Below are 57,671 nucleotides of genomic sequence, written 5' to 3' on the forward strand. Positions count from 1 at the left end.
ACCGATATGCCCTTCGCCCACTTCATCGACCTGCGTCAGGTTCACCAGATAAGATCGGTGGACCCGCACAAAATAGTTAGCTGGAAGTTTATCTTCCATCGCCTTCAGGGTCGTTGTGAGCAGATATTCTTTGTCCGCCGTACAGAGGTGGCAATAGTTGCGGTCGGCTTCCACGTAGAGAATATCGGTGATGAAAATCTTGACGATCTTTTCGCGGTGCCGCACAAAAATCCGGTCACTGAGCACAAAGGGCGCGTCGGGGACATGTTGGGCAGAGGCAGACGGTTCGTCGGCCAGGCGGCTGATGGCCAGTTCGATAGCTCGTTGTAGCTCAATTGCCCGAATCGGCTTGGAGATGAAGGCGTAGGGACGCGTTTTTTTTGCTCTGGCAAAAGTGGATTCGTCGGTATTGGCCGTGACGTAAATAATCGGGATATTCCACCGCTGATGGATCGCATGGGCTGTGTCGATACCGTCGAGCGCGCCTTTGAGACTGATATCGAGCAGAATCAGGTCAGGTCGGGCCGTTTCGGCGTGTAGGATGGCTTCTTCGCCCCTAGGGACAATCCCGCTCACCTCATAACCAAGTTTAGTGAGTTGCAGGGCGATGGTGGCAGCAATGATCATGTCGTCCTCCACGACGAGTAACTGCAACGGGGTGTCCATTCTATTTGTTGATCATTGGTCAAGTAATCATTCTGCGCGTCCCGAAGGTTGAACTCGGTACCGCGTATCCTGGGTAGCGCTGGCTGTGTAATCAAGACTGTAAATCCGCTACGAAGTAAACTCAAATTTTATAGTTATGAAAACCAATGACTTGATTAAGCGAAGCCGTTCGGAAAAGAAAGGTTTATGGCATTCGGTAAACCTATCAAAAAGATTAAGTTTTATAAGGACTCCGGGTGCTGACTTTTCAATGTACTGGATGCTTATTTGTTTGAATCACTTGACAGGTTCGTATAATATCGAATAAGTGGATGGATCAGTATAACCGTTTTCATCCTCATCAGTCGTTGACTGGTCTGGCACCAGTCGCCTATGCTAGACAGGAAAAAGTGATAAAAGTCTAAAAGCTTACTGGCCTAATCGAGGGAAGGCTACACGCTCTGTGCCGATCCATAATTTACCAGTTTCGTCTTCCAGTATAGCCCTAACATGATTATGAGGCAGTCCGTCTTTTTTTGTAAAAGTTTGAAAGGATTTCCCAACGGCCCGTCCGGGATCGTAACGGCTTGCTCCACCTACGGCACCGAACCAAAGAGTACCGTCTTTATTTTCATAAATTTCCCCAATCCTATTATTGACAAGTCCCTCCCTGGTGGTGAAATGTTGGAAGAATTTGCCATTGTAATGATAAACTCCCGAATCACTGGTAGCGAACCAAAGGTTTCCGCGTCGATCTTCCAGAACATCCCAGCATCGGCGCGACCCTATTTACTGGCGATATTAGTAAACGATTTTCCATCGTGTCCAAAAACACCACCCCATGATGCCGCAAACAAAATGTTTCCGTTTCTATCCTGCTTTATATTCCGAACCATTCTACGAGGTCCGTAGGCAGTGAGGGTGTCTTTGATCGTGTAATTGATAGTATCTTTTGGGTGGTGTGGTTTATTTTGTCCTTGACAGGAAGTGCAAAAAACGACCATTACCAGTAACGCATAGACAGGTGCGTATTTTATAGTTTCGAGACGAAGAGAAATTTGTGTACCAGTATTTCGGGCATTTTGAGAGAATGTAAGTAGTAGGTTTTTCATTCGACTGGCCATTCGTCCAACCTAGGCTAGTAACTCTCCCTGGCCCAGGCACTTACCACAGGTGACCCACAATACAAAGCCGCACAGCGGACCGTGCAGGCTTTGTGTTTATTCGGGCGCTTAGCTTAATAATCCAATCGTCTACTAATCCTATTATTTCACATAGAACAAGGCACCATCCACATAATGAGGGACATACGATTTGGAACTATAATCATAATGCAACAGAAGGTTGGTATGAATATCGTAGGCAAAATAGAGTATATACTTTTCAGTAGCAAAACTATTTAGGTCGACGGCAACAACTTTTCCGATGGGGGGACAATACACAGGCGCACCAATGGGTAGCAATTGGGCTTGGCTGTAATCCGGGTAGCTATGAAAGAGCTTATCAAGTGCTTTGTTAGGGGGAAAGTCAAAACTGTAATCGGGATACTTGACAGCGGGTTGCGTGGGCGTTGTGGGAGTGGTTGATTTCACGAGGAAGTCACCGCCCTCCAGCAAGAGAATCCAAACCAACCGGCCATCGGTCCGCTTGGCGTAGCCTACCCCGATTCGCTGATAATTATTGCTGAGGAGCACGACCGCTTTGTTCGGATCGCCGATCCAGGACTGCACGACTGCCACCGGATCTGAATTGGCTGACGTGAGCGATCCCTCATATTGATAAAGCTTCTGGACTGCACTGATACTAGCCGGCAATGTGAGTCCCTTATTGACGATATCCTGGGCAAGCTGAAGCGCGTAAGTGCTTAGTTGCGCATCATGTTTTAAGGGGTTATTTCCCCGATAGGGTTGGATGTTATTTTCCAGAGTGGTTGCCGGATCGACGGCCGTTCTAGCGCCGGAATGGAGCTGACCGGCGGTTAAATCAGGTGCTAGGGTTTGGTCTTGCTGACAGGCGGAAAGAGTCAGAAACAGGCCAAAGGACAGTAAATAGAAGATGCGTTTCATGGGAAAAACAGGTTTGTGAAAGCGGCTAACCGACTCGGAAAGCGTTCACAAAGGTGAGGTAAGTAACGCGGAGGGATTATAAGAAATCATCCAAATACTATCAAAAATCGTTCAACTCGTTATTATATCTGTGTAATTTCAATATTAGATTGGCTTATGCAAAGAAAAGAATCAAATCTGGCCGAATGTTCCGGTGTATTCCGTCGAGGGAAACGAAGTCATCTTTGGGCTTAAGAAAATGGACGTTCCTGGTAGCGTGTCTTAAAAGGCTCATTCACGAGACGAAGGGAGATTCGTGTACCAATTATTGGGGCGTTTAAGGCGATACGGCCCACTTTCGTACTTCCTGGAATAGTACGAAAATAAATCCACTGGAAAACACCCAAACAGGAAGTTTCAAGGAAGTTCGGAAGCATAAACGCGTGCCGATTTTCGTACTTCCTTACTTAAAGTACCAAACGGTATCAGGACGGTGTGACAGCAGAATAGGCTGTTTATAGAATAATAAAATGTGTAAAATAAATGCCCTTTCGGGCAGATAATTAAAACTCATATTGGATCGGGGGTAATGTAACAGTTTCACACCATATAGACCGACGACTAGGGTTCTAAATGGTTTCCCAAGGCTACTGAACTAAGTTAATGCAGATGTGAAAATTAGGGTAGTCAAGCTTGTCACTTTTGGTAAAATATCAAAAAAACATGGATTCTCAGAAATGGCTTATCTAATTGAGAGCCTTGCGACTACTCTGACTTAGATGTCGGGCTGATGAACCAGTTCCTGATACTTGTGGACGCTTCGTAGCTACTAAGACACTATAAATGGGAGCCTGGCCGAAGCAAAGCGGTGGCCAATTTGCTTATCATGCCCGGAATTGTGGCCTCTTTTGTTACCGCTCCGTTGGCCTGACGGACCGACGCTACCTTCTTTTGGAAAGCGGGGGATGTTCATTATAAAGACCCCTGGCTAGCTAGCCAGCTCGCTATCAATAAGAAAAACCCGACAATATTGACCCAGGCCCGCTTGCGATGGTGGCCTAACCAACCATCGCGAATGCTCCGCCAGTTAGCTGGCAGTTCGGTGGCTGACCAACTCTGGATGAGTTTATTTAAGGGGACATTGCCACGAATAGCCACCATGACCGAAGTAACCACCATCCCTAAAGCCATACCCAGCAACCAAACACTCCAGGTTAGTCCTCGCTGATAAAAGATAGCCATAAGTACTAGAGTCAGCCCGAGTTGCAGCTGGGCCAGTATCTTGGCCCATTTGGCCATATAGGGATCAATAGCCTGATGATAGGCCACAAAGGTTTGCCCTGAGACATGTTGCTCCCAAGGGGCAATCAGTTGCAGGAGGCTAATGCCAAAAAAGAAGGCATACAGGGCTGTGGTCGCTACAAGCAGGATTGACAAGAACATAGTAAATAAATAAGATGATCTGTTAGCAGGTAGCCAATCTAGCTAAATTTTGGTTTTAGGGCTACATTCTCCTAAATCGCTCCTATTTACAGTACATTCCGCTTCTTATTAGTCAAGTGAGGAATTGCCTACTTGGCGTCGCAGTGGCACTCTGCCCTGTCCCGTTGCGCTCAACTAGTTAGCCTTCAGCGATCGGTTTAGGTTGGTACGGGCCTGGTTTACCGTGACAACTAAAAGCAGACCCAATACAGCCCCCGCCAGGAGAAAGGTTATCGACATGTTCTTCATCCGTTTCCATTGATTAGTTAAAAAAGTAACTCAAAACGGGGTTACTTGTTAGCGGTGCATGTCCTTAAACGCTCTTTAATTAGGGCGATTATTGAGGCAGTGATCAAGATGGTATCTATGATCTACTTGGTTGAGTACCACGAATCAGGGTCGGTTTGCTTCGAGAAATCCACCAGACCCAGATAAAATAGTGCCGACGTTGACCACAAAGCGAAATAACTTACCCCTTTTACCAGCAACGACAGCTCCATATTACTAAAGCCTACATAAAGTAACACCGTACCAGCCCACAGCAGATACGTAAGCAGCCGGATCAACAAGGCGGGGAATCGAACTACTCCCACTTTCTTAAACCGGGGAGCAACCCGTTGGAGTAAAAAACAGCTCAGCATAAGAACCCATATAATACTCACCCATTGTACGGAATTCCAGAGCATCGTCTCGCCGAGTACACCCATAAAATCACGCATCAGGCCAAAGTATAGGCTGGTAACCGTAACAAAGCCGACGACCAGTAGTGTCCGAATTCGTTTGTGGATAGCGAATTGGCTTTTTACCAGTGTCCACCAGTTCCGTAACAGACTTCTTAAATACACTTTCCGATAGGTCCATTCCATCTTCTGGATGGTAGTTGGCCCACCAAAGTCATCAATTGTCTGCTGAAGGGCCTCTTCAAACGAAAGTGAGTCGGTCATGCGAGCTTCCACGGAGACAACAAAGTGATCGGTCATCTCTTGAATAAAGGTGGTTTCAACCAACTCACATTGTTGGGTCAGAAAGTTCGTGATGAGCGTCTGTTGAGCCTGAGTCATACCGATAAGTTGATTAAGAAATAGGAAGTTTATTAAGATCCGTGGGCGTCAGTATGCGTTGCAACTGGAGGAGAAACTGCTCGATCTGCGCTAGTTTATTCAGGGCGTTACCTTGTTGATCCTGGGCAATGGCGTAGTACTTCCGGGCGCGACCCTCCACGATTTGGGTTTTGGTGATGAGTATGCCGTCGGCTTCGAGTTTGTACAAAGCTGGATAGAGCGCTCCTTCGGTAATCTTGAGCTGTCCCTCGGTGATTTGCTTTACTTTTTGGCAAATCTCATAGCCGTACATCCATTCTGTGTTGGCTAGTAGTTTAAGGATGATAGCATTGAGACTGCCCTTGAGTAGCTGGTGCGAAGTAGTATTCATCGTCAAATATACCTAAGATTCAATATACTACTGAATCTTAGGTATAATTTTTTTCTCAAATCTCAAAAAGATGTTCATGCTTGAGACGATGAAAGAGTTGAGTATTTGTAATTCGGGCTTCAAGAGACGGGATTACGCATAGAAATTGGATTTTTAACGTTGTGGTAACTCAATGACAAACGTACTCCCTTTCCCCACTTGACTCTCCACTCGAAGCGTGCCGCTGTGGCCTTTGGTGATGATGTCATAACTGATCGATAAGCCCAATCCCGTTCCTTCTCCCGTTGGTTTGGTGGTGAAAAAAGGGTGGAAAATCTTGGCCTTAACCGAGTCGGGAATCCCAGCACCGTTGTCTTTCACCAGAATCCGTATCTGATTGTTTTGGCGATGAGTGCAAACCTCAACCGTCGGCTTATAGTCAGGATCAGCCGTTTTCTTTGCCTGTTCCAAAACGGCAAAAAAGGCATTGTTGTACAAATTCAATAAAACCCGACCAATTTCTTGAGGAGCGACGTCAATTGGCTCAAGAGTCGGATCAAAATGGGTGAGGAGTTCGCAATTGAATGATTTATCCTTGCCCCTGAAGCCATGATAGGCGATTTTGAGGTATTCATCGGCCAAGGCATTCAGCTCAGTCGGTCGTTTTTCTCCCGATTCCGTACGAGAGTGCTCCAGCATGCCTTTAACGATCGAAGACGCTCGTCCGCCATGGTGATTGATCTTCTGAAGGTTACTAGTCAGATCACCCAGGATTTCCTCAGCATACTCTTTTTCATCGGTAGGCAATTTCTGGAAAGGACCTTCCTTCAACTCCTCAATGAGTTCGGTGGAGACTTCCGAGAAGTTATTGACAAAGTTCAGTGGGTTCTGAATCTCGTGAGCGATACCCGCCGTTAGCTCGCCTAAACTGGCCAGCTTCTCTTTCTGGATCAGTTGGGCCTGGGTGTTTTTGAGGTCGGTTAGCGATTGATTCAATTCGGCCGTGCGGGTCTCAACCTGTTGTTCCAGGCGTTGGTTTTGCGTAGCCAGTAACTCCCGCTTTTCTTCGGTAATCTGGACAACGGCCGACGCCTGGGTGCGTACCTCGGTCAGCATTTCCTTGAACCGTAACGCCACATAGACCAGAAACGAGAAAGGGATTGCTAATGGATAGCTGGTTGTCAGAATGAGACCGATCACAGAGATTCGATTTTGTGCGATATTAAAGCCACCTAAAACACTTAACAGCGCCAACAGTAGCGCTAGTACCAGGCCAATAACAATGGCCCATTGAGCACCTTGTAGCCGTTTTCGGTAGGCAATCAGGGTAGACAATATGGACAATACCAGCAAGCCAAAGACGACCATCGAGACCGGAAACGGATGGACAATACCCAGATGATCGATACAAAAAGCAACCATTGGAACCAGCATCAGCGACCAAATAGCTCGGCTAGCCCAGGGATGGTCGAGCAGTTGCAGCAGGATCGCCAGGAGCAGCGCCACGGCCAGAAAATCAAGCAATACCCCCAGGCTTTGCCCAGCAACGCCCATAAAATCACCCCAGGAAGGTTTAATCATACAGGCGAAAGCGAAAGCAAGGTTGGCAGTCACCAGACTACTCTGGGTGGCCAGCAGTTGTATCACCGATTTTTCTTTAGGGCCTACCGGTTGCCAGGTAAGCAGCCATAGCAGCAACGACACAACCAGCGAAACCGTACCTCTGAATAAAATTAACAAACGAGACGTAGCCATAACCTGGATGATCGAGGTTCGGTAGCGGCCACTCACCAGACGAAAAGAATCGTTGGGGTCAATGCCAATTTCTGATTTCAACCGACCGGGGTTGATGGGGGAAGGATAATCGACCAGGTGTAAGGCGATCAGGTGCGTTTGGCCTGGCTTAAAGGGCACGGACGTTGCTAGTTGATTGAAGAAATAGTAGTGCGCATACGGTTTACCTAGGGTGCCAGTACTCCCATAGGAAGCTAGCAGGCGCCCATCGACATAGAGGTCGGCGGCTGCCCACCCACTTTTACGGACGAAAACGGGCAGGCCTTTAAAGCTCGAGTCGAGCTGAAGGCGAAGCCGGAACCAGCCCTCTGCCCGGCCTGATGGATCGCTATCTTTTATCGACCAATCACTTGGTTTTCGGTTGATCCAACCCGTTGTATTCCAGTCCACTCGCGCCCAGAGCGGGTTATGACCCGAGTGATAGACCCAGTCCTTGTTCGTAAGCAGCGAAAGCTGTTGGTCGGCGGTGAACATTGTGCTATCCAGCACCAGAGTGCTATTCTGAGCCAGGCCGGGAGTCAGGCGTAAGCACAGCAGGAGTAAAGCTAGCTGGATCTTCATAAACGGAAAACGGCAATCAGTCATCAAGGGAGCGATGTTCGGATTCGTTGTGGCTTCAGACAGCCTTATCAGGGATCATTCGTTCACTTTATCAAATCGCAAATGCCGCAGTCGGTTGGTATTTAAGTCAAAGCCAGTAACCTTCTCTTTCTCTAGGAGGAAATTGAGGTAAAGCTGATAACCGCCCTGGGTTATCAGCATATGTTTCCGATCGAGAACCGACAATTTCGCCGTTCCCATTTTTGGCGTCTTGATCTGCAACTGCCCTTCGTTCAGCAAAACCTCCACGGTTGTTTCTAATTCCGGGCTGTAATAGCGACCCGTATAAACCTGGGCTTCATTGGGAAGCAAGCTAGTGTTGGGTTTATACTTGGTCATGCCCCGCTCATTACCTGGATAGTATTGCTGAAGGGTAGTATCGTTGGCCGTGGCGGTCAGCACAAACCTCACCTGGGTAGATGGCTCTTCAACGGTCATGTTAGCGGTTTGCCGCAATTGCTTCCGTCCAAAGGAGCTGGATTCCCAATACAGATTTTGACCCAAACGAGTAAAGGTGAAAGGAAGCCCATCTTCAGCAATGTAGTGGCCACTGATTGCCCGGGCCAGAATGGGGTCCAGCGTCATCGTATCTTTTGCCGCGGATTTTACGGGGTTGCTCGCCTTGGTTGGCGATGGATACTGCTTGAGTACTATATCTGCTATCTGATTGGTTTTCAACGAGGGATTAACCGACCCATTGTTGCTGAGCAGGATAATACCCAGCTTCAGATCGGGGAAAACGGCCAGGCTCGTTCGGTACCCATACAGAGCGCCACCATGCTCAAATTTTCGGAAGCCTTTGTAATCCTCAACACTGATCCCTAACGCATAGGAGAGCCGTTCGCCCGAGTTCAATCGCCCTGTTTCGGTCAACTGACGAATGGTCTGCTGATCGCCCACTTTTGGGGTGTAGAAATTCATGACCCATCTGGATAGGTCTTCCAGGGTCGAGAACATACCCCCATCTCCCATGGTATAGATGGCATGAAAGGCGGGATAGTAGGTATTCCCATTTTTGATATACGAAATGGCTCGCTCGCTGGGTAATTCAGCAGGACTGTCGATAAACCGCGAGTTGATCATTTGCAGGGGCTTAAAAAGCATAGCCTCGGTAAATGCCTTGAAGGATTGTCCGCTACGTTGTTTGACAATTTCGGCCAGCAGTACATAATTGGAATTGGAATAGAGGTATCGTTGACCGGGCTCGTAATTCAAGCTTTTTGATCGACTGATGTATTGAATGGCCACCTGCTGAGTGATGCCCATGGGTATGGGCAAGCCGCCAAAGGAGGCCAGTTCCAAATCATCCCGTATCCCACTGGTATGATTCAGTAACTGTCGAATAGTAATTTTTCGCTTCAAATCCGGGAACCAGGGCAGATGCAGGCGGATGTCGTCATCAAGCTTGAGTTTACCAGCCCTGGCCAGCAGGACGATTGAATAGGCCGTAAACTGCTTTGAAACAGAAGCTAGATAAACTGGGGTTTTGGGAGACATGGGTTCCTGTTTTTCCGCATTAGCCAGTCCATATCCTTTCGCGAAGATGAGGGAGTCATTCCGGATCACCCCAATGGCGCAGCCAGGGGTATTGGGGGCGTTGAACTCCTTGAAGAGGCTATCTAGTTGCGCCGTGACAAATGCTGATAAAGGAGAGACTGGTGAGCTAGAGAGGTTTTGTGCGCTCACACAGCAAGCGCTTAGGTAGATAATGAGTAAGCAAAGAAACTGCCAATCGGATAGCCTCGCTGCTAATTGGGATACGGCCTTGTTTTTCATGGGAATGGCTATTGACTGAGGTAGTCTTGATCAATCTTTTTTGTCCGTGAGCGGCCCACTGATCTAGCTACCCTTGACAGCAGCAAATGTATCGGGTTTGCGAAGAGCAAGCCTATCCGGTTTGAGACAAATCCTATCTCATTTAGGACATGTATGCTTTCCTTTGATCAGCGTTGATCGGCTTAAAATGTTCCGTAACTTGATTTATAGAAACTTTCATGTATTGGATCGTATCTATTCGCTAAAAGCCAACATTGTAGATAAATAATTTTAGGTCACTTCGTCCGGCAAAATGGTCAGTTCACGCATAAGTTGGCTTTGCCCGGTAGGCTTTTATTAGAGCGTCCAGTAGGTTTGTTCAGGTCAGATAGAGGCCAAATACGCTCAACATTTCAACTCAATCCATCACTCACCTTTTATTGAACATTCTATGAAGACTAGCTCGATCTTTCTGTTATTGTTTGTAGTTACTTGTAGCTTACTTAGCTGCTCACAAAATTCAACCGAAGAAGCGTTGAAAATATCGCCTATAGTCAATGTTGCCCAACCAGAAGAGGCTTTTCCAAACCAAGGAGGGACACGTCAAACGGGTATGCTGAATGGTGAGAAAATTACGTATTCACTAATCAACGGACAGGCGGTTTTTCAACGTGATATATTGGTAAGTCCAGATAGTATTAATGATTCAGCGGATGTGCATACCCAGGCAATAAGAGGAACTGGACGCACAAAGTTATCCTCACGATGGCCCAATAAAACAGTTTATTATGCAATTGATCCGGCACTTCCTGATCTGGCTCGTGTATATAATGCTATTGCACACTGGGAGTCCAATACATCTATCCGATTTGTGCTCCGGACGACTCAACGCGGTTACGTGCTGTTTCGCCCTGGTCCAGGTTGCTCATCCAATGTGGGTTATGCTGGAGGTTTACAATACATCAACTTAGCGAACACTTGTTCTACTGGCAATACAATTCACGAAATTGGACACACAGTTGGCTTATGGCATGAACATACACGCGCTGATCGTGACACATATATTACAATCAATACAGCCAACATTACCAGTGGATACGAAACGGACTTCCAAACGTATGAGCAGCGAGGTATGGATGGTTTTGATTATGCCGGAGGATTGGATTTTGGCTCAATTATGCTATACGGCTCCTTTGACTTTTCAAGAAACGGTTTGCCCACTATTACGAAGAAAGACGGATCAACGTTTATAGGCCAGCGTCAATCTTTGTCGGCAATAGATATTGCTACGGTTCAATCAATGTATCCTTAAAGGATTGGTATATAACTTACCCCAATTGCTGTTTTTTTAAATGCTTTGTAAACTTATGAGCTCTCACAATGAGTTCATAAGTTTACAAAATTTTCAAATAATATAAATTAATAGCCAATTTTAATACTGTATTAATTTATATTATTACTTATTATTTTTCAATAATGAATTGTGTATATAAATTTGCCTGATTCATCTGCTCTTTCACAGATACTAGGCGCTACTAAATCAATTCAGGGAATCGTCCTTGCGTATTAGTTCGCCAAACTCTTTTCTTTTCACCGAGTGCTAATTACCTCAGCCAGGCTAGTATATAGTCGACTTTAAGCCCTGATACTCAACAATCTGTTTAATTTGTCTAAAGTGCTCAGCAACGCTTTGTTGCTGAGCGCACTGAGTCATTAGGTCTTATTCACACATGTTGAAGCAAATACTAATTATTGAAGACGTAGCCCAAATTCGGGAAAACATAGCTGAACAATTAATCTTGAATGGATATGATGTGCGAAAGGCTAAAGATGGCGTAACAGGCCTGAATCAAGCCAAACAATGGCTTCCCGATCTGATTTTGTGCGACATTATGATGGAAAATATGAATGGTTATCAGGTGTTGGAAGGTATTCGTGCCAATCCGGAAACGGCTCATATTCCATTTATATTTCTAACGGCTAAAGCCGACATGGTGCATTTGCGAGAAGGTATGGAGTTAGGCGCCGATGATTACGTAACGAAGCCTTTCCTATTACGAGATTTATTAAACGCCATTGAGAGCCGATTGAGAAGAAGCCAGGAACAACGGAATAATATTAATCCGTCAAATGCCTATTTAAAATCGATTCGTGGTAGAGATAGTAAAGGATGTATGGTTCTTCGTACAGAAGAGTGCGTTTACTTCGGCATCCATAAGAGAGGGTATTTTGTTTACCATCCGCTCGGTAATTTTCAAATCGATATGAGCTTAGATACCCTAATCGCGAAGCTAAATCCGAATCAGTTTTTTCGGGTGAACCGACATGTCATTTTGCACCGGAAAAGTATCCAGAAATACACCTACTGGGATAAAGGCAAGCACTGTTTGATGATTGACGTAGGAGGGAAACCTCAGGAAGTGATTTTACCGAAAGCGCGGTTCCGTTCTTTTAAAGACTGGTTAGCGGAATAAAGATCCTGGTGTATCTATCGGTTTCTAATACTTAAAAGAGCTAAGCTACAGTTTATTAATACTGTCAACAACGTCGGGAGACGGCCTTGCATAAACATACGCTGACTATAGCATGAATACCATCTTTTAATGGAGAAGCATTTAGAATTCTGGTTTAATACTTCTTCGCAAGGAGTTGCTTTTTTAGAGCCCGTCTGGAATCAGCAGGAAACCATCGTTGACTTTCGCTACAAATTGGTTAATAAGGCATTTTCCCAACTTGTTCGGCAAACGCAGGAAGAACTTATTGACCAATTTGTTAAATCTGCTCCCCAGCAGAACGAGTTTTTTTTTCCGCTGGTACAAACCATTCAAACAGGCGAAACGCAGCGGTTAGTTAAGCGATATCAACACAATAGCGAAAGTATATGGCATGAAATTACGTTAACCCGGATGGATGATCAAGCGATGGTGACTATCCACGATGTTAGCGAACAGCGGCAATTTGCATACAATCTGCAGCGACGGCTATTCATGGAGTCGCTCATTTCAACTGTGGCAAGTCGATTCATAACGCTTAAATCCGACGAAGCAAATGGTTATATCATCGAAGCTTTGCAACTAATAAGCGAATATGTTGATGCTGAGCGTGCGTCTGTATTTATGTACAGCGACGACTATCAGGAAGGGCATTGTGTACACGAATGGTGTGCACCTGGGCATCAGTCCAGAAAAGATAAAATTCAGACCAGGCCCCGCGAATGTTTTGACTGGATGCGACCGAAGTTGGAGAAGGGTGAGATGATTCGCTTACAGATTGATGAGCTTACTCCAGAACAAACGCAACAGAAAACTTTTTTTGACTTTATTTCGGTGCGATCCATGATCGCCATTCCCCTGATTCAGGATCGGAAAACGAAGGGATTTGTCGGATTTTATACAATCAGTAAGCCGCCTGTCTGGGATCAGAATGACGTTTCATTGTTAGGAACATTCAGTACGTTAATCGCTAATGTACTGTTACGATTGCAACAGGAAATGGCTTTACAACGTGCAAATCATCGTCTGGAAGGCCTCCATGACGTAGATCAGGCTTTACGCAACTCCCGAATGGCAGAACAGCCTCCGCTGTTGATTGCTATGAAACATATGTATGGTCTGGTGCCCTGTAATCGAATTTCGGTATTTCATATTAATAGAGATACGGGGCTGGCCGAAGCTAAATGCCGGATCATTGATGGGGAGCTTGATATTGACCCCACTATTGCTGTCCCCGCACATTATTTTGTTGACCGGTTTCCACAGAACGAATTGCCAACAAAATTCATCTACTATCCTGATGTACAGGCCGACTCTACAGGTATACCACCCCATTTGCTGGCTAATCTAAACGGCTTTCGCTCGCAGGTGACCATTCCCTTATTCAGCAAGAAAGAATGTATTGGGGCTTTCACGCTCATGTCAGTCGTTCCCCATTTTTTCACGGAAGAGTATCTCAAAATCGCTCAGGAATTAGCCGGGCCACTGGCCATTGTTTTATACCAGCAACAACTCGATAAACAACTAAAACTGTATACAGAACAGCTTGAATTGCGGGTCGAAGAGCGAACCCAGGCCATCAGACGATTATCTACCCTGCATCAGGCTATTCTTAGGCATGCTGGTCAGGCGATCGTATCAACGGATATTCATGGGGTAATTCAGACGGCTAATCAGGCCTGTGAGCATTTGTTGGGCTACCGACCCGACGAATTGATTGGATGGCAAACGTACCTGGAACCAGGGCAAGCCGCTAATACAGTGCCGGTTGTTGTCTATGGACCTGTTAGACAGGAAAATCGCCCGGTCACTATTTTCATGGAAGATTTAGCTTCTCAAGGTTATTTCTACTGCGAATGTATAGCCATTACCAAATCAGGTGGTCGAGTCCCAATTTTATTGGCGGCTAGTGCTTTACAGGATGATGACGGCACTATTATGGGCTATATGGGAATTTCTACCGATATATCGCTCCTAAAAGAAGCCCAACGTAATCTTCAGCAGAAGAACCAGGCGCTGAATAGTTTTTTTGAAGGCGCGTTGGACATGCATTGTATTGCGGATAGTAAGGGGAAGATATCGGCCGTCAATCGGGCTTTTCAGGTTACACTCGGCTATTCGGCAACCGAATTAATAAGTATTCCTTTTTTACAGCTAATTCACGCGGATGAGCAGAAGTTTGTTTACAAGAATCTTTTGGTGAACATTCTTGATAAACCGGTTTGCAATCAGATCAGCCGAATGCGAAGAAAAGATGGTTCTTACCGAATTATTGAATGGAATGCGGTTAGTATTAATCAGGTCGTGTATGGCTCGGCCCGCGACATCACAGAACGACAGGAAACGGATATGAAGCTACGGAACCTGAATCAGCGCCTAAAATTAGCAACGCAGGCGGCTGGTCAGGGCCTTTGGGAGAACGACTTAATTACAGGAGCTTTGTTTTGGGATGATCATTTATGGCAGATTTTTGGTGAGGAATACCGTCAGTTCGATTGGAGTTTTGAGAAGTTCCTAAACATTATTCATCCCGACGATCTGCCCAATTTTCTAAAGCATTCTCATTTAGGAGCACAAGGGAATAAGATTTCAAACGTAACCCGAATTTTCCGGCCCGATGGAAGTATTCGCTACATTGAGTCGAGTGGTTTAATAACTCGGTATAAACAGGAGCGGCCCATACGAGCAGTTGGCGTTGCCTGGGACGTAACCGAAAGAGAGCTTGCCAAAGCTGCTGTGCAGGAAAGTGAGCAGCGGTTTAGAGAAATCGCCGACAATGTAGATGAAGTCTTCTGGATTCATGCCACCGATCCCTTTCGGCTACTTTATGTCAACCCAGCTTACGAACGCATATGGCATAGGACTTGCCAGAGCCTATATGACAATCCGCTTTCGTTTATCGAATCGGTTTATGAAGAAGACAAACCAGTTGTTGAAAAAGCCATAAGCCAATATAGTTTAGGCGAAGAGGTAAACAGTCAATTTCGGGGTGTCAGGCCAGATCATTCGTTGTTCTGGGTATCGGTCCGCACCTTTAGTATTCGCGACGAAACCGGAAAAACCATACGCCAGATTGGTCTTTCCAATGATATTACGAGACAGAAAGAGACAGAGTTGGTGTTGCAACAATCCTTGCAACAGGAACAGGAACTGAATCAACTCAAATCGCAGTTTGTGTCTACTGCCTCTCATGAGTTCCGAACACCTTTAGCGACGATACAGTCGAGCGTTGATTTAATCAAACTCTATCTTGACAAGCCTGCTGTTAGCGCGAAGGCATCCGTTCAAAAGCATTTGATTGTTATTGAAAAGGAGATCGATCAATTCAATACACTGCTTACCGATATATTGACAATCGGTAGAATCGAATCGCGAAAAGTGAATTTCTCTCCTAAACTGGTAGATGCCTTACTGATTTGCGAGGAACTAATTAACACTCATTTTAGCCACCGAAATGATAATCGTGCAGTCGAATTCACCATAGAAGGCATCCCTCAAGTCGTTTATTTGGACGATAAATTAATAAGTCATGTGCTGGTCAATTTATTATCGAACGCGTTTAAGTTTTCGAAAAGTAATCCTGTCTTACGACTAATTTTCAAGGAACAAAGCCTTGTCTTTGAAGTGGTTGATAAAGGTATTGGTATACCCAGCAAAGAACTCTCAGCCCTATTTCAGGCATTTTTTCGGGCTAGCAATACAAACGGTATCCCAGGCACAGGCTTGGGCTTATTCATTGTCCGACAGTTCGTTGAGCTTCATGGCGGACATTTTGACATTCAGAGCGAAGAGAAAAAGGGGACCTTTTGCACCGTTTCCTTACCGGTTAAGTCAGCTAACCCAGTACTGATAAGCTAGAAGTTGACGCTAAAGTCGTTGGCAAACTTTCCAAAAACACAATACATTCATGACTGCGCAAATTTTACTAATTGAAGATGACGTTCAGATGCGAGAGAATGTGGAAGAACTGCTGACGTTGGAGGGTTTCCAGGTGGAAACGGCTACCAACGGTCGGGAAGGGATCTGTCAGGCTTTGCTACATACACCAGATCTGATTCTTTGTGATATAATGATGCCTGAAGTGAGCGGCTATCAGGTACTCGAAGTGGTCCGCTCCAATCGCCTGATATCGAAAGTGCCTTTTATATTTTTGACGGCCAAATCAGATCCGACCGATTTGCGTCGGGGTATGGAGTTAGGCGCTGACGATTATCTGACAAAGCCGTTTACGTTTCAAAATTTATTAACTACCATTGAAAGCCAACTGAAGCCAGAAGGCCTTCGAAAAGCGCAGTAAAAACCAGGTAAAGTATACTACCTGACATTGTATTTGCGGCTGCCAGAAACATCAATTTGTAAACGAATTTTAGAAGGGTTTTGGCTACCAGTTGACTATGATTTTCTAACTATTCGATTTCGCGTAACGATTAGTTTTTAGTCTTATTTATATGGCTTATTCTAAGTTACTCACCCGTCAAATTTCCCGCTATTTAACCGGTGAATGTCAACAATCGCCTGAAATGGCCAAATTTCTGGAAGCAGTGGACCGATCCTATCTCGCTTATGAACGGGATCGGGAACTGACCGAGCGGGCCTTCGCCCTTAGCGAAAAAGAATATAGTGCATTACACACTACGTTAAAAAGTGAACTTCAAATAAAAAAACTCTCCGTTCAACAGCTTGAAGAAGCTATAACCACAATTAGTGAGTCAAATTTCCAAACGGAAGGTAACGATTTATTATCGATCGCCCGTTTCCTTCATCAGCAAATTAACCAGCGAAAAAATGCTGAAAAAGTTTTTACGTCGCTGATTACAAACATGGAGAATGGGGTACTACTGGAAGATGAGAAGCGAGCCGTTGTCTTCACCAACCAAATTTTCTGTGAGCTATTTAATCTTCCGGTTTCACCAGAAGCTTTACAGGGCGTTGACTGTACCCATGCCGCCGAAGCGTCAAAATACTTATTTAACGAACCAGAACAGTTTGTTCGTCGCATTGATACCATTCTAGCCGATAAGAAGCTGGTCAGAGGAGATATTCTGGAACTGGCGAATGGGAGTGTATACCAGAGGGATTACATTCCGTTGTTCATCGATCAAAATTACAAGGGCCATCTTTGGAGCTATACCAATATTACTGAACAAAAAAAGAGCCGGGATGCGCTGGAGCAAAGCGAGTTGAAGAACCGGCTGATTATGAATGGGGCACTCGATGCCATCATTACCATAGATATAAAGGGAATAATCACGTTCTGGAACCCGCAGGCCGAAAAAATATTTGGGTGGACCAGCCAGGAGGCACTTGGTCAGAAACTAGCGGATTTGATAATCCCAACCGTTCACCGGGGTAGTCATACCCAAGGATTGCAATCGTATATGCAAACCAGAGAAGGACCGGTATTGGGGAAGACTCTAGAGTTACCGGCACTAAACCGAGCAAAAAAAACCTTTCCCATCGAGTTATACATTATTCCGTTAAAACAGGGAGAAAATGAGTTTTTCTGCTCATTCATCCGGGACGTGTCCGAACGCAAAAAATATGAATCTGAATTAGAGAAGCTATCTCTGGTGGCCAGCGCCAACAAAAATGGCGTTATTTTCGTCGATCTCAGCGGTAAGATTTTTTGGGCCAATGAAGGTTTTCAACAACTTACTCAATACAAGTTTAACCAAGTTTCAGGCAAGACCCTCTTTGACATCTGCCAAGGCCAGTACACGGATGCCACCAGCCGCGTTACTGTTGACAATGCGTTCAATAAAGGACAAAGCTTTGCCTTAGAGGGAATCTATTACAGACAGGATAAAAGCTGGTTCTGGGCGCGCATCAGCGGCCAACCCATTATCGATAAGCAGCAGGCCGTTACACAATATTTTTTTATCGTGGAAGATATTTCTCAGGAGAAAATTGTGCAGCGTCAACTGAAAGAATACGAAGAAAAGTTGCGGATGGCGCTGACCAACGTTGGCGATAATTATTGGGAACATGATTTTCGAACGCAGAAAACCTATTTCTCCAACCCAACAAACAGGTTACTGGGCTTTCCAATTGATGAGTCAACGGATCTGGCTAGTTTATGGTGGCATCAGGTTCATCCGGCTGACCGACCCATGCTCGAAGAGAATGACAACATGTATCGGGCTGGTTTACGTACCCAACATGCCATAGAGTACCGGATGATTCACAACGATGGATCGATCAAATGGGTGCTTGATCGGGGGGTAGTCACTGAGCAGGATGCGGCTGGAAAACCACTAAAAATTATTGGCACTCACATTAATATTACCCATCAGAAAGAGCTAGAGATTGCACTCAAAGTAGCCAAAGAGGCCGCTGAAGAATCGACCCGTTCGAAAGAATTATTTCTGGCCAACATGAGTCATGAAATCAGAACGCCCATGAACGCCATTATGGGTATGAGTAATCAACTTAAAAAAACCTCGTTAACTGAGCAACAACAATTCTATCTAAATACCATCCAGGCCGCTTCCGACAACCTGTTGGTCATTATTAATGATATCCTGGATCTCTCCAAAATTGAAGCGGGAAAACTTATCATAGAACAGATTGGCTTCGAGCCTCATCAATTAATAAAGAAGGTGATCCAAATCATGAGCCATCGGGCCGAAGAAAAAGGGTTGTTATTCACCAATTCATTTTTTGATACCCGAACAGCGCCTGTTTTAGTAGGCGATCCTCATCGGCTGACGCAAATACTACTTAACCTGATTTCGAATGCTATCAAGTTTACCGATAAGGGAAGCGTTGACATTCGTTGTCAGGTCATTGAGGAAGATGCTACCCAGCAAACTATTCGGGCCAGTGTCCAGGATACGGGAATAGGCATGGATGAGGAGTTTGTCCGAACAATTTTTCAAACGTTCAGCCAGGAAGATACATCCATCACCCGTCGATTTGGTGGCACAGGGCTGGGCATGAGCATCTGCAAAAATCTGGTTGATTTAATGGGTGGTCAGATTGAGGTGAACAGTCAGAAACAGGTGGGAACCACTGTATCGTTCTGCATCACTTTCAACAAAGGAGAATTCAGTCAGTTACCCCAAAACCAGCCCGAACAGATTAATACGGATTTCCTTTCAGAGAGTACGATTTTGGTGGTGGATGATAATGAAATGAATCGGTTACTGGCTTCTACCATCCTAAAGAATTATGGAGCGTTGATCGATGAAGCCCGGAATGGATTGGAGGCTCTTGAGAAATTAACAACACAACCGTATAATCTGGTTTTGATGGATGTTCACATGCCGATTATGGATGGGCTGGAAGCTACCAAACAGATTCGAGAAAAAATAAAAAGCCAATTGCCGATTATCGCCTTAACCGCCTTAGCCGTTTCAGGGGATCGGGAAAAGTTTATGAAGGCTGGCATGAATGATTATTTGTCTAAACCTTTCGATGAGCCAAGTCTACTGGCCGTTGTGGCAAAGTGGTTGGGAAAAGATAGTGTCTTTCCTGAGACTATCAGCGAAACAAAAAATCAGGATAGTCTATTTGACCTTTCTGAACTCCGATCAATTGCTCAGGGCGAAGAAGAGTTTGTTTGGGAAATGGTCAACCTGTTTATTGAAATGGTGCCAGCAGGCATTAAAGAAATGAAAGCGGCTTATGAAGCTAACGACTTTAAAAAAGTTAGCCAGCTCGCTCATCGGCTGCATCCTTCTGTGGCAACACTTGGTATTAACTCACTAGCTGATGTATTGGTTGACATCGATAAAAACGCAGAAACCTACCAGACTAGCCAGCGACTGGAAGAATTAATTACGCGTCTTGATGAAGTGATTAAGGAGGTAGTCGATCAATTAATAACGAATGGCAGCACGAATAAACTAAGCTAGTTGCTACCCTACTTACTTGGTGGCCACCTTTAGGGCTTGCTATAGTTTAGCCCATGGCCAAATTTATAAAGAGCATATCCAGGGGACTCTTGGGAGCCGGGTACGTCCGACTTGTTCTCCAGAACCATCTGTTCAGAAGCTGGAATCGTGAAGGGCAGTTTACCCGTTGGGTTAAAGGCTCCGCTGACAACATCCAGCAGCGCATCCGCCGTCGTTCCGAACGTCGCTAAAAGGGTTTGGGCATCATGACTGTTGATTTCGTTGATGACCCAGGGACTGGAAAAGTTGATGGCGACAATTGTGGGTTTACTTTTTATCAGTTCATTGACGTGCTCCACATTGATTCGGTTTTTTGACAGACTCAACGCAATGGGCTTATCGGCAGAAGCAAATAAGCCCCCCGCGCTTGGCATGATCCAGACTAAGATCACGTCGGCCTCTTCTTTGCTGGACACCAACGCTAATTCACTCGTCGATTGAGTCGGTTTATACACCGTTATGGGATTTCCACCACGCCCATTATCGTAATAGGTTTCAAAATATACTTTTGTTTTAGGCCGCAATGGAAGCAGTTTCGCAGAATTGTTCAGTAGTGCAATGGACTTCCGCTGAGCTAAATCAGCTTTCTGCTGAAACTGACTATTCCCAACAATTTGCTGCGCCTTTTCGACGTCGACGTATGGATTTTCAAAAAGGCCAAGCACAAATTTTTCCTTTAGCAGACGCCCAACCGATTCATTAATACGGGCTTCGGATACCTTTCCCTGTTGAATGGTTTCTAGTAAGGTCGTTGGGTCGGCAGTTCCAGAGAACAGGTCAACACCCGCTTCCAGGGCTTTTTGATAGCGTTGATGAAGCGTTAGGTTTTCCACGCCCCAAGGCATCATTTCAATCGGGCCTGTATCGGAGTTGACAATGCCCTGAAAGCCTAACTGTTTCCGCAGTAAATCCTGGATGATGGCTTTATTATAGGAAAAGCCGACTTCTTCAAACGCTTTCCCTTTGGGGCTCGAATAATACGGCATGATGGCCGAGGTACCGGCGGCAATAGCAGCTTTGAAAGGCTTGAGATGGTAGTCAAACATGCCGCCGGGATAATGGGCATATTTCCCCCAGTCAAAATGCGAATCAAGGCCGTTCTCCTGAGGGCCTCCTCCTGGAAAATGCTTGGTCGTCATGGCCACCGATGCCTTTCCTAACTGGGTGCCCTGAAAGCCTAGAACAATTTCCCGGATCATATTGGATGCCCAATCGGCATCTTCGCCAAAGGTCCCTTCGATCCGTTGCCAACGAGGCTCCGTCGCCAAGTCAGCCATGTACATATAGCCTTTACGCAAACCTACTGCCGTCCATTCCTGACGGGCTATGTCGGCAAATTCGCGGGTGAGTTGAAGGTCGTGCATGGCTGACAGACCTAATTCGCCCGGCCATTTTGAAAACGCCGTTGTGCCGACACTCAGGCCCGCAGCGGCATCAATGGTAATATGGTTCCGAGGGTTGGAGGCAACAATAGCGGGGATGCCCAGGCGCGTTGTCTCGCAAAGCGTTTGTAGGTTATTGGCCCATTCAGCAATAGTGCGAGCGGGTGGATTCGCCCGCAGGATGAAGTGACGCAGGTGAAACTGGGTTACGCCTTTGGTGGTACCGGCCGCCGACATGATCGGTTGGGGAAGCGGCTTGCGGGTGAACATGTTGTTGGGCTGCACCAGGTCTTCTTCATTAAATGCGCTGGTGATTGGGGCCGGGCCACGTTCGGCGGGGCCGCGGTCGGTTCTTGGCACATTTTGCCCAAACCCGTTATCTCCGCTCATGCGTGTGGTGCTAATGAGCATAAAGCCCACTTTTTCCTGAAGGCTCATCTGTGAAAGCAGATCCTGCACGCGGGTTTCGACGGGCAGCCGCCAGTCCTCATAACGATCTAGTTTCCCATTTTTGTTGAGGTCTTTAAAGGTCAGCCCCTTCTGGGTGAGCGTCTTTACCGAGCGGAAGCCCAAAAGGGGTTGAAGTGGCTTTTGAGCCAAGGTTAAGCTTTTCATTCCTAGCCATACTAGCAGAGTTACCGCGAGCTTTACGACAGATGTTGGCAAGCAATTCATCAGAGAGATATCAAATTCGCTTGGTAGTTAGGGAACAGGGTAGTGTTGATTCTTGCTATCCTGTTCCAGCGATGTGGTGGAATCTAAAAACAACATTAAGATTTCTTAAGAAGATGGGTCTTAGTTTATTATACTTGTCAACCGATTAAGCTGTAAACAGCTTTGCCTACCGTTGATTGAATCACGGTGACTTTTAATAGATCGATTGTAAAAGCCAACCATGGTTTATGAAGACATTCTCACAAATCCCTCCACAAAGTGATACGAAAGAAGGTTACTATATCTGCTCCATTAATGGGGTGTTAATTCGCTTTCCGCTATTGATTAAATCATATTGGATAGACATCATATTTTATCCTCAGTTGTGTAAAGCATCTACGAGCCCATTTAGTGGGATGACATAAAATAAATTTCCCGGCAGATCGCTACCGGGAATTTACCAAACCAACCTATCTGTAAATTAAATTATCCTCTTCCCTACTTACGCTCTGCCTGTATGACTAGCACCTGCTGTTGTTCCAGCAATTTTTTCTGCAAGTCTGCATAGTTAACCTCCTGGACACTCGTCCGTTTCTGGTTCGCGAGTACTGCAGCATTGCCACAAGCCTGTCCCATTGCCATAAATGTGAACTCAATACGAATAGCTCCGTAAGCAATATGGCTCGATGATGGGCAGGATGCCGTCAACAAATTCGTACACTCAGATGCTTTGGGCACCAGCGCCCTGTATGAAATACCAAACGGTTGCCAGGTATTATCTCTAAAGACAGACCCTTCATTATAGGCATACCCATCTTTCACGATTCGTCGAACACTATGGATATCGGGCGGCCAATACGCAACGGCAACCGGGTCAGGAACGGGCGGTGGGTTGTCTTTTCGTACATGATGTTCCGTGATCACGTAGTCGGAAACCATTCGGCGGGCGTCACGCACGTAAAATAGACGAGGCCACCCACTGTTATCGGTAAATTCGTCTTTGCTGAGCCCCCACAAGGCCCATTCTTTTTGCAAGTCAGGAGCCAGCCGACCCACTTCCTCATCATTCGCCAGGAAGTAAAATAACCCTTGGGTGAATTGTCTGTGCTGGGTCAACACAGCTAGTCGGGTTGTATAATTTCCGCCGGGGTACGCCATATTCAGGCCGTACAGATTATGCGACAGATCGTGCCAGGCCCCCAAATCCGTCTTTCCGTTCGGAATATCGGCTCTTGGTGTATAGAGTTTACCACCTGCTTTCAGGTAACGCAGGTAAATTTCATACTCATCGCGACGATATGTATCCGGTTTCTGAAACGGTATCTGGTTTGCCGGATTTTTAGTCAGGCACATGCGAAAACAATACGCCTGAAGGTGTTTATCACCGTCGCCAGGCGTTCCAAGCGGCTCATCCTGTATGGTCGGAATCAGGCCACTAGTCGGATCACCCATCACCCGATATGGATCGACCTTAACCAAAAACTGCGCATGATCCGTATTGGCTTGAATGCCATTTTTGGCCTCGCCATACGTAGCATTTGATTCACGACCAATAACCGTACTGACTCCGGCAGCATACAATAAATCCCCTTCGATGGTCGCATCAATAAACATCTTTGCCCGATACGTTTGTCCATTCTCTAAGTTGATCTGGTGAATAGCCGTTCCTTTTTTGAGTACCGCATCGTTCGATTCCCGCAATCGGCTTCCATAGTAAACCTTGATCGGATACGAAGCGACCCAATCGAGAATGATCCGTTCGGCTACATGTGGCTCAAATCGCCAGATATTCGGCTTTTTAGTGCCATTCCGAAGAACTTGCTCGAATTCGTCTGAACGTCCGTAGGCTTTGGCAATTCGCCGATAAAACTCAAGCGCGAGCCCACCTACAGCCGGGCTATTCTGGAACTCCTGATGATTGTCGATATCAGTGCCTCCGAGCCCTTCAACCATCATGCCACCTAAGTGGTGCCCAGGTTCCAGTAAAGCTACAGTTTGACCCAATCGGGCAACCTGAATAGCGGCTGCAACGCCAGCCGGCGTTCCTCCGTACACAACAACGTCATAAACAGGCTGAGCAGCAAGAACCTCATGAATCAGAAATAAGAATAAAATCAGACAGTTTCTCATTGACGTTCTGGAATCAATAGCCTTCGTTCTGTTTTAACGCCGGATTGGCATCAATTTCTCGCTGGGGGATCGGCATCAGGGTATGATAGGACTGTATGGTCGTAGCCCGGCCAAAGCTGGTTTCGGCTTTCACCGCCGTCAACAACCTGCCTGTACGAACCAGGTCGAACCAACGCTGCCCTTCAAAACAGAGTTCCAGCCTGCGCTCCAGCCATACGGCTTCTTTAAATGCCTGATACGTCAATCCCGAAAGTGGATCTAGTCCGGCGCGGGCACGTACTTTATTGATAGCTTCATACGCCTGCGCATTAGGCCCTTTTCCCGCTTCATTGAGGGCCTCGGCATAAATCAATAACACCTCTGAATACCGAAGAATCGGGGCGCTCTTCCCGCCATTTCCCGCAACAGTAGATGTTTGGTCTGCTAGTTTCCAGAACGAAACACCTTTGGCCGGATCGGTATCTGTCACCGATAAAGGGGTAGTTACTTTTGTAGTAGGGTTCACAAAGGAGGTCAGAAACGTAACAGGCTTCCGTTTGTCATTCTCCGAATAGCTATTGAATAGGCTTTGGCTAACCCGAAAAATACCACTTCCATTTCCCGGAACGATGGGTGACCCACGGGGAGCATAGCCAGTGGTAAAATTATTCCCTGCCAAATCGGTAATGTAAAGCACCTCGAATAACGATTCCTTTCCACCCCGGCTAGCCAGGCTGAATACATCCGAATAATTGTCCCACAGGTTATACAGGCCTAAATCCATAACCTCTTTCGCTTTGGCAGCCGCCAGCGCCCAATAGGGCGAAGCGGCATCGGTACCCGCCCAGGTCAGGTAGACTTTCGCCAGAAGTCCTTTTGCCGCTCCCTGCGTTGCTTTGCCGACATCGGCGCCTGTGTAGGCTTTGGGTAAGGCCATTTCGGCATCCTTCAAATCTTTTTCAATCTGCTTGTACACATCGTCTTTGGTGGCACGAGCGATGGATACCTCTGCCAGGCCGGTTGTTTCATTCAGGACAAGAGGCACTCCGCCAAAACATTGAACCAGTGTAAAGTAGTGCATAGCCCGCAGGAATTTAGCTTCGCCAACGTACCCCTGTTTGATCGTTTCATCCATACTGATTGGAGGAATCCGATTCATAATAATGTTAGAGCGTTGAATACCCATATACGCATTCTGCCAGATCATACCCGGAAACGTATTGGTCGGCACCACGCTATAATTCCACAAGGCCACCCGGTCGGCATTACCCGTCAGAAATGGGATACCATCGTCGGCAGCCACCACGTTGGGCGTCATCAACACCTCGTCTCGGTACATCGAGCGCAGCATACTGTACATGGACACAACAGCGGCTTTGGCGTCGGAAGGGGTTTGGTAATAGGTTCCGACCGAAACATTGCTTTTAGAAGCTAAATCGAGATCCGGTACACAGCCAACCAGGATCAGAAATACGGAAAAGATGCTATATTTTTTCACAGAATGTCGGAGTTAAGGAGTTAGAATTTCACGTTGAGGCCAGCCAGAAAGGTTTTAGCCGTCGGGTAACTTCCATAATCTACGCCCTGACTAATGGAGCTTGTACCAGAAAAATTCACCTCGGGATCGTAGCCTTTGTAGTTGGTAAATGTGATCCAGTTCTGGGCCGATACGTAGACTTTCACCTGCTGGAGTGCCAGTTTTTTCGATACGGTCTGCGGTAATGTGTAGCCCAGCGAAATGGTTTTCAGACGCAGGTAGGAACCATCTTCGATGTGAAAGGTGGACAAAATACGCTGCCCACCTGCCGAGTTAGCTCTTGGAATATCGGTGTTCGTATTGGTGGGCGTCCAACGGTTCAGCACATCTTTCGACTCGTTGTTATTGCCATTCAGGTTATACAAACCGAAGCGCCCGAAATTCATAATACTATTCCCTGAACTGCCTTGCAAAAAGATGGTCAGGTCGAGGCCTTTGTACGTAAACGTATTGTTCAATCCGCCAAAGAATTTAGGATAGCCATTCCCGATGATGGTACGATCCAGATCATTAATAACGCCATCCCCATTCAGGTCTTTGTATTTCAAATCACCGGGTTTTGCCGTTTTCTGAGCGGATGCATTTACTTCTTCCTGCGTCTGAAAAAGACCATCGGTGACGCGTCCATAGAAGCTCCCCAGCGGCTCACCGACTTTCAGTAATGAGGTGTTAGATACTTGTAGGTGACCACTTGACGCACCGGCCGTAAACTCAGACCGACCATCCAGGGTCAGTATTTTATTCTTGTTGAACGAGATATTAAAATCGCTATTCCATTTAAAATCCTTTGTATCGATGTTCACCGTCGACAGGGCAAACTCCCACCCCTCATTGGATACCTTGCCAATGTTCTGTTGAATGGAGCTATAACCTGTTGTTTGCGGAACGTTAACCGAAAACAATAAATTGGAGGTTATTTTCTGGTAGTAATCGGTAACTAGTCGGATTCGGTTGTTAAACAAGCCAATATCCACGCCCGCATCGAACTGCGTATTTTTCTCCCATCGCAAATCGTAATTACTAATCGTAGCAGGAACACCCCCCGACTGAATGGTTGGCGTAGCTCCGCCCAATACGCCCTGGGTAATGGCAATATTCGACAGGTACGAATAATCTGGGATGCTTTGGTTACCCGCTACGCCATAGCTCAGGCGCAATTTTAAATCCGATACCGACTTCTGATTTTGCAGAAACTTCTCGTTAATCACGCGCCAGGCGAAGGCCCCCGACGGAAAAAAGCCATACTTGTTGTTAGGGCCAAACCGGGATGATCCGTCCCGACGAGCAGTCAGGGTGACTAAAAAACGGCTATCGAAGCCGTAGTTGATCCGGGCCAGATACGACACCAGTGCCCAGTTGGCGGCTCCCGATGCTGGATTTTGCAACGTGGCCCCGGCTCCCAGATTATTGTAGAGCGCAAAATCGTCGTTGAAATTGATGGCATTGGCCGTTACGGTTTCGATGTTGTACGCTTGAGACGTATAGCCCAGTAATGCCGTCAGGTTATGTTTTGCGGCAAAGGTTCGGCTATAGGTCAGCGTATTTTCGTTCAGGTAATTAATGTTCAGCGCGCTCGACACCGAAGCCGATCCATTGGTGGTGGCTCCCAGTTGAATAAGGCGGGTGGCGTAGTTGTTTTGTTTACTGGCCAGTAAATCAGCCCCCCAGGTCGTACGGAAAGTAAGATTCGCCCCTATTTTGAAATCGGCGTAAAAATTAGTCAACAACCGAAGCGTGTAATACAGGTTCGTCACCTCTTTAGCCAGCCCCACGGGGTTGTCGACCAGACTCCCATTTAGCGTACTTTGATCGCGGTAGTAAATGCCCGGCGACGCATAAATAGGGAAAACGGGCGCATAGTTCAGGGCGGCATTCGTAACCCCACCGGCTGCCCCGCCATCGGTATCTGTGCGGCTACTATTCGAGCGGGTATGCGCCCCCTGCATCGACAGGCCAATAGTCAGCCAGGGCTTTACCTCCCGATCCAGGTTAGCTCGTAGGGAAAATCGTTTGAAGTACGAATTCTGAATAATCCCCTGCTGATTATAGTAATTTCCGGAGATAGCGTACCGGGTTTTGGTTTCTCCACCCGTAAAGGATAGCTGGTAATTTTGAATGGGAGCTGTTCGGAAAATCTCATCCTGCCAGTCGGTGCCTTCTCCGAGCGATTCAGGGAGCGGGCGGGCCGCCGTGGAGCCGTCGAAATAAGCGGTTCCCCCTCCATTGATTCGGGCTTCGTTAATGAACGTAGCATACTCACGAGCATTCAGCAACGGAATCTTACGCCGGACAGACTGTACGCCATAATAGGATTCAAAATTGATAGTCGACTGACCAGATTTACCTCGTTTGGTGGTTACCAGCACAACCCCATTGGATCCCCTTGAACCATAAATAGCGGTTGCCGAGGCATCTTTCAGAATCTCAATCGATTCAATATCGTTTGGGTTTATGGAATTAAGATCACCCGTCGGAAATCCGTCGATTACGTATAACGGGTCATTTCCCGCATTGACGGAACCCGTACCTCTGATTCGAATGGTAGACGAGCCACCCGGTGCGGCCGAATTAGAAGTTACCTGCACGCCCGCTATCCGGCCCTGCATAGCCCGGTCCAGCGAAACGATGGGGGTTGCTTTGATAATCGATTCATCAATTCTAGCCACCGAACCGGTCAGATCACTCTTCTTAACCGTACCATAGCCAACTACCACCACTTCGTTTAGTGATTTATCATCAGGCACTAGTTGAAGGTCGATGGTGGTGCTGTTTCCAATTGGTACTTCCTGGTTCTTATACCCCACAAAGGAAAAAACCAGTATCGTAGCTGGGCTTTCGTCTGGAAGCGAAAGTTTGTATTTCCCTTCCGCATCGGTGGTGGTACCGCGTGTTGTATTTTTAACGACGACACTCACACCGGGTAGCCCCTGCCCCGTTTCACTTTTGACCGTACCCGTAATTGATCGATCAGCAACAACCGGCAAGGACTCAACAACGGGTTCCATTTGTTCCGACGTACTAGATTGTTCTTTCGGAAGAAGCTGAATAACAATTTGTCCGCTAACGACCTGATACGTTAGTCCTAATGGACGTAATAAACGCTCCAGCACAATAGCTAATTCCTGATTTTGTGCCTGCAACGATACTTTCCGCATCACCGGAATTGCATTGGGACTGTACACAAAATCGACATTGGCGATACGCTCAAGCCGAGTAAGCGTTGTTTTCAACGCCACATCATCTACTCGAATCGTAATGGGGCGCTTAAGAAAATCCTGCGCCTTGCCATCGTGGGCAAGCGACGTACCAGCCAGTAGCAGAATCAGGAAAATAGGCGGAAATGAGATTTTCATGACGGTTAGAAGACACAAACCGAACATTCGATAAAACTTCATACTTTTGGTATGTTTTGTTGGGTGAAAGGAATAATTCGACAAGACAATCCCCGGCTCATCCTGGCAGATGAGTAATGACGTGAATCAGCGGGGCCATATCAGGCCGAATGTGTAGCCGCACATTCGGCCTTTTTGTTAGCAATAGGGTTAGGGCATAGACAGTTGTGGGTTAAGGTTGATAACTAGCTACGGCATACAGCCTGCTCCGTTGATGATAATGCGCGGCCCCTGAATTTCGTAGCGGGCATTAATTGCCTGGCAAAGCAATTCCAGTTTGCTGTACAGTGGCTGCTGAGTAATATTTCCCGTGAAGCGACAAGCCTCAAGTGCTTTATTACCCAACCGCATTTCAATTCCGTATTCCTTCTCCAAACGGTTCAGCACTTCTGGCAAAGGGCTGGCATCGAAGGAAAAGTTGACGGACGCCACCTGATTAGCTGACCGAATGGGCTTTGGTTCTTCAATCAACCCTCTGGCTACCCGGTTCTGCTCAACGAAAATGGTTACTTTCTGATTGGGGGTAATGACGGCTTCAGCTTCCTCATTGGTTTTTTCGTCAAGATTACCGGAATGGTCTTTTTGTTTAAAAACCGCCACTTTACCCGTTTGTACGGCGACCTCTACCGTCTGCGCGTTGGTCGGTGCCGTTACCCAGAAACTGGTTCCCAATACACGCGTTGCCACTTTGCCGCTATAGACTAAAAAAGGTCGGGCCGGATTGCGTCGAACCTGAAAAAAGGCTTTCCCCGTTAGCCAGGTTTCCCGTTTTGGGCTTTTTAAACTGGTCGTATAGCGAATTGAACTGTGTGGCTGTAATTGAATAAGACTTCCGTCAGTCAGCGCGATTTGCTGCAACTTATCGGTCGTGTTCGTATGGGCAATAATTCCCGACTCGGCTGCACCACTTGCCACACCACTCGATAAAGCGCTGTTCTGCAGTCGATACGTTATGAACGCACCAATACCAACTAAAATCACGATGGCCGCAGCCGCAACCCAACGCCAGATAACCGGGAATGGGATTTGTCGTCTAGTCTCTTGGACTGCCTCCTCTTCATCCGTATTGGTTTGCTGATCAATAGCTTGCCAAAGCTTCTTCTTTATCTCTAACCGTTCTGCCTCGTTCATCAACAGTTGATGTTCTTTCCCCAACTGCTCATACCAACTATCAATCAGCTTAATTTCTTCGTCGGAACATTGCCCGTTTTTATACCGATTAAGGAGGCTGGCAAACTCATTTGGCGTGATCATGGGCGGTTGAGCATCTTGGCGTATATATGGAAGTCGATAAAGCCATCCAATCACCCTAAATGATTTTATTAAATAGGAGATTATTTATATAATAAGTCCAATATTCTATTAAAATACTTTTAAAATTACAATTTAAAGTATAGTTTCGACTTAAGGTTCCTAGAACTATTTGATTAAAAATTTGCAATTTAGCACTCACTTTTGAGCGACTTAGAGTTGATAGTTATGAGTCAGCAAACCTCTGTTTTCAACGATTGGGATGATGTACAGGTCCTAAAGGCGCTGTCGGAGGGGAATCGATTGGCTCTGGCCGAGTTATACGAACGGTACTGGTATGATCTCTACCGGGTAGCGTTTCAAAAAACAAAATCGCGGGAAGTGGCCGAAGAATTGGTCCAGGACTTATTTGTGCAACTCTGGCAAAAACGAGAATCACTCGAAGTCCGTCAGGTTAATTTCTACTTATTTCGCGCCCTTAAATACTCCGTAATCGACCATATCAAACGACAGGTTGTCGAAGAGAAATACCTGGCGTACCAGCATTTTTTTGCTCAACAGGCCAACTCCTCAACCGAAGACCAGGTTGCCTACGACAATCTGGTCGAAACAATTGAGTCAGAATTGCTTAAACTTCCCCCTAAAACGCAGGAAGTCTTTCGGCTGAGCCGCTTTGAGGGACAAACGATTCCCGAAATTTCCCAACGGTTGTCGATAACCGATAAAGTGGTTGAGTATCATTTATCTAAAGCCCTCAAACTATTACGTGTCCAGCTACGGGATTATTTGTTTGTGTGGCTATTTTTCTTCTGGTGACTCTCAGAAATGCGGAATGAACAACTCACGATGTTTCTTTAAACTTCGCTAAGTCCAAGGGCAAAAATTGGGTGTACGTTCAATTAGGAATTGGCAATTTAGGCACCAAAGCGTATTGCTTATGTTACTACCTGAGCTGGGCAGATATTAAAAAAACTGCCCAACTATTGCAAAATGATAGTCTCATAAAATGCTCCAACCTAAGACGAAGCAGATTCTGCTTAAATAGGGTGCCCAGCTAGAAGGATTATAAGCGAACATAGGTAATATATTGCCTTCGCAAACAGATACAGATTATTCCTGGAAAGGTGAATTAGCTTCGCTATTTCAAGATCACATCCTTGATCTTAATGCGGAACAGGCCACCCGTGAACTGAACTGTCTCCGGCATACCGTTCTCTAGCCGGTTATAGACAGTCATATCTTCCTTAAAGGAAAGAGCAAAGCGCCCTTCGACTACACCGGTTGCCTGATCGATCTTCGTCACCCTGATCCAATCAGGTTTTGCTCCCTGGTTGATATAGCGTTTCGCTAACCCGCCGGAATTGCCCAAATACGAAAGATTTGCTTGTTCATTTTTTAGAAAGCTACGTTTATTCAGCTTAGTAAGAGTAGTTCGACCTTTGTTGAAGGGAATGTTATAAATCATCAAGATCTGGGTCCGATTACAGTCACCGTTAACGCATCCCGTAGTTGTGTTAGAGTTTGGCTCACTCCCCATGCCTGGATAATCAATATCCGTGTAGACCAGCAGGTTCAACGTCCTGCCATTGTCGGGCTGTTGTGTTGATTCCTTGATGCGTAAGAGTTCACCGGTACCGTACCAGGTAGAATCGTTGAGCTTACTAGTCACATTGAATGAGCTGTTGGCGGAGAGTCTGGGCTGTCTGATGCATCCGGCACCGATCAGCAGGAAGAATATACAATAATAGCTGGTCTTCATACTTGCTTTCTTTGAAACAAGAAGAAGGCTATTTCTTAAAACTACCTATATAGTTATTGGTATAAGGTTAGCTATGCAAGCGTTAAGCTTTGAAATCGCCAGCTGGTGCGTGTATCCTAAAATGCTCCTACTTGAGACGAAAGAGCGTTCATGTAGCTGCTTTATAATTCGGGCGCTTAACGAGATGGCTTCATTAAGTAGAAAACGCCGGATCGAATTTGTAGTTTAGTCACAAATATCCTCCTGATTATGGCTACTTCTCCGCTGGCAGACGACATAACCATCTATCGCACCTTACTCAATTCGATGGATGAGGGCTTCCATATTAGTGAGCTACTCTATGATCCCACTGGACAGCCCATCGACTGGCGCTACCTGGAAGTCAATCGTGTGTTTGAACAGCAGACAGGCATGGAAAACGTAGTGGGCAAGTTGGGCAGTGAGGTGGCTCCTCATACCGAAGCCTACTGGTTCCAGGCCTATCATCGGGTCCTACAAACGGGGCAGTCGCTCCGCTTTGAGAACTACAACCAGGCCACTCAGCGGTGGTATTCGGCCTATGCCGTACGGGTCGGTCCGCTGGGCAGCCAGCTATTCGCCGTCGTCTTCGACGATATTACCCAGCGCAAAAAGACCGAAGAGGCCCTGCGACAAAGTGAAGACCGTAATGCCTATTTGCTCAAATTGAGCGATGCCCTTCGACTGATCGCTGACCCAATTGCTATTCAACAAACGGCCATGCAGGTGCTGGGCCAGCATTTACAGGTGCAACGCGCGTTTTATGGGGAATTGCAGGCCGATGACGATACATTGATCATTGGGCCGGGCTATGCTCAGGGGGTGTCGCCTTTGGTAGGAAGCGTGAGCTTTTTGGCCTTTGATACTGACATGGTGGAGACGTATTATCGCCAGGGAAAAACCGTAGTGATCGATGACGTTCATCAAAACATGGAGTTTTCCCAGCAATCAACAGCGGCTTTTGACGCCATTCAGGTGCGAGCGGCAGTTGGGGTGCCCCTGGTGAAGGCGGGCAACGTACGAGCTATCTTGAGCATTCATCAATCGGTGCCGCGTCACTGGACAACCCTTGAAATAGCCCTGCTGAAAGAAACCGCCGAGCGCACCTGGGCCGCCGTGGAACGATCCCGCGCTGAAGAAGCCTTACGCCGGAGCGAAGAACAGTTTCGCCTGTTGGTAACGGCGAGTTCCGATTCACTCTACCAGATGAGTGCCGACTGGAGTCAGATGCTTAATCTAAAAGGCATGAGCTTTCTAAGCGATACTCGGCAAGCGAGTACCCATTGGTTAAAGCGTTACATTCCTGATGACGATCAGTCGAAGGTAGAACTGGCTATCCATGAGGCTATCCAAGCTAAACAGCCCTTTGAACTGGAACATCGGGTTATTCGGGCGGATGGCAGCGTAGGCTGGACCTTATCCCGAGCGATCCCGGTCCTGGATGAGAAGGGAGAGATTCGGGAATGGTTTGGGGCGGCCAGCGACATCACCCCTCGCAAACAGGCAGAAGAGCAGTTACGTCAGGCCGACCGGCGCAAGGATGAGTTTTTAGCCATGCTGGCTCACGAGCTACGCAATCCGTTGACGCCCGTTCGTACGGGGTTACAGGTGCTGAGTCTGACGCATAGCGGTGAGCCAACGATAAAATCACTGCTACCGATCATGAATCGGCAGATGGATCATGTGATGCGCCTAGTGGACGATTTGCTGGACGTGAGCCGCATCAGTCGGGGTACGATTGACTTGCAAAAAGAGCCACTGGACCTGGCTAGCATCGTCGCTCAAGCCGCTCAGGCCATCCGCCCCCTCTATGAAAAGGCCAGTCGTCAGTTGCTAGTGGCCCTACCGACCGACTCTCTGCCGATGAACGGCGACGCAACCCGTCTGCATCAGGTGGTGACCAATCTCTTGACCAATGGCCTGCGCTATACTGAGGACGATCGCAACGGCGAACCGGGTCAGGTTTGGCTTTCGTTGGAGAAAATAGGCTTTGAAGCGGTATTGCGGGTTCGGGACAACGGTATTGGCTTGGCCGCCGATCAGCTTCAGACGATCTTTGGCCTATTTGTGCAAGTGGATACCTCTCTGGCCCGCTCCAACGGTGGACTAGGAGTAGGATTGACTCTGGTCCAGCAACTGGTCGAAATGCATGGCGGTCGTATTGAAGCCTTTAGTCCCGGCTTGGATCAGGGCAGTGAATTTGTGGTACACCTGCCTGTTTTCCAGGCTTAACTACGCTAACCTCCATGATGAGTAACCAGACGAGTAGGCTCCCAAACCGCATTTTAGCGGTAGACGACAATCAGGATGCACTGACAGTTTTGCAGATGCTTCTACACCTAAAAGGCTATCAGGTTCAGACCTGCACAAGTGGTCAGCAGGCTTTGCAACTGGGTGAACAAAACCCGCCTGAGGTGATCCTACTAGATATCAGCATGCCCGGCATGGATGGCTATGAAGCCTGCCGTCGGATTCGTCAGCAGGCTTGGGGACAATCGGTTCTCATCTTTGCCTTAACGGGGTATGGACAGCCAGAATCTATTCAGAAGGCATATGAAGCCGGTTTTAACGGGTATTTGATGAAACCAGTCGATTTGGCTGCGCTGACGAGCTTGCTCGAAAAGGGATGATGTTAACCTTCGAAAAAGCTCAATAAAATGCTACATTACCTATGCATTGGAGGATGATTAACCTCGACCAACTACTGACAAACACACTCAATCGACTCTTTTCATTCGGCAAAATCTAACGGTCTGATCAGAAATGAATTAACGCATGCTTCATAACAGACGTTAATTTCATTGAGAGAAGCCTCAGCGCTCAGCATGACGACGGGGATCATCTTAAAGGTCCCTGCCATTTCAACACCTGCAAGGTTTGATGACTATTCAGATCGGGCATGTGTCGGTCCAGCAGGATGAGGCTAGGTCTGGGGTTTAATTCACTAAGAGCATCCAACAGCGCAATCCCACATCAAAAGGCGTAGGGTGTACCTGGGCAGTTGTTGGAAGTGGAACCACTTCCCAACTCACTGAAAAATTATTGCTTTGTTACTATATTTTTTGAATCAGATGTAGGCAACATAATGGCCGTTTTATCGCTCAAAATAATAGGTATAATCAGGAATGTGAGTTCATTTTTACCGATAAAACGGTGATTTATTAGTTGAGATAAGATGATAGGAAAAGGTCATCTTATCCTACCCAAGTTATTAGTGTTTTGGTAACAAATCATCTAAACTAATAGATTGATAAAACAGGCGTTTTTGGCGAGAGTGTTACCTTGAAATTTTCAGCCTAAGCCGAGCCATAGCCTCTTTTTTAATAGGTTTCGTACTCGTATTTTCTTATAAGTTGACCGTTCTCCCCGGTTGACTTTATTAACAACCCTCTTTCGTCATAGGTGTAGTTTACATCCGTTGTAATGGGATTGTTTCGACAATAGGATAGTCTACTGGTGCCAATCCCTATTCCAAAATAGGGGTTAGGTTTATTGTCATATTGAAAGTAGTCAAGGCTGGATGAGGCCGTATATTGGTTAAGACGAGTGGGCATTTGTGTTAAGTTCATGGTCGTAATATTCCCATCGGTATAGGTATATTCTTCGACATAGTAAAAGGTGGGATCAAACTGCCAGCCTGTATTTGTTTTTTTCGAAAGCTTTGTGGGAAGCCTGGATGAACCGTTGTACGCGTACTCGTAGATATAATCCAATGTAAAATTGGTGGGGAATACAGGCTCTTTTGAGGTTGAGCTATATTCTTTAACTTGAGTCACTCTGTCAGTAGTATCATAAACATAAGTCGTCATTCGACGGTGTTTTGCATCTGAAGCATCAGGGTTCTGAGTCAAGACGGCATCTTTTTTTTCCAGTCTGCCCTGGGCATCATAAACCGAAGTTTCAAGCGTTCTGGTCTCCCACAACGTAGTGAGAGGGGGAGCAACCTTTAGCGAATATTCGGTAAGCTGAGTGATCAGTTTTCCTGATTCATCATAGGTATAGGTATCTATAGACTCTTGCCCACTCGAATTACTTGACTTAGTCGGATCAAGGGTGCCATATGTGGAACTAATGGATTTCAAGCGATACCGGGGCTCGGTGGCTACCGGGGCATCCTGGCAACTGACCAGCAGGGTCATTAGGGTCAGATACCAGCCATATGTAAATAGACGACGTTGCATGATTTAGTCTTGGCTGATCAACCAAATGATGGTTCTTCAGCTATATAAACGATCCATACGAATGGTAAGTCCAAACGAGTATCAACAAATGAATGAAGACTTGTTCCTGCTAGTTTCATAGTGGTCCATCCCCCTCCTAAATTGTATTTATAGGACACCTTCACAAATCGCTCAACCGATAAGTCAGTTAATTTTTTTCGGTAGGCGACCCTGGATCCGTAAGGGTGGCGAAGTCTTCAAGATTCAAGGATAAGAATTGACGTTGACTTTAGGAGCCGATTTACACCTTAATGACTTTATAGAGCCTTACTAAAAGGGCATAGACATAAATTGCCATCAAATAATTACCCCCAAAGGAGATAGCCACCATCAGCCAGGTAAATTCCATCTGGAATCGGGCCGCGATATAGGTAGCCATTTGCAAAAAGAGCATATGAAATAAGTACAGCGCAAAGGAAATTTTACCCGTATAGGTAAAAAATCGGTTTAGGAAAGGTAAATGGGTATTATACACAAAAATGGCCAGGCTCATATAGCCGACTAGCGCTGGAATGTCGTTCAAGACCTTTCCAACTGAACCGAACGTAGGTGGAAGAACAGCGTATAAAAGTAGGGCAACTCCGGATGTAAGCAGGAGCGTGACCGATGGCTGGTTCCAGAATTCGAACTGTTTCTTTTTATATCGATCAGCCAGGTAAATACCCAAACAAAATTCCCATAAATACTGTAAAAAAAAACTGTTCCAGACCCGGACGCTTTCCTTTCCAATGCTGATAATCAACGCACTCCAGGCTAGACTAATTACAAAGGACAAACCAATAAATAGCCGGGTAGGTAAGCGGTCTTTGGCGTTAAGAATGGGCAAAAAAGCCAGGTATAAACTAAGGATGAGCGAAATAAACCAGAAGTGGTAGCCATAACTGCCCACAATGCGCTCATCAAACATTTTATAAAGAAACAGATGGCCCAAATAGGCATACCAGGAAGAGCGGTAAAGTGGAAGGGCCAAACTGATTAAGGCAATAACCGTAACACTTAAACTAACGGGGATATAGATCTTTAGGAACCGTTTTTTAATAAAAGACCCAAAGGATAAGGGTTTGGCTAGATGAGACAGGTACAGGCCAAATCCGGAGACAAAAAGAAACACATGAATGCCCGTACCTCCGAATTGAATCAGTTTTTTTCCCAGGGGTGGTAAAGCCACTAGTTGAAAACTGTGCAATAGAATGATCGACACAATGGACACTCCTTTCAGATAGTCCAGTACGTCTAATCGTTTTTTAGTGCCAACTATGGCTGATGTAACAAGTGATTTCCTTCGATATTGGCTTATTAATGGTAAGGCAGTAATGATAGTTGGTAACATACAGAACGGTAGGTATAATGCTCATGTAGCATTAGACAACAGCCGCACTCGGCTATATTGAAACAAATCAGTACCTGGGCCTGAGTACGTAAACTGTATCTTCTGGACTATACCGAAAAAGACAAGTCACAAGTTTGTTAATAATTATTTTAAACAATATAAAGAGATAAATATGTTATCATTGACTAGTAGTGGTAACATAATACTCAGCCTAGAGGCTTACTTCCACTGTTGTTTCAACAAACAACTGATGGTGGGCCCTCCCAGATTTGCCAGGCAAGAAAGCCAAGGAGATTGAAGCTTAAGCTGGTCATGAAGCTGTATATTCCCTTTTCTTACTTGACTTCCTAAAGTAAGAAAAGGGAATATACTGTTAACTCGCAAAGTACTGTTAATCTCATCGCTCATAAATAGATCCGATTTGAGACGAGGTAATGCCCAAAAAATCAGGCGTTTCATACTACACTAGGTACTTTACTGAACAATCTTCAAAAGAATGGCTCTAGCCGGCCCAGTTAACCAAAGCCCTTCGTTTGATAAGTGGCCAATTGCACTTGTTTGCCTTTTCTGAGCCTTTCTCGATAGGCCAGCTTCAGGGCCTGAAACGGAGTTCAAATCGTTCGCTTCGTGTTCGAACGGTAATGCCTACACCCAACTTTTATTTTGGATTAATTCATACTGGACAAGTTCAACGAGGGCTGAATGATCAGGGGCAGATAGACCCGGAAACATGAGCCCTTATCCGGTTTACTCTCAACCCGTATGGTCCCTTTATGATTCGCCACAATCTGTTTGCAGATCGCTAACCCGATGCCACTCCCCGCATACAAACTATTACCATGCAGCCGCTCAAAGAGTTTAAAGATGCGCTCGATAAAGGCCTCTTCGATGCCAATGCCATTGTCAATCACGCTGAGTTCATAGTACGACCGGTGGTCACTTAAAGCAGGTAAACCAGTACCCTGTTGGATAGGCCCCAGCACTAGCTGACAGCGGATAAAAATCTGGGGCTGTTGACCTGGCTTGGTAAATTTGAGCGCATTCGATAACAGATTACTAAACAGTTGCTGCAATTGAACCGGATCGCCCCATACCTGAGGTAGGTTATCTACTTCCACAACCGCCTGCTTTTCGTCGATCACTACGTCCAGATCACTTAAAATACCAGCCAGAAGATCATTCATATCCACGAGTTGATGAGTACTGTGAGAACCCCCCAGCCGGGAGTAATCGAGCAATCCCCGAATCAGCTGACTCATTCGGTCACTGGATTGACGAAGCCGATGAAGTAAGTCAGTTCCTGAAGCCGATAAGTGTGCACCCTCCTGTTGCCAGAGCAGTTCCCCAAAGCGTTGAATCTTACGTAAGGGAGCCTGCAGATCATGACTAGCCACAAACGCAAATTGCGCTAAGTTGTCATTTGACTCCTGAAGCTGACGAAGCGTTAGGTCTGCTTTTTGTTGCGCCTGCTGATGATCGGTCACGTTGATGAAGGTGACCACCACCCGATCCCCGTTTTGCTTAACGGCTGATACCTCAAACCAGCCCTGTAAGCCCTGATCATCCTGATAATATTGCATGGAGTGTTGGGCTTCTCCGGTGAGGACCACTTGTTTATAAAGGTCCAGAAAGCCGTTTTCGGCATTGCCTGGAAAGACGTCTAAGAGTGTGCGGCCCCGCATTTGATCGGCATCCCGGCCGGTCATGCGTTTGACGGGTGCATTGGCCATCTCCAGCCGAAAATCAATGATGTCACCTTGCTCATTACGAAGCGCAGCCATCGACAGAATCCCATTGATGGACGCATCTAAGGTGGTTCGCAACTGATCGGTTTGTTGCATCAGATCCACTTCGAGTTGCTGTTGCTGGGCCAGTTGAGTCACCAGGTTCTCCTGGAGCTGGTGGAGTTGCCGTTGCTGACGAACGCTCTTGCGGAGCAGTTGCGCCAGGGATGCGGCTGTTAAGACCATCAACAAACAAATACCCGCCAGCCATCGTCCCCACCACTTGCCTTGGCGGGTGGCTTCTCCAAGACTAGACTGACGATGAGCTAGCCGTTGCTTTTCCACCGAGATCATTTGGCGAATCTGTTGCTGAAGCCGATCCATCAACGGCATTCCTTCCTTAAGTTCTCGTTGGGCTACGCCCTCATGCTGCCCCACCTGGTAAAGACCAATCAACCGTTGACTGAGTTGGAGTCGTTGCTCAATGCGTTGCTGGAGGATCGTGAACTGGGGCTTCTGTTCCGGATACTTGGCCAACAGCGGCCGCAGATCGTTTAGTTGGATAGGTAGCTGCTGGCGCGCTACTTCATACGGTTTGAGAGCTCCCGGATAACCGCTCAACAAGTAGGCCCTGGTTGCTGATTCAGCTTCTAGGGCTAAGGAACCAACCTGTTCAAGCTTGACAATCAGTACTCCGGTTTGCAAAAGCCAATCCTCCTGCTGCTGACGTTGTTGTTGACTCTGATAAAGGGAATAAAGAATAAACGATAAGCAGGTAAGGGTAAATAATAAGGCGGTCAGCATACTAGCGCTTAAAAGCTTTGGTATCCTTGATGCCGCGAGAAGACTCCTCATGTCGAGTTAATTATGGACGAAAGTAGTGGTTGGTTGTCAATTTGTTGATTCACTTGAGGATTTTATGTATTTATCACCAGACCTTCCTAACACCAACGAGTGAGGTAGCCCTTTGTTCAAATAAAGTTCATTTGATTCGGTAATTGTCTTTATAGACAGCCATGGATAGGCTGAACTCCGCAGGGGCTGCATCCATTAGCGAAGCTGGTAGTGATAAATATCCTGTAATTAACCGCCCTTGAGCACTCGCGGGATGGTCCGCGCTGACCAAACGGTCAACCGCATACGATTGATTGTTAACCCGTGCTGGCGTGTCGATGGTGTTTTCGACGGTCGTTTCCTCCGATGATTCCATCCAGCGACGTTGACATGAATAAAATGAGCTTTCTCATGGGTGATTGCAAATTGTCTGTTAGAGCTTGGTGCTACGCAGCCATTAGTGAACACGGGTGAGTGTCTGACTCAGATCGTCTTCCCACGTTGTGTCGTCTTTCCTTAATTCGCCTTTTCCAACGATGGTATTCCCGTCATTCGTAATGGTTCAGGTGCATCGCTGCGAAAAACCGGGGGTATTGCGCCACCATTTTACCACGTTGTTTTCTACCGAGACCTCGTTTTTTCTCGACACGTTCCGCTCGCCAAAATAAAGCATAACCAATTCGCCGGTCGTGTCGTCGCTGCCGAAAATGGCAATACCAGCCGGGAAGCCTTCTTCATCCACCTCAGCATACCACCGCAGAAAGGCTCCACCCTCAATCCACTGGAAGGATGCTTTCCCAATCAGCACTTTGCCGGGAACGGCGAGGTGGGTGCCCCTGGTATTCCATACTACTCTGGGGCCGTAAGCAAGAGCGCTTTTACTTCTGCCACTTGTCCATGCGGAACCGAGCCTGCCTGCAGCAGAATTCGATGATGGCCTTTAAGCAGCTTAAGCTTCCCTAATACCAGCCAGGCCCAGGGCTTTTCGTAGACTTCTTTACGGGGAATCCGGTCGGGGCTGGGAGTCAGGGGTGGGTCGAAACTGGTTTGTAGGGTTTGATGCACTATCTTATCACCGATTGTAACAGCCAGTAGCGTTCCAAGGGCTGCAGCCGGTGCGGTATATTGCAGACTTAATTGATACACCCCCGGCCGTTCAACGGCCACATCCCACCAAATTGAATCGGTGGGTGACTGCCAGTTGATGAGCCAGTCATTGGCCCAGCCGTTGCCCTGTTTGTAGCGTACTTTACCCGAAAAGTGGGCTTCCGGGGCCTGCAATAAAACCCGTCGACTGGCCACCGGCACTGGCCGGAGGGGGCTTATCGTTTGAGCCACTTCCCGGAACCAATGATCGTAGGCAGCTTGCCATGTTTGTACCTGTTTGGGCTGCTGAGCAGCCAGATCCCTTGACTGCGAAGGATCGTTAAGCATATCGTACAAGTGGATCTGCTTGTTTTGTCGGATTAACCGGTATTGAGCTGTTCGAACAGCCCCTGGTTCAGCAGGAAGGCCACCCGCGCTCATCCCGCCAACGTGGGTGAATAGGATGCGATCAGGCAGGGTATCGGTCTGACCCAGCAACATACCCGCCAAGCTACGACCATCAATGGGGTTGGCAGCGACAAAGCGTAAATCACACAAGTCGACTAACGTCGGCAGTAGATCGATGTGGGCAGCATTGGGCCGAATCCGACTTTGAGGACGAATCTTTCCCGGCCATCGCACGAATAGCGGCACACGCACGCCCCCTTCGTCGACCGACCCTTTGATGCCCTTCATCTGCCCATTGAAGCGATGGCCGTTAGGTCCGTTATCAGTCGCAAAGACAACAATCGTGTTTTGGGCCAAACCCAACTGGTCCAGCCTTGCCAACAGCCGCGCCACGTTATCATCTATGTTTTCCACCATGCCGTAGATACTGGCTTGCTCATCGTCCAGGCCTTTGGCCTTGTACTTATTAAAATACCGGTCGGCCACCTGGTGGGGGCTATGGGGGGCATTGAACGGCACATAACAGAAGAAAGGGCGAGTTTTATGCTGATCAATAAAGTTCAGCGCAGCATCGGTCAATACGTCGGTGATGTAGCCTTTAGTGGCTACCATACGGTCGTTATGCTGCAAGTCGGTATCGAAATAATTATTCCAGTGGCCTCCACAAAATCCCAGAAACTCATCAAATCCCTGCCCATTTGGGTCTTCGGGGGCATGTTCCCCGTTGTGCCATTTGCCAAAACAGCCTGTAGCATAGCCGTTCTGGCGAAAGATCTCCGCCAGGGTGAGTTCAGCACTACGCATGCGTTCCCAGCCTTGGGTGACGGAAACCGTACCCGTGCGGAGGTGATAGCGCCCCGTGAGCAAGCTGGCGCGGGTGGGGGCACAAAGCGGGCTGACGAAAAAATGCTCGAACTGGGCTCCGCTGGTGGCTAGTCGGTCGAGGTTGGGCGTTTCCAGCCAGCGATTCCCATGGAGACTTAGATCACCCCAGCCCTGGTCGTCGGTCAGGATGAACAACACGTTGGGTTTGACAGCAGTTGGTGGCGGGTCGGTAGTCGCCCACCGGGGAATCCATGGGCCGATGAGCAGGGCCGCCACAGCCATCCAAAGAAAGGTTTTCATCGCAGAAAAGTAGTAAGTGTGTCCCAACTGGTTGAATACGAATCAGCGCCTGGGATTTACCACGTCAAAAGAGAAATTAGCCTATTTTGCTACTGGAAATTGGTTATCTAAGTGTCCAGATAAAGAAGTTAACAGAAGGTGTTCCTCTCGTGTGGGAGCCTATTTTAAGACGATGTAACTGAAGATCATCTCGTCAAGTAAAACTAGGGGTCAGATGCGGCCCTGACTAATACAGATAAGTAGGGCTATCAATCTTTTTTTGCCCCTAACATTATTTACTTATCATTCGCTACGCAGGCTTTTAACCGGATTTAGCAAAGCCGCTCGAATGCTTTGAAGGCTAACCGTCACCAACGCAATACCAAGGGCCCCCACGCCCGACAACACGAACGCCCACCAGGGCACGGCAATGTGGTAGGCGAAATCGACCAGCCAGCGGTTCATAGCATACCAGGCCAGGGGCGTAGCAATGCCAATCGCCAGGATAATTAGCTTCAGGAAATCCTTTGAGAGCAACCCAATTAAGCTGGGTACGCTGGCCCCCAATACTTTCCGAATACCCATCTCCTTGGTGCGCTGTTTAGCAATGAATATCGCCAGGGCAAATAGCCCCAAACAGGAAATGAAAATAGCCAACCCCGCAAACAGGCTACTCACCCGGCCAAACCGTTGCTCGGCTTTATACTGCTCATTGAAAAAATCGTCGAGAAAGAAATACTCAAACGGGTTACCAGGGAAAATCCGCTCGTACTGGGCCTGAATACTGGCTAATCGCTGATGTAGGTTGCTGGATGAAGCCAGTTGTACCGAGAAGAATCGAGCCGCATCAGGCCGAAAGCGCAAGAGCATAGGCCAGTGCCCTTTTTGCAGGCCCTGTTGGTGAAAGTCTTTCACTACGCCCACAATCTGGAGCGTATCTCCCGTGCCAATATATTTACCCAAGGCCTCAGCGGGACTACTGAAGCCTAGCAGTTTGAGGGCTGTTTCGTTGAGAAGCGCATTCGTGCGGTCCGTGCCGAAGCGCCGGTTGAAATTCCGGCCAGCCACCAAACGAATGGCATACGCTTCCAGGAAATGGTCATCGATAGCGGTATTGTAGAGCGTGTTATCAATAGCATCAGCGCGGTCTACTCGACGGGCGCTGTTGGCCCACAGAATTTCCATGCCTGGTATATGAGTCGACGTAGTGGTTTTTTCCACTAATCCAGCTTTAAGGAGCTCCTGCTGGAAAGCATCTACTTTAGCTCCGTAGGTAGAGTCAGGAGCCAGGACCCCACGAATAATCAGCTTCTGGGCTGCGCTGAAACCTAAGTCCTGCTCCTGCATAAAGCGCAGTTGTCGATAGACAGTAAGCGTGCCAATCATCAGCATAATTGACGCGGCAAATTGAAAGACAATGAGGCTTTGCCGCAGTGATAATCCACCCGAAAGATGGCTTAGTTTGCCTTTTAAGGCGGTAATGGGCTGGAAACCGGATAGCAGAAAGGCCGGATATAAGCCCGACAGCAAGGTACCACTCAGGAATATACAAAAGGCAGGAAGCCAGAGGTCGTGTTGTAGCCACTGGTTCAGCGATAGGGGGCGTCCCGTCAGGTCACTAAAATAAGAGGCACTGGCCTGCACGATGATCAACGCCAGCACCACAGCAAGCAAATTGAGGAGTACAGATTCAACCAGAAATTGACTTATTAGCTGGGCGCGTTCGGCCCCGGCCACTTTGCGAATACCAACCTCTTTAGCCCGGTCCATGGCCCGAGCCGTTGCCAGGTTGATGTAATTGATCCAGGCGATTACCAGAATGAACAGGGCAATCACCGACAGTATCGTCACCGACTGACCATTACCGTTCACTTCTGCTTCCTGATTCAGGTTAGACGTAAGATGAATATCACGTAAGGGCTGGAGTAGTAACTCCGACCGGTTTCCGGATTTAGCCTCATTAGGAACGTATTTCTGAACCAGATTAATCAGTTTGGCCCCAAGCTGCTTGGGTTGCGCTGTGGGCTTTAGTTTTACGTACGTATAAAAAGCGTACCAACCCCAACTGGTCTGAGCGTCAGGCTCGGTTAAGTAGGAGAAAATCAGATCGAGTTCGAGGTGGGAATTTTTAGGATAATCTTTATAGACGCCTTTTACCAAATAGGGGGTCCGGCCTAACTTAACCGTTTTGCCCAAAGGATTTTCATTAGCGAAATAGTTGCGGGCGGTCGTCTCTGAGAGCACAACCGTATTTTTTTCGGTCAGCGCTGTGGCCGGATTGCCCCGTAAAAAGTCAATCTTGAAGATGTTGAAAATGGAGTTGTCGGCGAAGTAAAAATTATCCTCCCGATGATGAATGTTCCGATAAGTCACCACATCGGTGCGGGCAGCGTAGAGCCGGGCCGTTTCGACTACTTCGGGAAACTCTTTTTTCAGGGTCGGTGCAATGGCAGGGTAGGAGGTAGCTGAGCGAAAGGCCAGCTTACCATTTTGGTAACTGTCCAGTTCGATGCGGAAGATATGATCCGCGTCAGGGTGGAAGCTATCATAACTTCGCTCGAAGGTAACGTACTGCCAAATAAGCAGACAGGCAGCCATACCAATAGCTAGCCCGAGAGTATTGATTAGAAAGAAGGGCTTATTTTTGAGCAGGTTCCGCCAGGCGATTTTTAGATAATTGCGTACCATAAGAGATTGTAAAATAAAGGTGGTTTGCGGCTCCCTATTGAACCGTTCGGATTGAGAATAGTCAGAGATTTGGCCAGTACCGGACCTGCTAAAGGGGCGAATCAGCCGCAAAACCGCCAGTGTATAGCGCCAGCGAGCTCCCCGTAAACCGATGGTCTTTATCCAATAGGCGTACATTTCCAGTAGATCGCCTTGCAATTCATCTTCCATGCCGGGCGGACTAAACTGATTCAATAACCAGTTGGCCCAGCGGGGCGGCCGGTGCTCCGGTGGTCCGGTGTTATGTTGCTGGTCATTGGTTAAGCGTCCCATAGTTGTAGGATTGAGGTTGGAATCTGCCGGATCGCCGGACCGTCCCATAATTGACTTCGCAGGTGTTGACACTCGATCAGCGCACGCTGTCCAGCTGTGGTAACAGTAAAGAGTCGTTTTTGCCGACCTCCCCGCCCGGCAGTCGCTCCACCCATCTTTGACGAAATCAAGCCTTTCTGCTGAAGCCGTTGCAGGGTAGTGTAGACCGTGGGAAAGCTAATGCTACGACCCATTTGCTGATCAATGGTTTGGGTAATCAACGCACAGTAGGCCGGTTCCTGTAGGGCTGCCACCGTCAACAAGACGCCTTCTTCCAACTCACCTAAAAAGGCTCGTTTCATTCAGCTATTGGTTGTCATTATTATTACTATAGACTTTGTCGTACAAATACTCGGCCAAAGTTTACCAATTGCCTTATTTCGCTTGAAAGCACTATCTGGTATGTTTTAGGGAGGTCTATTTGTCCAAAAATGGACAGCCTGAAGTACAGAATCGGACAGTGTTTCGGCGTCTATGTGAACGCATAAATAAAGAAGCAGTCCCATGAATGCTTCCTCATCTCAATTATGAGGGCTATCTGAGATACCAATTTTGGACCTATATCCCATTGACTTATTTACCACTAGAGAACAACAGGCTTATTTTTGCTTATTTAGCCAACTCAAAAACGAATATGTAACGACTTATGACCAGCCAAGACAAGGTAGAATTAGTGGCGCATCATCCGCAGTGGAGCCTACTGGCTAAAGCGGAAAGTAGATTGTTAGCCGATGCGTTAGGCAACCTGTTGATCACAGTCCATCACATTGGATCGACCGCAATTCCCACCATTGGGGCCAAACCGATCGTGGATTTGATCCCTGTGGTGAGGAACCTGGAGGAGTTTGATCAGCATCGAACCACACTGGAAGCCCTAGGCTATCAATGGCGAGGGGCATATGGGCTGGCAGGGCGTCGTTACTGCACCAAGGTGGATGTGGCCACTAGGCGCAAATCGATTCATCTGCATTGTTATCAAGTAGGTTCTTTCGAGATTGAGCGTCATCTGGCTTTTCGAGATTATTTGCTCGCTCGTCCCGATTTAGCCCATAGTTACTATCAGGAGAAAGCCCGTTGTCAGAGACTTCATGGCCAGGACTCCCAAGCCTATAGTCAGTGCAAAAGTGAGTGGATCAAACGGGTGGAAGGTGAAGCGATAGCTCATTTTGCTCAGCCCTAAGTGTTTACCCATAAAAAGCGGCTATGGCGCATTGGGGAGGGTATTTTGAGACGAATATCTGCTGATAAATGTCAACTCCATACGCCAATCTTTGACGCGTTTCCAAAGTTTTTCAACTTTGGCAGGAGTCACTTACGTCCGCGTACGTTGAGAGGTCAAAATCAGAGCAATCGCCCTAGTTGAGCAACGACTTCCCATCGCAAAAAAATCTCGTGCCCCTGATTGGTTAACTCGATCACATGAACGGGTACTCCTCGTTTCCTGAGTTGAGCGGCATAGCCATGACTATAACTAGATAAGGCGATCGAATCAGCACTACCCGTCACCAACCTAATTGACGTCGAAGGATGAAGTTGACTCGCTACCTCAATGGGCGACAACCGCTCAACGGGCAACCACCACAGCCAACTTCCTTCGTAAGCAGCCATGTGCCTTCGGAAGGCGTCCACATCACAGGGGCAACTTACTAACAGGGCCGCCTGAATCAAGTCCGGGTATTGACTCGTGACATCAGCCGCTAAAACAGCCCCACCAGAATGCCCCGCCAACACGACTCTACGGGGATGATAGCGTTTCTTCAACTGTTGAATTGTGGTAGCGATGGCCTGCACAATAGCTGGCGTATAATTATCTCCGGTAGTCCAACCTCGTTGACCTGCCGAGTGGTGTCCTGCCGAATCAGTATAGCCTGGCCGAAGCAAGGCCACCGCCACTACGTCGGCATTCTGTTGAGCCACCCGCTGAGCAAACGTGTATTGATAACTAGGTTTGTTAAAAGGCGCATCCCCATGAAGAACAACTACTAGAACGGGACGCGGTGTCAGCTGAGTACTGGCATACACTTGTTGATAAAGCAGCGTATTCTGGTCAGCATCCCCAAGCTTCAGCCAGTAGGTCAAGGCTAGTAGACCAGCGATTAGACCTAGGCAAAGCGGAAGCCATAAAGACAGAGATAGCTTTATTTTGGAGAATGGTAGATTAATCACTTGACTTCTTTCTCAAACTGAAAAATCTGGTCCATTAGTACCCATTTTTCGCCCTCTTTGGCCCAGGGCAAAGGCTGCTGGAATGTCCACATCAGCCGCTCCCACTCCTGCACAAAGGGGTTGTCAGCATCCAATTCCCGTTTCTGTTTGAAGGTAAATTGGTCGTCCGTTTCCAGAATCATGAACATCCTATTTCCAGTTCGGTAAATCTGAATATCGAGTATCCCGGCTTTCAGATCATTGGCCCGCACTTGTGGCCACCCGGCCCCTTTCGCGTGCCATCGTTCATAGTCTGAAATCAATTCAGGGTTATCTTTCAAGTCGAGTGCCAAGCAAAATCGTTGCATACAATAGGCCAGGAAGGTGAATGGATTGGTTATCCAAAATAGGTTTTAAAGGATTGTATCGTCTGTTGAGCCGCCAGATCGGGGGTAGGATAGGGAAAGGCTTCGGCGGAAATATAGCCGTCATACCCAACGTCGGCCAGGGCAGTGGCTACCTCAGCCATGGCCGTGTGGCCCATCCCAATCGGGTGCCGGTTACTATCGGCAAAATGGACGTGACCGATGTGCGAGCCTGCCGACCGTATACTGTCGGGAATGGAAGCCTCTTCGATGTTCATGTGAAACAGATCGGCTAATAACACCACCTGTTTGGTATCCAGTGAACGAATAAACTCTACCCCCGTTTGAAGGTCATTGATCAGATTGGTTTCGTATCGGTTCAGCGGTTCGTAAATGAGCTTCACTCCGTTGGATTGGGCAATTTCACCCAGGCTGGTCAAGCCTTCAGCCAGCCATTGGAGAGCCTGTTCTTTCCCTGCGCCGGGTGTGGCGTTGCCCTGCATGGAACCGATAATGGCAGGTGCACCGACCGTAGCCCCGAACGAAATCATCTCGGTAATGAATGCGATGGCTTTGGCCCGAATCTGTGGGTTAGGATCAGTTAATGTTAGCCCATGCAACACTTTCCCAGCACCAGTTCCCACGGCCGCAACGGCTAAGTTGTACCGCTTGGCCAACTCAGCTAACTGTCCAGTGGGAGTGGCGTCCGCCGATGCTGTGAACAATTCGACCGCATCGAAACCCAGCGAAGCAGCTTTCGCCATACTAGTTTCCAGGCTTTCCCAGTAGATCCAGGGGCCGGTTTTGATTGCTGGAACCAGCGCAATTGTTACGCAAGATTTCATCCGTTCGGTTGGTTATCAAAATTGACCATGATTTTCGTGATCGGTCCCGGATTCTCGGACCAGGCCGCCAGTGCAGCTCCGGCTTGCTCCAGCGGAACCGTCCGGCTAATGACCGCATCGACGGGGAATTTGCCCTTTTCCAGGTAATCGATCACCTCCGGAAATTCGCCCAGGCAATTGCGCGAACCCAGTATTTCAATCTCTTTCCGAACAAACGTACCCGTATTGTAATCGACTGGTTTTTTGGCATACCCGATGTACACGACCCGTCCCGTATAGGCCACCTCATCGACGGCTGCGCGGTACGTGGCCGGATGACCCACGGCCTCAATGATCACATCCGGTCCGTCGCCATTGGTTATTTCCATCAGGGCGTTGTGCAGATCAACGCGGGTCGTATTGATGGTATGAGCGGCTCCCGCCAGATGGGCCGTTCGCATTTTGGCGTCGTCAATATCGATGGCAATGACCTCCGCACCGCGGTGAACTGCCCCGGCTACGGCGCCCATACCAACGATACCACAACCGATAACCGCCACTTTTTCGCTCGCTGCGACCCGTCCCCGGCTTACCGCGTGAAAACCAACGGTTAGCGGCTCCACCAGAGCTAGCTCTTGGGCGGATAGGGTAGCGGAACTGTGCAGCTTTTGCCAGGGAACACGAATCAAATGGGTCATAGCCCCCGGTCGGCGGACGCCCATCGTTTTATTATCCTGACAGGCATTCGGTCGTCCTTTTCGGCAGGAAAGACAAACGCCACAATTCAGGTAGGGATTTATCGTAACGTGCATACCTGGCCGAAATGTGTCGGGTACCTGGTTCCCCGTTTCCAGGATGGTTGCCCCCACTTCGTGGCCTAGTACGTTGGGATACTCCTGAAGCTCGAACAGCCCCCGGAAGCCGTTGAGATCACCCCCACAGAAGCCAACTCGATTAACCTGTAACAATACGTCCTCTGGGCCAGGTGTTGGGATGTCGATCTCGCGAATTTCCGTTTTTCCCGGTTCCACCAACACCAGGGCGGGTTGTTTATTCATGACTGAAAACTAGGTTTAGGGATGTTATTTTCAGGTTTTCCTTCAAACCACATCTGGTTTTTTACCGGAGCAACCAGCGTTTCGATGCGTTGGAGTAGTTCGTCGGGAATATCGATCTGTAGCGCCCGTAGATTTTGCTCAACCTGACCCTGCTCCGACATACCGACAATAGTAGTGGCAATAGCGGGATGGCCGACGGCAAACTTTAAGGCTACGTCGCTTAACGCCAACCCATATTCGCGACACAGGTCTAAAAGCTTGGGTTGTAGATCTTTCACCGCCTGTGGGGAGCTTTGCCAGGGCGGAACAGATGCGTCTGACAGGATTCGCTGCATCAGGGGAGCGGCATTCATCAGGCCAAACCCTTTTTGCTGAGAAAGCGGCACCAGTTCATCATTGATTTCGTCCTCCAACAGGTTATAATGGCCCCAGGACAACACCGTATCGACATCCACTTGCCGGGCAATCTGTGCCAGATAGCGAACCGGCAACCCCGAAAAACCGACGTACCGTGCTTTTCCCATCTCTTTAACCTTCAGCGCGGCCGGAATGGCTTCGGTCAGGACCTGCTGCCGGTCGCCGAACTCGATGTCATGTACCGTCAATAGGTCAACGTAATCGACCTGTAGCCGCTCCAGCGACTCATCGATACTTCGCAAAACGCGCTCGTACGAAAAATCGAAAACACCATTCCCGTATCGACAGCATTTTGTGGCCAGCACAATCGAATCCCGTTTGCCTTTCAGCGCTTTGCCCAATCGTTGCTCGGCCAAAGTATCCCCGTAAAAGGGCGCTACATCAAAAAAATTAATACCGTGGTCGATGGCCGTATGTACGGCCCGTATACTTTCAGCTTCCGATACCTCATTAAAGACATTCCCCAGCGGAGACGCCCCAAAACTTAACAGCGAGACATTTAGATCAGTCTTTCCTAATTGACGATAGTTCATTCGTGATTACTTTTGAAAATCAGGGAATTTATCAAACTAATGTTCTATCCCCCTGCATTTTCTTCATTTTTATTCTGGAAAAAGTGTGTGCTAGATAAACTGGGGATCAGACGAAGTCTGGTTGGAGTAAATAGAGATGAATCGCAAATTGAACTTATTTATTTCTATTAAACGCGAATGTCAATGATTTATACCTAGTGTTGAGTTTCGTTGAGGTGGTTGAATAAGGCTTTGTCAAAGACAAACCAGTACGAAACCCAACATCACAGAGGCAATAAAAATGTCAGAAACCATCGCTATCCATTCCGCCGGACTCAGTGGCTTTTTAAGATGATGCGTTATACCGGCAATACCAAAAAAGAAACCACCGGCACAAGCGGCAACGGGGCGTGATGGAGGGACAAATACAGATAAGATCGCCATAAGCCCTAAACAGATATTGGCAAAACCAAGCTCTCTAATAAGTGCAAAACTATCCTGAGCGGATTGATGAAAAATGGATTTTGCCGCCAATACGGGATCTACAGCTTGCCGAAGTCCAGCTGTTAAGAGTCGTACGCCGACGGCCCAAAACAAAAACCATTTACCGATCAGATCCATTACAGGCAACAACGGATCGCTTAAAAAATGCTCGATCCCGATGGAAACAAGCGGTAAAACAAACATGAATAAAGTAATTGATACTAAATGCATGTCACTGACTAAGGTTGCGTTTGTTTGTTTCATTTGTCTATGACGTTTTCGTAAGTACGATCTAGCCTATATACACGCCTTCTTGATTCCAATCCCCTTTACGTTTAGCTCGGAACCAATCGAATTGGCGTATTTGTCTGGCTTGATTTTGATAAACTGCTGAGAAAAACAAAAACTAGATGTTACATGTGGATTACTTCGTCATTACATCCACTTCGGCATAACCTGGCGCTGAACCTTCCTGGGTAGTTTGCAAAGCCCGCAGCTTGATGTAGCGGGCTTGGGTGGGCTCGAACGTTTTGGCCTGCCAGAATGGACTGTTTTTTATGTTCGAAAATTCCCCTTCACTGACCCGTTTCCAGACGTTGTTATCGGCCGATACCTCAAATTGATAGTGGGTAATGATAGTGGCTTCTTCCCACCAGTTCTGGGCAGGCAGATAGCGGAAACCAGCCAGGTTTTCTTCCTGGCCCAGGTCAATGACTAAATCAACTGGTAAGGACTGGCTTTTCGGTTGTCGCCAGGACGTACCCGGATCACCGTCCAGCAGTTGATACGCCGACTTGGCATCCGTACTGATAATTTTCCAGGCGCTGCGGGCGATGTCATATTTTTCTTCACTGACCACGCTGCTTTGCTTAGTGAAGGGGTTGTAGGCAATTGATTTTGCGTCGACCTTACCGGCCTTGGTTTTCACTGGCGTTTTGTAGAGGTTAGTTGCTGGGGTTGGCGTACTGCCATCAAGGGTATAATACAATTCCGATTCGGAATCTCCTGACTTGATCGCAACTTCACCAGCCTGGTTACGGGTAATCACAGGAGACGTTAGAATCAGCGGGGCTTTATATACCTCAATATTTGAGATCAGAGGGGTGGCTTTAGTGTCCAGAATAGTCAGACGGAGTTGGGTGGTTTCGACGGTCGGGAAGCGCAGAATACGCTTGTAGCCAATGGTTGTTTCTTTCGCAATTTCTTTCCAGTTGCCATTAACTAACGCTTCTACCGAAAAGGACTTGACCCGTTGCCCCAATTGAATTGGCTCCTGCACCAGAAATCGGTTAAACGCAGTGGATTTGGGAAACTGGATTGTCAGCGATGCGTTACGCACAGCGTCGTCCGTAGCCCAGTAGCTATCTTTATCGGCATCAACGGCTTTATCAGCCCCATACTTTGCGCTTTTCCCACGTACCTGAGAAGCTGTGGCACGGGTATTCTTAGCGAGGTTTACGGCAAACGCTCCCTTAGTGGCTTTAGCAAAAGCCTGTACCGCTTTTTCGTCTTTTTCATGAATCAAGCCATTCGGCATGATCGGAAAGTTGAGCAGTAACGTCGCGTTTCGCCCAATGGATTGGTAATAAATATCCATCAGTTGGGGTAGGGTTTTCACTTTTCTGTCCTCTCGTTCGTGATAGAACCATTCAGGTCGAATCGAGGTGTTTACTTCGCCTGGCACCCAGGCATTGCCGTTTTCGACCCCATGCCGTAACATCTGTTCCGGCACATCGCCCGTTGCATTCAATAGACTCCAGTTGGTTTCGCCCACATATCCCGCTTCGGTACCTACCCAGCGAAGATCGGCTCGATCACCCCCATCATTCCAGATCACAATGTTGGGCTGGAGTTTACGAACCAGTTTATAGGTATTTGGCCAGTCGTAGTACGTTTTCGCGTCAATTTTACGAGTTTCGTTGGCCCCGCCGTAATAGCCTGACCCGCCATTCGCGCCATCAAACCAGACTTCAAAAATTTCCCCGTAGTTGGTCAATAATTCCTGCAACTGGTTGCGGAAGTAGGTAATGTAAGCAGGCTTTCCATAATTAGGATGGTTTCTATCCCAGGGCGACAAATACACCCCGAATTTGAGGCCATATTCTTTGCAGGCATCGGCCATTTCCTTCACGATATCAGCTTTTCCGTTTCGCCAGGGAATATTTTTGACGGAGTAGTCGGTATACTTTGAAGGCCATAGGCAAAATCCGCTATGGTGTTTAGCGGTGAAAATAATGCCTTTCATACCGGCTTCTTTGCAAATGCGGGCCCACTGCCTACAATCCAGTTTGGTCGGGTTAAACAGCTTAGGATCTTCGTTGCCCAATCCCCAGGCCATATCGGTATAGGTATTGATCGAAAAATGGATGAAGGCGTAGTATTCCATTTTCTGCCAGCGCAACTGGTTTTCGCTGGGAACTGGCCCGAATGGTAGGGGAGCCCTAACCTGGGCATGGGCGATACTAGCTAGACCTACCAAGAAAAAAATCAGCACTGGAAGGTGTCTATTCCCCAAACTACCATTCGTTGGATAATTGAACCGGAACGTCATATTTGTTTTGTTACGAATGGTTTTCGGGCGAAAGTATTCTTCGTTCCATTCTCGAAATCTGATTCACAAATTGCCATGATGGCTACATGATATTTCTACACTTAGGCAGGCCGCTCCTACTTGAGAGCAGGCTATCGTAGGGCTGACAAAACATAGCCGTTATCGAGCCGGGAGAGATACTTACAACTAGTACGTCACAAGCTTTTTTCATTGGTATAGAGAGACACAACTAATCTAAAAAGCCGTGTTTAAGCTTATCGATTAATTAACAAAACTAGCATTACGCAAAGAGGTAGATTATACCAAAACAGACTTTTTTTTATCTAAAACAGACTTTTTCTAGCTTTATGTCAATTTTATACTGACTAATGAATAAGCGTTTTTTGAAGCATACGCTATCGCTGCTCAACGTCGACTGGGTCAAACTGGATTCTCGGTGGAACTACAAAAATGTCATCAGCCCCTATCACCGCATCTACTATATTGATGAAGGAGAGGGGAAGTTATCAGATCATACCAAGACGCTTAAACTGGAAGCGGGTTATTTGTACATTATTCCCAGCTACACACTGTGTAACCTGATCTGTGAAAGTTACCTCAGCCAGTACTTTGTTCAGTTCTTCGAAGAGTCCGCTGATGGTACCTCTCTATTTTCGGCAAGTCGACTCATTTCCAGAGTGAAAGCCAGCGAAATCGACGTGCTAAATTTTAAACGCCTGGTGGAAATTAACCCCGGTAGGGGCATCAATCGGTCGGATAATCCGCTGGTGTACGAAAAGAATATCTACTATAAGGAATACCAGGAGCTTAACAATCAGCAGAAGTTTGCCCTCTTTTTGGAAACTCAAGGCATTCTTCTTCAATTACTATCCCGTTTTGCTGTACCAGAGATGCTACCTGCTAGGGAAGCGGCCGAAATTCCCATTACGATTCTGGACACCATGCGTTTTGTTCTGGTCAACCTGCACTTACCCCTTACGGTAAAACGTTTAGCCGAAAGGGTGCATCTGAATCCAGAGTATTTTTCCCGCTTATTTGAGAAACATACCGGGACGCGCCCACTAACATTTATTAACGAAAAACGAATTGAACGGGCCGTCCATATCATGGCCACCAGCCAGTCTTCCCTCTCGGAAATTGCTGCACTCACGGGATTCGAAGGTCTATCTCATTTTACTCGTACGTTTAAAAAGATAACTTCTTGTCCGCCAGGAATCTATCGCAAGCAGCTAAATCGTCCCTAAGCGATACCCACGTTGATTAATGAAAAGCATATTGATACTGGCTTAGTGGCTGGCACATGTATTCTATCCACCTTTAGACAGGAATACGGGCGGGTCGGTCGCAATTACCCCATCCTACAACCGGTAGCCAAGCTGTAAGCCAATCAGGGAAAACTATACGCTTCTTTGATGTTGGCTAAACCGATACGCGTCGTTACTGTCGTCCGGGGTATGATCGTCCATGCATACTCCAGTGTCACAGGATAGCCAAACTGTACTTGTTTCACCGGTTAGGGAACAGCTTCTAAAAGCTGGATGGAACCCTACAGGAGGCAGACAGTCTTCAGGGTGATGAAATGAGGGTACCTGGAACCGGACAGCTTTTGTACGTTTTCGGACATATAGCTACTACTTATTAGATTATGTTTCTGAAAATAAACCAGTTATAAAATTGGCATTTTATTTGTTCAACAACTAGTAAAGAAATATGCCTTTTTTAGTCCATTTGGTATGAGTCGAACCTATCTGGGGGAGTTTGAAGAGCTGGTCTTACTCGCCGTGGCCCTCCTGCAACAACAATCCACCGGAGCCTATGGCGTCACGATTGCCGACGAACTCAAGCAACGTACCCAACGAACCACCTCTGTGACGGGTGTGCACGTGGTCCTGTATCGCTTAGAGGAGAAGGGCCTTGTTGCCTCGGTCTTAGGCGGAGCCACCCTGGCCAGGGGTGGACGGCGTAAACGCTTATTCACCCTGACAGCAGCTGGCCAGCAAGTACTAAGGGAGATGCGTCAACTCCGGATGGGATTTTGGGAGGCCTTACCCATCCCTTTCTTTTCCTAAGCCATGGACAAGCTTTCTCACAACCCAACACCTCAGCGCCGAACGTCGTTGGACCGCCCGGCGGCCCGGCCGCCCCGCTGGGCCGACCATCTGCTCAGTTGGTTGATGCCCCCTGATCTGCTGGAAGAGTTGCAGGGAGATCTGCACGAGCAATTTGCCCAGCGAGTTGACCAGGTCGGTTCCTGGCGAGCCCGTTGGTGGTATGGTCTGGAAGCGCTGAAGGTCATTCGCCCCTATTACCTACGGCGTCGAGTAGCCAGCCTGGCCAACCCGCAAACAGATTTTTTCCCGAAGCGACGGGCAACCACCCATCCTTACTTTACCCCTGAATATCCCTCATCAGCTCTAATCAATCCGGATATGATTCGCAACTATGTTAAAATCGCCTGGCGCACTCTGTGGAAAAACAAACTTTTTTCAGTCGTCAATATCATGAGCTTGTCACTGAGTATGGCGGTTGGCGTTATTCTGTTTACAGGCCTGAAAGCCACGTTTGATACGGACCATTTTCATCCGGAATTAAATCAACTCGTGCGGGTACTCACCCAAGAAACAAAAGAGGGGGAACAAACCAAATGGGCAACCGCTCCATTGCCATTGGCGAATCAACTGGAGAAAGTTTCCTTTGTTGAAAAAACGGTTAAAGTACGGCTGGCAGGAAAACATAACCTGCAAACCGATAAGGGTGATGTACCGATTGACATAAAATTTTCAGAGCCTTCTTTTTTTGATGTGTTTGGCTTTCAATTATTGTCCGGTAATGCACAAAGCCTTGCCACTAATTCCACCACCCTTTTTTTAACCCAAAAAACAGCCGAGAAACTATTTGGCAGCACCAATGTCTTAGGCCATACGGTTCAAGTTGAAAATTTAGGCTATTATACCGTTGGGGGCATTATCCAGGACCCGCCTTTAGCAACCCATCTGCCCATTGAGGCTATGTTATCAATTCGTGCTGCTGAACTGCTTGAAAAAAAAGGAGCAATCCCTACTACTTCACAAGATTGGGGAGGCTTCAAGAGTTCAGCCATTTATGCCCGTTTAAAATCAGAAGGTAATGTAGAGCAACTGAATGCAACGCTCCAGACCTATAATCGGACATTGGAGAAGAGCCATCTTCAATTTTTGGCGCAACCCATCGAAGAGATTACCCCTGGAAAGATGGCTATTAAAAATAACCCCAATGCGGGTACTAGTTGGGAAGACGTAAAAACGCAGCTATTCATCATTCTGTCGTTAACCCTGTTAGCGGCTTTTAATTATATCAGTTTGGCCTTAGCGC

Annotated in this window: 43 protein-coding genes (2 of these 43 cut by a window edge); 12 read left to right on the forward strand and 31 right to left on the reverse strand. The window is 47.4% G+C overall.

The features are described 5' to 3' along the window. The 9 genes from ACYVE4_RS26995 to ACYVE4_RS27035 form a co-directional block, all read right to left on the reverse strand. On the reverse strand, positions 1 to 666 hold the 5' portion of the coding sequence (locus ACYVE4_RS26995) for a LytR/AlgR family response regulator transcription factor (RefSeq protein ID WP_461043475.1). Its footprint begins 72 nt before the window's first position; the window shows 666 of its 738 coding nt (coding positions 1-666); its start codon is at positions 664 to 666; its stop codon lies off the left edge, out of view. 408 nt (positions 667 to 1,074) lie between these two features. Beyond that, the gene (locus tag ACYVE4_RS27000) at positions 1,075 to 1,434 is read right to left on the reverse strand and encodes a ligand-binding sensor domain-containing protein (RefSeq protein ID WP_461043640.1); all 360 of its coding nucleotides are present in this window, start codon (positions 1,432 to 1,434) and stop codon (positions 1,075 to 1,077) included. After that, complete coding sequence (locus tag ACYVE4_RS27005) at positions 1,431 to 1,757, reverse strand: hypothetical protein (RefSeq protein ID WP_461043477.1); 327 nt, start codon at positions 1,755 to 1,757, stop codon at positions 1,431 to 1,433. The genes ACYVE4_RS27000 and ACYVE4_RS27005 overlap by 4 nt, the downstream gene beginning before the upstream one ends. A gap of 153 nt (positions 1,758 to 1,910) precedes the next feature. Next, positions 1,911 to 2,711 carry a CAP domain-containing protein gene (locus tag ACYVE4_RS27010; RefSeq protein ID WP_461043479.1) on the reverse strand — a complete coding sequence of 267 codons (801 nt, stop codon included), beginning with the start codon at positions 2,709 to 2,711 and terminating at the stop codon, positions 1,911 to 1,913. Between the two features lie 951 nt (positions 2,712 to 3,662). Continuing rightward, positions 3,663 to 4,133 (reverse strand): hypothetical protein, encoded by a 471-nt coding sequence (locus ACYVE4_RS27015; protein ID WP_461043481.1) that lies wholly within the window; start codon positions 4,131 to 4,133, stop codon positions 3,663 to 3,665. A gap of 410 nt (positions 4,134 to 4,543) precedes the next feature. Then, positions 4,544 to 5,233 (reverse strand): hypothetical protein, encoded by a 690-nt coding sequence (locus tag ACYVE4_RS27020; RefSeq protein ID WP_461043483.1) that lies wholly within the window; start codon positions 5,231 to 5,233, stop codon positions 4,544 to 4,546. Positions 5,234 to 5,246: 13 nt separating this feature from the next. Continuing rightward, entirely contained in the window at positions 5,247 to 5,603 is a 357-nt protein-coding gene (locus ACYVE4_RS27025) for a PadR family transcriptional regulator (protein WP_461043485.1), read from the reverse strand. A 153-nt stretch (positions 5,604 to 5,756) separates the two neighbouring features. Further along, positions 5,757 to 7,937, reverse strand: a complete 2,181-nt coding sequence (locus ACYVE4_RS27030; protein ID WP_461043487.1) for a sensor histidine kinase — start codon at positions 7,935 to 7,937, stop codon at positions 5,757 to 5,759. A gap of 75 nt (positions 7,938 to 8,012) precedes the next feature. Beyond that, a complete protein-coding gene (locus ACYVE4_RS27035) occupies positions 8,013 to 9,662 on the reverse strand; it encodes a serine hydrolase domain-containing protein (RefSeq protein ID WP_461043489.1) in 1,650 nt (549 codons plus the stop codon). A 604-nt stretch (positions 9,663 to 10,266) separates the two neighbouring features. Between ACYVE4_RS27035 and ACYVE4_RS27040 the strand changes: the two genes are divergently transcribed. The 5 genes from ACYVE4_RS27040 (at position 10,267) to ACYVE4_RS27060 (ending at position 20,079) form a co-directional block, all read left to right on the forward strand. After that, positions 10,267 to 11,043, forward strand: coding sequence for a M12 family metallopeptidase (locus ACYVE4_RS27040; RefSeq protein WP_461043491.1), 777 nt, complete (start codon positions 10,267 to 10,269; stop codon positions 11,041 to 11,043). Positions 11,044 to 11,461: 418 nt separating this feature from the next. Further along, the gene (locus tag ACYVE4_RS27045) at positions 11,462 to 12,205 is read left to right on the forward strand and encodes a response regulator (protein WP_461043493.1); all 744 of its coding nucleotides are present in this window, start codon (positions 11,462 to 11,464) and stop codon (positions 12,203 to 12,205) included. Between the two features lie 129 nt (positions 12,206 to 12,334). Beyond that, positions 12,335 to 16,081, forward strand: a complete 3,747-nt coding sequence (locus tag ACYVE4_RS27050) for a sensor histidine kinase (RefSeq protein ID WP_461043495.1) — start codon at positions 12,335 to 12,337, stop codon at positions 16,079 to 16,081. Between the two features lie 49 nt (positions 16,082 to 16,130). Beyond that, a complete protein-coding gene (locus tag ACYVE4_RS27055) occupies positions 16,131 to 16,520 on the forward strand; it encodes a response regulator transcription factor (RefSeq protein ID WP_461043497.1) in 390 nt (129 codons plus the stop codon). Positions 16,521 to 16,671: 151 nt separating this feature from the next. After that, positions 16,672 to 20,079 carry a PAS domain S-box protein gene (locus tag ACYVE4_RS27060; RefSeq protein WP_461043499.1) on the forward strand — a complete coding sequence of 1,136 codons (3,408 nt, stop codon included), beginning with the start codon at positions 16,672 to 16,674 and terminating at the stop codon, positions 20,077 to 20,079. Between the two features lie 29 nt (positions 20,080 to 20,108). Here the strand turns inward: ACYVE4_RS27060 and ACYVE4_RS27065 are convergent, their stop codons facing one another. The 5 genes from ACYVE4_RS27065 to ACYVE4_RS27085 all read right to left on the reverse strand — a co-directional run bounded on the left by ACYVE4_RS27065 (position 20,109) and on the right by ACYVE4_RS27085 (position 30,446). Continuing rightward, the gene (locus tag ACYVE4_RS27065; RefSeq protein WP_461043501.1) at positions 20,109 to 22,115 is read right to left on the reverse strand and encodes a glycoside hydrolase family 3 protein; all 2,007 of its coding nucleotides are present in this window, start codon (positions 22,113 to 22,115) and stop codon (positions 20,109 to 20,111) included. Between the two features lie 537 nt (positions 22,116 to 22,652). Further along, positions 22,653 to 24,284 carry an FAD-dependent oxidoreductase gene (locus tag ACYVE4_RS27070; protein WP_461043503.1) on the reverse strand — a complete coding sequence of 544 codons (1,632 nt, stop codon included), beginning with the start codon at positions 24,282 to 24,284 and terminating at the stop codon, positions 22,653 to 22,655. A 13-nt stretch (positions 24,285 to 24,297) separates the two neighbouring features. Further along, positions 24,298 to 25,761 (reverse strand): RagB/SusD family nutrient uptake outer membrane protein, encoded by a 1,464-nt coding sequence (locus ACYVE4_RS27075; protein WP_461043505.1) that lies wholly within the window; start codon positions 25,759 to 25,761, stop codon positions 24,298 to 24,300. 20 nt (positions 25,762 to 25,781) lie between these two features. Then, positions 25,782 to 29,153, reverse strand: coding sequence for a TonB-dependent receptor (locus ACYVE4_RS27080; RefSeq protein WP_461043507.1), 3,372 nt, complete (start codon positions 29,151 to 29,153; stop codon positions 25,782 to 25,784). A 228-nt stretch (positions 29,154 to 29,381) separates the two neighbouring features. After that, positions 29,382 to 30,446, reverse strand: coding sequence for a FecR family protein (locus ACYVE4_RS27085; RefSeq protein WP_461043509.1), 1,065 nt, complete (start codon positions 30,444 to 30,446; stop codon positions 29,382 to 29,384). A 225-nt stretch (positions 30,447 to 30,671) separates the two neighbouring features. On the opposite strand from ACYVE4_RS27085, the gene ACYVE4_RS27090 reads away from it, so the two are divergent. Beyond that, the gene (locus ACYVE4_RS27090) at positions 30,672 to 31,259 is read left to right on the forward strand and encodes an RNA polymerase sigma-70 factor (protein WP_461043511.1); all 588 of its coding nucleotides are present in this window, start codon (positions 30,672 to 30,674) and stop codon (positions 31,257 to 31,259) included. 322 nt (positions 31,260 to 31,581) lie between these two features. Here the strand turns inward: ACYVE4_RS27090 and ACYVE4_RS27095 are convergent, their stop codons facing one another. Then, positions 31,582 to 32,202 carry a hypothetical protein gene (locus ACYVE4_RS27095; protein ID WP_461043513.1) on the reverse strand — a complete coding sequence of 207 codons (621 nt, stop codon included), beginning with the start codon at positions 32,200 to 32,202 and terminating at the stop codon, positions 31,582 to 31,584. 249 nt (positions 32,203 to 32,451) lie between these two features. Here ACYVE4_RS27095 and ACYVE4_RS27100 point away from each other — a divergent pair, with 249 nt between their 5' ends. Then, entirely contained in the window at positions 32,452 to 34,452 is a 2,001-nt protein-coding gene (locus ACYVE4_RS27100; RefSeq protein WP_461043515.1) for a PAS domain-containing sensor histidine kinase, read from the forward strand. A 14-nt stretch (positions 34,453 to 34,466) separates the two neighbouring features. Next, entirely contained in the window at positions 34,467 to 34,850 is a 384-nt protein-coding gene (locus tag ACYVE4_RS27105; protein WP_461043517.1) for a response regulator, read from the forward strand. Between the two features lie 690 nt (positions 34,851 to 35,540). Here the strand turns inward: ACYVE4_RS27105 and ACYVE4_RS27110 are convergent. From ACYVE4_RS27110 to ACYVE4_RS27145, 8 genes are all read right to left on the reverse strand, one after another. After that, on the reverse strand, positions 35,541 to 36,401 hold the full coding sequence (locus ACYVE4_RS27110) for a hypothetical protein (protein ID WP_461043519.1): 861 nt from the start codon (positions 36,399 to 36,401) through the stop codon (positions 35,541 to 35,543). A 280-nt stretch (positions 36,402 to 36,681) separates the two neighbouring features. Then, on the reverse strand, positions 36,682 to 37,770 hold the full coding sequence (locus tag ACYVE4_RS27115; protein ID WP_461043521.1) for an acyltransferase family protein: 1,089 nt from the start codon (positions 37,768 to 37,770) through the stop codon (positions 36,682 to 36,684). 668 nt (positions 37,771 to 38,438) lie between these two features. Then, complete coding sequence (locus ACYVE4_RS27120; protein ID WP_461043523.1) at positions 38,439 to 40,298, reverse strand: ATP-binding protein; 1,860 nt, start codon at positions 40,296 to 40,298, stop codon at positions 38,439 to 38,441. Between the two features lie 178 nt (positions 40,299 to 40,476). Then, positions 40,477 to 40,704 carry a hypothetical protein gene (locus ACYVE4_RS27125; protein ID WP_461043525.1) on the reverse strand — a complete coding sequence of 76 codons (228 nt, stop codon included), beginning with the start codon at positions 40,702 to 40,704 and terminating at the stop codon, positions 40,477 to 40,479. Positions 40,705 to 40,890: 186 nt separating this feature from the next. Beyond that, the gene (locus tag ACYVE4_RS27130; RefSeq protein ID WP_461043527.1) at positions 40,891 to 41,136 is read right to left on the reverse strand and encodes a hypothetical protein; all 246 of its coding nucleotides are present in this window, start codon (positions 41,134 to 41,136) and stop codon (positions 40,891 to 40,893) included. Positions 41,137 to 41,177: 41 nt separating this feature from the next. Further along, entirely contained in the window at positions 41,178 to 42,947 is a 1,770-nt protein-coding gene (locus ACYVE4_RS27135; RefSeq protein ID WP_461043529.1) for an arylsulfatase, read from the reverse strand. Positions 42,948 to 43,229: 282 nt separating this feature from the next. Then, positions 43,230 to 45,926 carry an ABC transporter permease gene (locus ACYVE4_RS27140; protein ID WP_461043531.1) on the reverse strand — a complete coding sequence of 899 codons (2,697 nt, stop codon included), beginning with the start codon at positions 45,924 to 45,926 and terminating at the stop codon, positions 43,230 to 43,232. Next, a complete protein-coding gene (locus ACYVE4_RS27145; protein WP_461043533.1) occupies positions 45,914 to 46,267 on the reverse strand; it encodes a PadR family transcriptional regulator in 354 nt (117 codons plus the stop codon). The genes ACYVE4_RS27140 and ACYVE4_RS27145 overlap by 13 nt, the downstream gene beginning before the upstream one ends. 371 nt (positions 46,268 to 46,638) lie before the next feature. On the opposite strand from ACYVE4_RS27145, the gene ACYVE4_RS27150 reads away from it, so the two are divergent. After that, positions 46,639 to 47,145, forward strand: coding sequence for a GrpB family protein (locus tag ACYVE4_RS27150; protein ID WP_461043535.1), 507 nt, complete (start codon positions 46,639 to 46,641; stop codon positions 47,143 to 47,145). Between the two features lie 161 nt (positions 47,146 to 47,306). On the opposite strand, the gene ACYVE4_RS27155 is transcribed toward ACYVE4_RS27150, so the two are convergent. From ACYVE4_RS27155 to ACYVE4_RS27185, 7 genes are all read right to left on the reverse strand, one after another. Next, the gene (locus tag ACYVE4_RS27155; protein ID WP_461043537.1) at positions 47,307 to 48,044 is read right to left on the reverse strand and encodes an alpha/beta hydrolase family protein; all 738 of its coding nucleotides are present in this window, start codon (positions 48,042 to 48,044) and stop codon (positions 47,307 to 47,309) included. Between the two features lie 83 nt (positions 48,045 to 48,127). After that, positions 48,128 to 48,478, reverse strand: a complete 351-nt coding sequence (locus ACYVE4_RS27160) for an L-rhamnose mutarotase (protein ID WP_461043539.1) — start codon at positions 48,476 to 48,478, stop codon at positions 48,128 to 48,130. 29 nt (positions 48,479 to 48,507) lie between these two features. Then, entirely contained in the window at positions 48,508 to 49,320 is an 813-nt protein-coding gene (locus ACYVE4_RS27165) for a TIM barrel protein (RefSeq protein WP_461043541.1), read from the reverse strand. Beyond that, positions 49,317 to 50,357 (reverse strand): zinc-binding alcohol dehydrogenase family protein, encoded by a 1,041-nt coding sequence (locus ACYVE4_RS27170; RefSeq protein WP_461043543.1) that lies wholly within the window; start codon positions 50,355 to 50,357, stop codon positions 49,317 to 49,319. Before ACYVE4_RS27170 ends, ACYVE4_RS27165 begins: the two co-directional genes overlap by 4 nt. Further along, entirely contained in the window at positions 50,354 to 51,307 is a 954-nt protein-coding gene (locus ACYVE4_RS27175; protein ID WP_461043545.1) for an aldo/keto reductase, read from the reverse strand. The genes ACYVE4_RS27170 and ACYVE4_RS27175 overlap by 4 nt, the downstream gene beginning before the upstream one ends. 234 nt (positions 51,308 to 51,541) lie before the next feature. Beyond that, a complete protein-coding gene (locus ACYVE4_RS27180) occupies positions 51,542 to 52,033 on the reverse strand; it encodes a DUF6790 family protein (protein ID WP_461043547.1) in 492 nt (163 codons plus the stop codon). A 160-nt stretch (positions 52,034 to 52,193) separates the two neighbouring features. Continuing rightward, complete coding sequence (locus ACYVE4_RS27185; RefSeq protein WP_461043641.1) at positions 52,194 to 54,155, reverse strand: alpha-L-fucosidase; 1,962 nt, start codon at positions 54,153 to 54,155, stop codon at positions 52,194 to 52,196. A gap of 533 nt (positions 54,156 to 54,688) precedes the next feature. Between ACYVE4_RS27185 and ACYVE4_RS27190 the strand changes: the two genes are divergently transcribed. Next, positions 54,689 to 55,564: a helix-turn-helix domain-containing protein gene (locus tag ACYVE4_RS27190; protein WP_461043549.1), complete on the forward strand. Its 876-nt coding sequence runs from the start codon at positions 54,689 to 54,691 to the stop codon at positions 55,562 to 55,564. Between the two features lie 143 nt (positions 55,565 to 55,707). On the opposite strand, the gene ACYVE4_RS27195 is transcribed toward ACYVE4_RS27190, so the two are convergent. Then, the gene (locus tag ACYVE4_RS27195; RefSeq protein WP_461043551.1) at positions 55,708 to 55,830 is read right to left on the reverse strand and encodes a hypothetical protein; all 123 of its coding nucleotides are present in this window, start codon (positions 55,828 to 55,830) and stop codon (positions 55,708 to 55,710) included. Between the two features lie 223 nt (positions 55,831 to 56,053). On the opposite strand from ACYVE4_RS27195, the gene ACYVE4_RS27200 reads away from it, so the two are divergent. Continuing rightward, positions 56,054 to 56,389, forward strand: a complete 336-nt coding sequence (locus ACYVE4_RS27200) for a PadR family transcriptional regulator (protein WP_461043553.1) — start codon at positions 56,054 to 56,056, stop codon at positions 56,387 to 56,389. A 3-nt stretch (positions 56,390 to 56,392) separates the two neighbouring features. Continuing rightward, positions 56,393 to 57,671, forward strand: the 5' portion of a protein-coding gene (locus tag ACYVE4_RS27205) for a permease prefix domain 2-containing transporter (protein WP_461043555.1). 1,412 nt of this gene lie beyond the right edge of the window; only the first 1,279 of its 2,691 coding nucleotides appear in the window; its start codon is at positions 56,393 to 56,395; its stop codon lies beyond the right edge, outside the window.

The sequence above is a fragment of the Spirosoma harenae genome (assembly GCF_054776975.1).

Coding starts and splice junctions, on each gene's coding strand:
- ACYVE4_RS27005 (WP_461043477.1), bottom strand. CDS start 1,757: ATGAAAAACCTACTACTTACATTCTCTCAAAATGCCCGAAATACTGGT.
- ACYVE4_RS27010 (WP_461043479.1), bottom strand. CDS start 2,711: ATGAAACGCATCTTCTATTTACTGTCCTTTGGCCTGTTTCTGACTCTT.
- ACYVE4_RS27015 (WP_461043481.1), bottom strand. CDS start 4,133: ATGTTCTTGTCAATCCTGCTTGTAGCGACCACAGCCCTGTATGCCTTC.
- ACYVE4_RS27020 (WP_461043483.1), bottom strand. CDS start 5,233: ATGACTCAGGCTCAACAGACGCTCATCACGAACTTTCTGACCCAACAA.
- ACYVE4_RS27025 (WP_461043485.1), bottom strand. CDS start 5,603: ATGAATACTACTTCGCACCAGCTACTCAAGGGCAGTCTCAATGCTATC.
- ACYVE4_RS27030 (WP_461043487.1), bottom strand. CDS start 7,937: ATGAAGATCCAGCTAGCTTTACTCCTGCTGTGCTTACGCCTGACTCCC.
- ACYVE4_RS27045 (WP_461043493.1), top strand. CDS start 11,462: ATGTTGAAGCAAATACTAATTATTGAAGACGTAGCCCAAATTCGGGAA.
- ACYVE4_RS27050 (WP_461043495.1), top strand. CDS start 12,335: ATGGAGAAGCATTTAGAATTCTGGTTTAATACTTCTTCGCAAGGAGTT.
- ACYVE4_RS27055 (WP_461043497.1), top strand. CDS start 16,131: ATGACTGCGCAAATTTTACTAATTGAAGATGACGTTCAGATGCGAGAG.
- ACYVE4_RS27060 (WP_461043499.1), top strand. CDS start 16,672: ATGGCTTATTCTAAGTTACTCACCCGTCAAATTTCCCGCTATTTAACC.
- ACYVE4_RS27065 (WP_461043501.1), bottom strand. CDS start 22,115: ATGAAAAGCTTAACCTTGGCTCAAAAGCCACTTCAACCCCTTTTGGGC.
- ACYVE4_RS27070 (WP_461043503.1), bottom strand. CDS start 24,284: ATGAGAAACTGTCTGATTTTATTCTTATTTCTGATTCATGAGGTTCTT.
- ACYVE4_RS27080 (WP_461043507.1), bottom strand. CDS start 29,153: ATGAAAATCTCATTTCCGCCTATTTTCCTGATTCTGCTACTGGCTGGT.
- ACYVE4_RS27085 (WP_461043509.1), bottom strand. CDS start 30,446: ATGATCACGCCAAATGAGTTTGCCAGCCTCCTTAATCGGTATAAAAAC.
- ACYVE4_RS27090 (WP_461043511.1), top strand. CDS start 30,672: ATGAGTCAGCAAACCTCTGTTTTCAACGATTGGGATGATGTACAGGTC.
- ACYVE4_RS27095 (WP_461043513.1), bottom strand. CDS start 32,202: ATGAAGACCAGCTATTATTGTATATTCTTCCTGCTGATCGGTGCCGGA.
- ACYVE4_RS27100 (WP_461043515.1), top strand. CDS start 32,452: ATGGCTACTTCTCCGCTGGCAGACGACATAACCATCTATCGCACCTTA.
- ACYVE4_RS27105 (WP_461043517.1), top strand. CDS start 34,467: ATGATGAGTAACCAGACGAGTAGGCTCCCAAACCGCATTTTAGCGGTA.
- ACYVE4_RS27110 (WP_461043519.1), bottom strand. CDS start 36,401: ATGCAACGTCGTCTATTTACATATGGCTGGTATCTGACCCTAATGACC.
- ACYVE4_RS27115 (WP_461043521.1), bottom strand. CDS start 37,770: ATGTTACCAACTATCATTACTGCCTTACCATTAATAAGCCAATATCGA.
- ACYVE4_RS27120 (WP_461043523.1), bottom strand. CDS start 40,298: ATGCTGACCGCCTTATTATTTACCCTTACCTGCTTATCGTTTATTCTT.
- ACYVE4_RS27125 (WP_461043525.1), bottom strand. CDS start 40,704: ATGGAATCATCGGAGGAAACGACCGTCGAAAACACCATCGACACGCCA.
- ACYVE4_RS27135 (WP_461043529.1), bottom strand. CDS start 42,947: ATGAAAACCTTTCTTTGGATGGCTGTGGCGGCCCTGCTCATCGGCCCA.
- ACYVE4_RS27140 (WP_461043531.1), bottom strand. CDS start 45,926: ATGGGACGCTTAACCAATGACCAGCAACATAACACCGGACCACCGGAG.
- ACYVE4_RS27145 (WP_461043533.1), bottom strand. CDS start 46,267: ATGAAACGAGCCTTTTTAGGTGAGTTGGAAGAAGGCGTCTTGTTGACG.
- ACYVE4_RS27160 (WP_461043539.1), bottom strand. CDS start 48,478: ATGCAACGATTTTGCTTGGCACTCGACTTGAAAGATAACCCTGAATTG.
- ACYVE4_RS27165 (WP_461043541.1), bottom strand. CDS start 49,320: ATGAAATCTTGCGTAACAATTGCGCTGGTTCCAGCAATCAAAACCGGC.
- ACYVE4_RS27170 (WP_461043543.1), bottom strand. CDS start 50,357: ATGAATAAACAACCCGCCCTGGTGTTGGTGGAACCGGGAAAAACGGAA.
- ACYVE4_RS27175 (WP_461043545.1), bottom strand. CDS start 51,307: ATGAACTATCGTCAATTAGGAAAGACTGATCTAAATGTCTCGCTGTTA.
- ACYVE4_RS27180 (WP_461043547.1), bottom strand. CDS start 52,033: ATGAAACAAACAAACGCAACCTTAGTCAGTGACATGCATTTAGTATCA.
- ACYVE4_RS27185 (WP_461043641.1), bottom strand. CDS start 54,155: ATGGAATACTACGCCTTCATCCATTTTTCGATCAATACCTATACCGAT.
- ACYVE4_RS27190 (WP_461043549.1), top strand. CDS start 54,689: ATGAATAAGCGTTTTTTGAAGCATACGCTATCGCTGCTCAACGTCGAC.
- ACYVE4_RS27200 (WP_461043553.1), top strand. CDS start 56,054: ATGAGTCGAACCTATCTGGGGGAGTTTGAAGAGCTGGTCTTACTCGCC.